38 protein-coding genes and 1 tRNA gene (1 of these 39 running past the window's edge) are annotated in these 42,496 nt (G+C 60.3%); 13 read left to right on the plus strand and 26 right to left on the minus strand.

Annotated features, from left to right (window positions below; translation table 11 throughout):
* Positions 1-565 carry the 3' portion of a hemolysin family protein gene (locus QP981_RS05150; protein ID WP_284857576.1) on the plus strand. Its footprint begins 473 nt before the window's first position, so only the last 565 of its 1,038 coding nucleotides appear in the window; its start codon lies off the left edge, out of view; the stop codon is at positions 563-565.
* A gap of 64 nt (positions 566-629) precedes the next feature.
* Here the strand turns inward: QP981_RS05150 and tpx are convergent, their stop codons facing one another.
* Positions 630-1,127, minus strand: coding sequence for a thiol peroxidase (tpx, locus tag QP981_RS05155; RefSeq protein ID WP_049193539.1), 498 nt, complete (start codon positions 1,125-1,127; stop codon positions 630-632).
* A gap of 174 nt (positions 1,128-1,301) precedes the next feature.
* Here tpx and QP981_RS05160 point away from each other — a divergent pair, with 174 nt between their 5' ends.
* Complete coding sequence (locus tag QP981_RS05160; RefSeq protein ID WP_005511316.1) at positions 1,302-1,586, plus strand: Lrp/AsnC family transcriptional regulator; 285 nt, start codon at positions 1,302-1,304, stop codon at positions 1,584-1,586.
* Positions 1,587-1,624: 38 nt separating this feature from the next.
* Here QP981_RS05160 and QP981_RS05165 read toward each other — a convergent pair whose 3' ends face one another.
* Positions 1,625-3,334, minus strand: a complete 1,710-nt coding sequence (locus tag QP981_RS05165; protein ID WP_284857577.1) for an FAD-binding dehydrogenase — start codon at positions 3,332-3,334, stop codon at positions 1,625-1,627.
* A 117-nt stretch (positions 3,335-3,451) separates the two neighbouring features.
* Positions 3,452-4,906: a class I SAM-dependent methyltransferase gene (locus tag QP981_RS05170; protein ID WP_284857578.1), complete on the minus strand. Its 1,455-nt coding sequence runs from the start codon at positions 4,904-4,906 to the stop codon at positions 3,452-3,454.
* 187 nt (positions 4,907-5,093) lie between these two features.
* Between QP981_RS05170 and QP981_RS05175 the strand changes: the two genes are divergently transcribed.
* Positions 5,094-6,515: an NAD(P)/FAD-dependent oxidoreductase gene (locus QP981_RS05175; RefSeq protein ID WP_016422826.1), complete on the plus strand. Its 1,422-nt coding sequence runs from the start codon at positions 5,094-5,096 to the stop codon at positions 6,513-6,515.
* A 92-nt stretch (positions 6,516-6,607) separates the two neighbouring features.
* Here the strand turns inward: QP981_RS05175 and QP981_RS05180 are convergent, their stop codons facing one another.
* Entirely contained in the window at positions 6,608-7,171 is a 564-nt protein-coding gene (locus QP981_RS05180; protein WP_231367197.1) for a PaaI family thioesterase, read from the minus strand.
* Between the two features lie 105 nt (positions 7,172-7,276).
* Here QP981_RS05180 and gnd point away from each other — a divergent pair, with 105 nt between their 5' ends.
* The 7 genes from gnd to QP981_RS05215 all read left to right on the plus strand — a co-directional run bounded on the left by gnd (position 7,277) and on the right by QP981_RS05215 (position 17,014).
* A complete protein-coding gene (gene gnd, locus QP981_RS05185) occupies positions 7,277-8,728 on the plus strand; it encodes an NADP-dependent phosphogluconate dehydrogenase (protein ID WP_016422828.1) in 1,452 nt (483 codons plus the stop codon).
* A gap of 47 nt (positions 8,729-8,775) precedes the next feature.
* Positions 8,776-10,389, plus strand: a complete 1,614-nt coding sequence (locus tag QP981_RS05190) for a bifunctional hydroxymethylpyrimidine kinase/phosphomethylpyrimidine kinase (RefSeq protein WP_284857579.1) — start codon at positions 8,776-8,778, stop codon at positions 10,387-10,389.
* A gap of 80 nt (positions 10,390-10,469) precedes the next feature.
* Positions 10,470-11,804 (plus strand): DEAD/DEAH box helicase, encoded by a 1,335-nt coding sequence (locus QP981_RS05195; RefSeq protein WP_222866132.1) that lies wholly within the window; start codon positions 10,470-10,472, stop codon positions 11,802-11,804.
* Between the two features lie 3 nt (positions 11,805-11,807).
* Positions 11,808-13,193, plus strand: a complete 1,386-nt coding sequence (locus QP981_RS05200; RefSeq protein WP_016422831.1) for a hemolysin family protein — start codon at positions 11,808-11,810, stop codon at positions 13,191-13,193.
* Positions 13,190-14,404: a hemolysin family protein gene (locus QP981_RS05205; protein WP_049193547.1), complete on the plus strand. Its 1,215-nt coding sequence runs from the start codon at positions 13,190-13,192 to the stop codon at positions 14,402-14,404. Before QP981_RS05200 ends, QP981_RS05205 begins: the two co-directional genes overlap by 4 nt.
* A complete protein-coding gene (locus QP981_RS05210; RefSeq protein ID WP_049193549.1) occupies positions 14,401-15,318 on the plus strand; it encodes a hypothetical protein in 918 nt (305 codons plus the stop codon). The genes QP981_RS05205 and QP981_RS05210 overlap by 4 nt, the downstream gene beginning before the upstream one ends.
* Positions 15,319-15,415: 97 nt before the next feature.
* The gene (locus QP981_RS05215; RefSeq protein ID WP_284857580.1) at positions 15,416-17,014 is read left to right on the plus strand and encodes a vWA domain-containing protein; all 1,599 of its coding nucleotides are present in this window, start codon (positions 15,416-15,418) and stop codon (positions 17,012-17,014) included.
* A 163-nt stretch (positions 17,015-17,177) separates the two neighbouring features.
* Here QP981_RS05215 and QP981_RS05220 read toward each other — a convergent pair whose 3' ends face one another.
* The 5 genes from QP981_RS05220 to secA2 all read right to left on the minus strand — a co-directional run bounded on the left by QP981_RS05220 (position 17,178) and on the right by secA2 (position 22,487).
* Complete coding sequence (locus QP981_RS05220) at positions 17,178-17,681, minus strand: MerR family transcriptional regulator (RefSeq protein WP_172620271.1); 504 nt, start codon at positions 17,679-17,681, stop codon at positions 17,178-17,180.
* Positions 17,682-18,069: 388 nt separating this feature from the next.
* Positions 18,070-18,669, minus strand: coding sequence for a bifunctional nuclease family protein (locus QP981_RS05225; protein ID WP_048734014.1), 600 nt, complete (start codon positions 18,667-18,669; stop codon positions 18,070-18,072).
* Positions 18,670-18,714: 45 nt separating this feature from the next.
* Positions 18,715-19,473, minus strand: coding sequence for a transcriptional regulator FtsR (gene ftsR, locus QP981_RS05230; RefSeq protein WP_016422836.1), 759 nt, complete (start codon positions 19,471-19,473; stop codon positions 18,715-18,717).
* Positions 19,474-19,543: 70 nt separating this feature from the next.
* Positions 19,544-19,969 (minus strand): oxoglutarate dehydrogenase inhibitor Odhl, encoded by a 426-nt coding sequence (gene odhI / locus QP981_RS05235; RefSeq protein WP_016422837.1) that lies wholly within the window; start codon positions 19,967-19,969, stop codon positions 19,544-19,546.
* A gap of 238 nt (positions 19,970-20,207) precedes the next feature.
* Positions 20,208-22,487 (minus strand): accessory Sec system translocase SecA2, encoded by a 2,280-nt coding sequence (secA2, locus tag QP981_RS05240; protein ID WP_284857581.1) that lies wholly within the window; start codon positions 22,485-22,487, stop codon positions 20,208-20,210.
* A gap of 190 nt (positions 22,488-22,677) precedes the next feature.
* Between secA2 and rraA the strand changes: the two genes are divergently transcribed.
* On the plus strand, positions 22,678-23,151 hold the full coding sequence (rraA, locus tag QP981_RS05245; protein ID WP_016422839.1) for a ribonuclease E activity regulator RraA: 474 nt from the start codon (positions 22,678-22,680) through the stop codon (positions 23,149-23,151).
* Between the two features lie 97 nt (positions 23,152-23,248).
* Here the strand turns inward: rraA and QP981_RS05250 are convergent.
* The 13 genes from QP981_RS05250 to pyrG all read right to left on the minus strand — a co-directional run bounded on the left by QP981_RS05250 (position 23,249) and on the right by pyrG (position 37,828).
* A tRNA-Pro gene (locus tag QP981_RS05250) sits at positions 23,249-23,322 on the minus strand.
* A gap of 86 nt (positions 23,323-23,408) precedes the next feature.
* On the minus strand, positions 23,409-24,407 hold the full coding sequence (locus QP981_RS05255; RefSeq protein ID WP_070595423.1) for a PASTA domain-containing protein: 999 nt from the start codon (positions 24,405-24,407) through the stop codon (positions 23,409-23,411).
* A gap of 156 nt (positions 24,408-24,563) precedes the next feature.
* Positions 24,564-26,876: a bifunctional cytidylate kinase/GTPase Der gene (gene der / locus QP981_RS05260; RefSeq protein ID WP_070549848.1), complete on the minus strand. Its 2,313-nt coding sequence runs from the start codon at positions 26,874-26,876 to the stop codon at positions 24,564-24,566.
* Positions 26,877-26,927: 51 nt separating this feature from the next.
* Complete coding sequence (locus QP981_RS05265; RefSeq protein ID WP_042389329.1) at positions 26,928-27,779, minus strand: pseudouridine synthase; 852 nt, start codon at positions 27,777-27,779, stop codon at positions 26,928-26,930.
* A gap of 341 nt (positions 27,780-28,120) precedes the next feature.
* Positions 28,121-28,810, minus strand: coding sequence for a dethiobiotin synthase (bioD, locus tag QP981_RS05270; protein WP_350309468.1), 690 nt, complete (start codon positions 28,808-28,810; stop codon positions 28,121-28,123).
* Positions 28,811-28,836: 26 nt separating this feature from the next.
* A complete protein-coding gene (locus QP981_RS05275; RefSeq protein ID WP_284857582.1) occupies positions 28,837-30,219 on the minus strand; it encodes an adenosylmethionine--8-amino-7-oxononanoate transaminase in 1,383 nt (460 codons plus the stop codon).
* Positions 30,220-30,432: 213 nt separating this feature from the next.
* Positions 30,433-31,566 (minus strand): PDDEXK family nuclease, encoded by a 1,134-nt coding sequence (locus QP981_RS05280; RefSeq protein ID WP_284857583.1) that lies wholly within the window; start codon positions 31,564-31,566, stop codon positions 30,433-30,435.
* Between the two features lie 456 nt (positions 31,567-32,022).
* Positions 32,023-32,637 (minus strand): SMC-Scp complex subunit ScpB, encoded by a 615-nt coding sequence (gene scpB / locus QP981_RS05285; protein ID WP_284857584.1) that lies wholly within the window; start codon positions 32,635-32,637, stop codon positions 32,023-32,025.
* Positions 32,638-32,773: 136 nt separating this feature from the next.
* A complete protein-coding gene (locus QP981_RS05290; protein WP_172954612.1) occupies positions 32,774-33,616 on the minus strand; it encodes a segregation and condensation protein A in 843 nt (280 codons plus the stop codon).
* 3 nt (positions 33,617-33,619) lie between these two features.
* Complete coding sequence (locus tag QP981_RS05295) at positions 33,620-34,495, minus strand: ParA family protein (protein WP_049189940.1); 876 nt, start codon at positions 34,493-34,495, stop codon at positions 33,620-33,622.
* 64 nt (positions 34,496-34,559) lie between these two features.
* Positions 34,560-35,498, minus strand: a complete 939-nt coding sequence (locus QP981_RS05300) for a site-specific tyrosine recombinase XerD (protein WP_284857585.1) — start codon at positions 35,496-35,498, stop codon at positions 34,560-34,562.
* Complete coding sequence (locus QP981_RS05305) at positions 35,495-36,148, minus strand: NUDIX domain-containing protein (RefSeq protein ID WP_284857586.1); 654 nt, start codon at positions 36,146-36,148, stop codon at positions 35,495-35,497. Before QP981_RS05305 ends, QP981_RS05300 begins: the two co-directional genes overlap by 4 nt.
* A 48-nt stretch (positions 36,149-36,196) precedes the next feature.
* Positions 36,197-37,828 (minus strand): CTP synthase, encoded by a 1,632-nt coding sequence (pyrG, locus tag QP981_RS05310; RefSeq protein WP_284857587.1) that lies wholly within the window; start codon positions 37,826-37,828, stop codon positions 36,197-36,199.
* Positions 37,829-38,094: 266 nt separating this feature from the next.
* Between pyrG and QP981_RS05315 the strand changes: the two genes are divergently transcribed.
* Both QP981_RS05315 and QP981_RS05320 read left to right on the plus strand, forming a co-directional pair.
* Positions 38,095-38,613, plus strand: a complete 519-nt coding sequence (locus QP981_RS05315) for a type 1 glutamine amidotransferase domain-containing protein (protein ID WP_187404651.1) — start codon at positions 38,095-38,097, stop codon at positions 38,611-38,613.
* Between the two features lie 40 nt (positions 38,614-38,653).
* Entirely contained in the window at positions 38,654-39,430 is a 777-nt protein-coding gene (locus QP981_RS05320; RefSeq protein WP_284857588.1) for an LURP-one-related/scramblase family protein, read from the plus strand.
* Between the two features lie 55 nt (positions 39,431-39,485).
* Here the strand turns inward: QP981_RS05320 and QP981_RS05325 are convergent, their stop codons facing one another.
* The 4 genes from QP981_RS05325 to QP981_RS05340 all read right to left on the minus strand — a co-directional run.
* A complete protein-coding gene (locus tag QP981_RS05325; RefSeq protein ID WP_284857589.1) occupies positions 39,486-40,601 on the minus strand; it encodes an esterase/lipase family protein in 1,116 nt (371 codons plus the stop codon).
* Between the two features lie 168 nt (positions 40,602-40,769).
* Complete coding sequence (locus tag QP981_RS05330) at positions 40,770-40,907, minus strand: hypothetical protein (protein ID WP_284870004.1); 138 nt, start codon at positions 40,905-40,907, stop codon at positions 40,770-40,772.
* Positions 40,908-41,425: 518 nt separating this feature from the next.
* A complete protein-coding gene (locus QP981_RS05335; protein ID WP_350309469.1) occupies positions 41,426-41,644 on the minus strand; it encodes a UTRA domain-containing protein in 219 nt (72 codons plus the stop codon).
* 20 nt (positions 41,645-41,664) lie between these two features.
* On the minus strand, positions 41,665-42,496 hold an 832-nt coding region (locus QP981_RS05340; RefSeq protein ID WP_284857590.1), incomplete at its 5' end, for a ParA family protein.

The raw sequence follows: 42,496 nt of genomic DNA on the forward strand, positions 1-42,496 counted from the left end.
CATCGTGGTTCGCAAGATTCTTCGCGCCACTCCGAAGGACGAGGTCGATTCCTCCTTCACCGCTAGTCAGGTGCAGGATTTCGTCGCCGAGTCCGGGCGTCAGGGCCTTCTCGACAATGACGAGCTCGCGCTCCTCCACAAAGCTCTCGGCTTCGAGCATCTCACCGCCGCGGATGTCACTATGCAACTCGACACCCTCGTTACCATTGGCCCCGACGCCACCGTCGCCGACATCGAAGAGCTCAGCGCACGCACGCGCTTTTCCCGCTTCCCCATCACCGATGCCGATGGCAGCTTCATCGGCTACCTTCATGTCAAGGATTTGCTCTCGCTTGACGACGGTCACCGCGACCGACCCTTCCCGCGGAATCTAATTCGCACCTTCGCAAGCGTCAGCCCGGATGCCAAGCTCCAGACGGTCATGCGGCTGATGCAGCGCGAGCAGGCTCACTTCGCCTTGGTGACGGAGGAAAACAGTACTTCGGAGAACTCTGTCAGCGGAATCGTTGCGCTGGAGGACGTACTAGAAGAGCTCGTCGGCGAAGTTCGCCAGGCAACAGCCTAGCGAGTGCGCCGACGAGCCCCGTCGATTCCAGCTGGTTACTTGCTGCTGAAAGCTTGTTAGCTAATTACTTCAGTGCAGCCAGTGCGGAGTCGTAGTCCGGCTCCGTGGTGATCTCATCGACCAGCTGGTTGTAAATGACCTTGCCCTCTTCGTCAGTGACGACTACGGCACGAGCAAGCAGGCCAGCGAGCGGGCCATCCTGCTGGACAACACCGAAGGCTTCGCCGAAGCCGTGGCGGAAGTCCGAGGCAACCTCAACGTTGTCCAGGCCTTCTGCAGCACAGAAGCGACCGAGAGCGAACGGCAGGTCACGCGAAACATTAACCACGACGGTGTTGTCCAGCCCAGCAGCGTCCTCGTTGAAGTGACGCACCGAAGCTGCACAAACACCGGTGTCTACCGACGGGAAGATGTTGTAGACGACCTTCTTACCAGCGAAGGTCTCATTGGTGACCTCGGCGAGGTCACCACCGGTGAGGGTAAACTCCGGAGCCTTGTTGCCCACCTGGGGCAGGTCTCCGGAAAGCTGGACTGGGTTGGACTGAAATGCGGTTTGTGTCATAGCGCCCTTTTTACCGCCTTTCGTCCGGATCCTCCAGGCTGTTTCCTGGAAATCAGTAGAATCGTGACAGAAATGAAATTCCGGGCCGCAGTATCTTGAGCAATCTTGCGTACCTTGCGGTCCGGGCCACGCTATTCAGCGGGCCCCACGTTTAAACTCCGAGGAAAGGCAGCCATGAGTTTGATTACCGCAATTGTGTCCATCGATGTCGAAGCTGACAAGATTCCGGAGGCCGCCGAGACCATCGTCGAGATCGACGGCGTGACTGAGGTCTACTCCGTTACTGGTGACTGGGACTTGGTCGTCGTGGTGCGCGCAACTAATCACGATGATCTGGCGGAAATTATTCCAAACCTCATCAGCAAGGTCGACGGTGTCATTCGCACTCAGACTCAGCTGGCTTTCCGCACCTACTCTCAGCACGACCTGGAAAGTGCATTCTCCATCGGGCTGGAGTAGGCGCGGTTTCTTCCACCGAGCCGTGCGGTATGCGGTAGCTACTTAACCACTTCCGCCATCGCGCGGCCTGCCTGGCGGCCACTGAAAATACAGCCGCCCAGGAACGTACCTTCCAGCGCGTTGTTGCCGTGGACGCCACCGCCACCGAAGCCAGATGCCTCACCTGCAGCGTAGAGCCCTTCAAAGGGAGTTCCGTCCGGATGCAGGCACTGGCCGTCGAGGGTCGTCTCAATGCCGCCAAGCGTCTTGCGGGTCAGCATGCGCAGACGAATAGCAATCAGCGGGCCATTCTTCGGATCCAAAATCGGTGATGGCGGCACGGAGCGGATGATCTTGTCCCCGAGGAAGTTCCGGGCCACGTTGACGTAATTGACCTGGTAGTCCTTAGAGAAGGGATTACCGGTCTGCATGTCGCGCTGACGAATCTGCTCCTCGAGCTTCTCCAGGTCAATCTTCAGCGCTGCGGCTCCGGACTCCCCGCCCGAGCTCGCCTCCACAATCTCGTTCATCCCCTCGACCAGCTTTGGCAGGTCGTCGGCAACCACCCAGTCTTCGCCGTTATCCATGAATGCCTGAATCGGTGCGGCAACACCAGAGGTCACCTTGCCAATCAGCTTCTTGATCTCCTTGTCGGTCAGATCCGGATTCTGTTCTGAGCCAGAGAAAATGAACTCCTTGGCCACGATGTTCTTATTCAGCACAAACCAGGAGTAAGAGTGTCCGGTAGCCAGAATGTGCTTCATCGTGCCGACAGTATCTGCACCCGGAATATATGGCGCAGGCAGGCGATTTCCTTCTGCGTCAAACCACATGGCCGACGGCCCCGGGATGATACGGATACCGTGATTCGGCCACACGGGATTCCAGTTCTTCATGCCCTCGGTGTAATGCCACATGCGGTCACGGTTGACGAGGTTTGCGCCGGCCTGCTCTGCAATCTCGATACCACGGCCGTCAACATGCTCTGGCACACCGCAGACCATGTCCTTCGGCATCTCGCCCAGGCGCTCGGTCGGCCAGCACTTACGCACGGCTTCCAGGTTGCCGCCAACACCGCCCGTCGCAATGCACACGGCCGACCCGAGGATCTCAAAGTCCTCCCCTGTTTCCTCACGTGACGACGCCACTCCTCGCTCTAAAGATTCACAGGGAACCAGAATCTTGCCACGCACGCCGACGGCGCGGCCATCTTCGACAATCACCTCGTCAACGCGGTGGCGATGGCAGTATTCCACCAGCCCCTTCTTCGCAGCTTCAGCGACCGGCTCTGCGAATACGCGGACGATTTCGGGGCCTGTGCCCCAGGTGAGGTGGAATCGGGGTACCGAGTTACCGTGACCGTCGGCACGCCCTTCACCGCGCTCAGCCCACCCGACGACAGGCAGGAACTTCACGCCGAGATTGCGGAGGTAGTCACGCTTCTCCCCTGCCGCGAAGTTCAGATAGGCCTTGGCCCACTTGCGTCCCCAGTTGTCTTCCTCGCGGTCGAACTGCGCGGAGTTGAACCAGTCAGCTTCAGCGAGCTCGCGGTTGTCCTTGACTCCCAGGCGGCGCTGCTCTGGCGAGTCGACGAGAAAGATTCCTCCCAGCGACCAGAAAGCCTGTCCGCCGAGGTTGTTGGCATTCTCCTGGTCGACAAGGATGACCTTCTTGCCGGCCTGCGTGGCCTCATACGTCGCGACCAATCCGGCAAGTCCGGCGCCGACGACAACAATGTCTGCAGTACGTGTGGTGCTCTGTGCGTTCATAGTTTCGTTTTTAGACCCTAAACATCGCCTTTGAGGTGGTTTTGCCTAAAAACGTGATTTATTTTTACAGGCTTTATTTATCTGGCGAATTTCCAACGCGCCCGGAGCTGCCCACTGCTAGTGAGGCCTGCGTGGCGCATGCACGAGCTCGACCTGTACGAGCGTGACTTTCTCTGCGCGCACGAGCGCTTCAAACAGCGACAGATAGTAATTCCACATCCTCCGGAACACTCTGTCGTAGCCGATACCAGCGGCTTCGCGCGCATGCGCCGCAAAGAAATCTCGCTGGAGCTGCAAGGTCGTCGCGAAGTGCGCCGGAATGTACTCTTCCGCCGCGATGCGCAGGCCGGTTTCCCGGTCCACCATCTTGCGCAGCTCTTCTACAGTGAAAAGCTGCAGCTGCGGCCACACGTAAGCGCGTACGAGGTCCAAGCTGCGCTCGGCGAGCGCATCGAATTTGTCCGTCGCTACCACCATTTGGACGACGATGGTGCCGCGGTCGACAAGCAGACGCTCGGCGCTCTTCAGCCAGCGCAGCGCACCTGCACGACCGAAGGTCTCCAGACGCCCGACGTTGATAACCGCCTCGAAGTCGGACTCGAATTCGCGTGGCGACGGAATGTTGCGATCCATCTGGATCACATCGACCACGCCGCGCAATCCGGCTTTTTCCACCCGTTCCAGCACCGTTTCGGTGTGGTCATCAGAGACGGTAATAACCTCCGCGCCCGCTCCCCTTTCTGCAGCCCGAAGGGCAATTTCTCCGCCTGCCGACGGCCATTCGGCGACACGGTCTCCGGCCCGGACTCGAGCAAGATCGAGGATGTGCTCAATATTGCGCACCTGGGCATGCAGAAAATCGGCACGCGCGACGGATTTCGGGGCATCGACATAAGTCACGTCAACTGACCAGTGCGAGGGAACCCCACCCTTGCCAGCACCACGGGCATAGTTTTGAATCTGTTCCCGCGACGAGGTTCGCACTCCGGAGGCGAACAGGCCGGAACCGCCCATCAGCAATTCGCCGGAATAGAGCTCCAGCAATGAGGTCGGCAACTCTCCCGCCATATCTGGCCCATCGAGACGCGGACGTGAACGCGCGACTTTCATCAGACCACGTGCCAGCGGCCCCAACGAAGCAATATCAAGCTCGGCGCTGAGCAGTCGGCTGAGAAGCTCTGGCAAATCATCACTGGACCATTCGCCCGCGAGATAGGCCTCCCCCAATCCGAGCCATTCTGAATCAGCTAGTCGAGAATAGAAAACAGGATCAATGACGCTGAAAATGACTGGACGAAACGATTCAGAACTAGTGGGAGATTCACTGCCGCCGCTAGAGCTGGCACCACCGACTCCGTCGATAGCCAAATCGGCGTCACCCGTCGACCGAGTAATGAAGGACTCTCCGACAAACTCACCGGATTCGACCAGTTCAATGCCGTTGTCCTGGCAGAGCCGCTCAAAAGAGCGTTCCATCATTTCGGCACGTTTCGCTAGGAAACGCCCCTCTGGAATACGCGCAACCCGAGGCCATCGCTCTGCGTCAATTGCCTGCCGGCTTGCCGAATTCACCCTGCCCGAACCTCCTAACAATCGCGCCGCATAAAGGTACGAATAACGAACTGAGTTTGCTCTCGAAGCCTACCGCGCAGGGACCCAGAATAGGCGGTGGCGCACCGAGAGGATTACTATTGTGGCTTGCCGGCTAAAAGCCGAATCTAAAACTTCGAGAACTTTAAAGTCTGTGAGGAGAAAATACATGACCGAGACTCCGTACCGCCCGCACTCCGGACGCCCGCACGTGGTCGTCATCGGTTCGGGTTTCGGTGGCTTGTTCGCGGCGAAGAAGTTGCAGGGCGCCGAGGTCGACGTCACTCTCATCGACCGCACTAACCACCACCTGTTCCAGCCACTGCTCTACCAGGTAGCAACGGGCATCCTGTCCTCGGGCGAAATCGCTCCGTCCACTCGTACGATCTTCGACGGAGTTCAGAACGTTCGTGTTGTCAAGGGCGATGTCACCGACATCGACGTCGAAAAGCAGGTTGTGACTTCGGAACTGGGTCACCAGACTTCCAAGTGGGAATACGACCACCTCCTGGTTGCCGCTGGCGCTGGCCAGTCCTACTTCGGCAATGATCACTTTGCCGAGTTTGCTCCGGGCATGAAGAACATCGACGACGCACTCGAAATCCGTGCCCGCATCATCGGCGCGTTTGAGCGCGCCGAGCTGACCAACGATCCGGCTGAGCGCGAGCGCCTGCTGACCTTCGTTGTTGTCGGCGCTGGTCCGACCGGTGTTGAGCTTGCTGGCCAGCTGGCCGAGCTGGCTAACCGCACCCTCGCATCGTCCTACCGCAGCTACAACCCGCACGCTGCACGCGTCGTCCTGCTCGACGGCGCACCGCAGGTTCTGCCGCCGTTTGGCAAGCGTCTGGGCCGCAAGGCTCAGAAGTCCCTGGAGAAGATGGGCGTCATCGTCAAGCTGGGCGCGATGGTGACTGACGTCAATGAAGAGGGAGTCACCTACAAGAACATGAAGGATGGAACCGAGGAGTTCATCCCGTCGTTCTGCAAGATTTGGTCCGCCGGCGTGTCCGCTTCCCCGCTGGGCAAGATGATTGCCGAGCAGACTGGCGCCGAGACCGACCGCGCTGGCCGTGTCGTTGTCAACGAGGACATGACAGCTGGTGACTACAAGAACGTCTACGTCGTGGGCGACATGTCCAACCGCGAGAACCTGCCGGGTGTTGCTCAGGTTGCTATTCAGGGTGGCGAGTACGTCGCCGCCAACATTGCAGCTGAGGCCGACGGCCGCGATGTCGCTGAGCGTCAGCCGTTCGAGTACTTCGATAAGGGCTCCATGGCAACCGTCTCCCGCTTCTCCGCAGTGGTGAAGATGGGCAAGGTTGAGGTCACCGGCTTCATCGGCTGGATTCTGTGGCTGGCCGTCCACCTGATGTTCCTGGTGGGCTTCCGCAACCGCCTCGTCTCCTGCGTCAGCTGGGGCCTGAACGTCCTGGACCGCAACCGTTGGCAGATGGTTTCCACCCGCCAGCAGATGTACGCACGCAACGCCATCGACCGCCTGGCCGAGTTCAACAAGGACAAGGCTGAGCAGGATCTGCCGCTGGAGGTTCGCGACACTCGCCGCGAGCACCGCGCAAAAAGGAACAAGTAGTTAACTTGCAGGTGGCCAGATTAGAAAACAGCTAATCACGACAAGCCACCTGCGAGCTTCCTACCAGGCCCGTTACCACCTATAACGATTTGCTACAGCGGCTTGTCGAGTACCGCAATTCGTAGGTTGGTGCGGGCCAGCAGTTTTTCATCTGCCTTGCGGGTGTGCTCAATACGCCACAGTTGCATGGTGCGCCCCAGGTACTCTGGCTCCGCCGTGGTAACGATTACCTCGCCAGCTCGGGCGGAGCGGTAAAAATCGGTGTTGTTGTTCACACCGACGACCGGCTTCTTCGCACCGCAGGCAACGAAACCAGCAATAGAGCCAGCAGTCTCACCTAGCGAGCAATAAACACCGCCATTGGCTAGGCCCCACGGTTGCAGGTGGTCGGGCCCGACCTCGAGCTCCATCTGAATTCGCTCCGGCCCGACATGGACAAACTTCGTGCCCAGCAAGGTATCTAGACCGCCGATTCCGTTATCGCCCAAGGTGCTGTTAAAAACAGCCAGCTCCTCATCGCTCAGCGCTTCCTGGCTCGCCTTCGTCGCCAGTGTCATATAATCGCGCAGCGCCTTCCTCTTCGCCTGCTCGGCGGAAGAAGCTGCAGAGTTCGAGTCCTGTGAACTGCCATTATTCGCAATAGTCTCGTCAGTCATGCCAAACATTGTGCCAGCGCACGCCATCACTCGTGGCAGTTTCAACGTTAAAAGCAGTAACAATTTCTGAGTCCCAGATACAACGAACCCCGGCCAGGCTTTAAGATGGTGGGCATGACCGATAACAATGAACTCGCACAAATTGGTGTCGTCGGGCTCGCCGTCATGGGCTCGAATATCGCACGCAACTTCGCCCACAAGGGACACACCGTTGCCGTGTACAACCGCAGTCCGGAGAAAACTCGCACCCTCATCGCTGAACACGGTGATGAAGGCTCATTCATCCCGTCCGAGACCATTGAAGAGTTCGTCGCTTCGCTGGAGCGCCCGCGTCGCGCTCTGATCATGGTTCAGGCAGGTGCCGCTACTGATGCGGTCATCGATCAGCTTGCCGACGTGATGGAGCCCGGCGACATCATCATTGATGGCGGTAACTCTCTTTACACGGACACCATCCGTCGCGAGAAGGCTATTCGCGCCCGTGGCCTGCACTACGTTGGCACTGGTATTTCCGGTGGTGAAGAAGGTGCTCTGACTGGCCCATCCATTATGCCGGGTGGAACGAAGGAGTCCTACGAGTCCCTCGGCCCGCTGCTGGAGTCCATCTCCGCTCACGTTGATGGCGTTCCGTGCTGTACTCACATTTCTTCCGATGGCGCTGGCCACTTTGTAAAGATGGTCCACAACGGCATCGAGTACGCGGATATGCAGGTAATTGGCGAGGCCTACCACCTGCTGCGCGAAGCTGCTGGCCTCACCCCTGCCGAGATTGCAGATATCTTCCGCGAGTGGAATAAGGGCGACCTGGACTCCTACCTGGTCGAGATTACCGCTGAGGTTCTCTCTCAGGTCGATGAGAAGACAGGCAAGCCGCTGGTGGATGTCATCGTTGATGCTGCTGGCCAGAAGGGCACCGGCCGTTGGACGGTCAAGGCCGCTTTGGACTTGGGCATTCCAGTAACTGGTATTGGCGAGGCCGTGTTCGCTCGCGCCCTGTCGTCTTCCCTTGCTCAGCGTGAGGCTGCCCGCAACCTGCCGTCGGGAAGCCTGGCTAAGGCTCCGGAAGATCGCGATGCTTTTGTGGAGCGCGTCCGTAAGGCGCTCTACGCTTCCAAGATCATTGCCTACTCGCAGGGCTTTGATGAGATTAACGCTGGCGCCAAGGAGTACGGCTGGGAAATCGACCGCGGTGCGCTGGCGACCATCTGGCGTGGTGGCTGCATCATCCGCGCACAGTTCCTGAACCGCATCAAGGAAGCGTACGACCGCAATCCGGAGCTGCCGGCGCTGGTACTCGACGAGTACTTCCGTGACCAGGTCACCGAGTGCCTCGACGCGTGGCGCGACGTTGTCGTCACTGCAGCACAGATGGGTATCCCGGCTCCGGTGTTCTCCTCCTCGCTGGCGTACTACGACGGCCTGCGTGCGGAGCGTCTGCCGGCAGCACTGGTTCAGGGGCAGCGTGACTACTTCGGTGCGCACACGTACCAGCGTGTTGACCGCGAGGGTGCTTTCCACACCCTCTGGTCTGGCGACCGCTCCGAGGTTGAAGCGTAGTCTTGAAGTCTGTCGCTTCACACTCTTGAAGTTAAAAGGGGTCTGAGATGCCATTTCCCAAGAAGGCAAAGCCTGATTTTGTGCCACGAGTTCTTTCCATCGCCGGCACAGACCCAACAGGTGGCGCTGGGCTCCATGCCGATTTGAAATCAATCGCCGCCGCCGGTGGTTATGGCATGGGCGTGGTCACCGCTTTGGTATCTCAGAACTCCGTGGGCGTTCGTGCCGTCCACACCCCACCTGTTGACTTCCTCGTCGAGCAGCTGGCTGCTGTAACTGAGGATGTCACCATCGACGCGGTGAAGATTGGCATGTTGGGTTCACGCGAACTCACGCAGGCCGTCACCAACTGGGTTCGGGAGACCAAGCCAGCCGTGGTTGTTCTCGATCCGGTTATGGTCGCGACCTCTGGCGACCGTCTGCTTGACGAAGATGCCATGGACGCAATGCGTGACTTGGTCGCGGAAGCCACCGTCATCACGCCGAATGTTCCCGAACTGGCATTGCTTGCCGACGCCCCGGAGGCCAGCGACTTCACTGAGCTGATTGAGCAGGCGCTGGAGTTCGCGAGCAAGAACGATGTCATCGTGATTGCAAAGACTGGTCACTTAAGTGATGAGGAAGCCGGCAACGCCGTGGCCTTCCCCGATGGCCAGGTTTTCTTCAGCTCTTCTCCCCGCATTCACACTGAGAACACCCATGGCACGGGTTGTTCGCTGTCCGCAGCTCTAGCCACACGGATTGGTGGGGGCTCTGCGATCAATGATGCCCTGCGCTGGACTACGCGCTGGCTCAGCGAGTCCATTCGTTTCGCGGATAACCTCAACGTCGGCCAGGGGCACGGCCCCATTGACCACGGCCACAGGGCTCGTCGCCTGGAAAAGGTCGCGCTTCGCCGAATGCAACCAGTGCATCTGAACTCCAGTTTTTACCCGGAGGCCATCGAAGGCACTGACACTGAGCAGCCGCCGAAGGAGCTGGAATCTTTCTTCGGCCACTCACTCCAGATTGCTCCGGCGGGCCCCTTTACTTCCCAGCTGTGGCGGGACATCGAGGACATCGTTGCCGAGATTGGCGGAATGTTCAGCGTCCCCACGATGCTCCGCGGCGACCTTTCCTCGGACGAAACCAACTTCTTCGTAGCGCAAGAGGCCTGGTACTTGCACCAAGTTTTCCCAGTCCTGTCGCATCTGGCAACCAAAGCACCCTGCGCTAAGGAACAGGTTCTGTGGTCGTCACTCGCACAGGAAGCCCTGGTGCGTGCGTTGGAATTGAGCAATAACGCGCTGGAAGAGACTTCTTCGGCGCTCGAGGACATCGAGCCGACAACCATCACGCAGCTTTTGCTGGACGTGCATTCTTCCTGTAGCGCTTTCAACCCATATCGGGTCGCCGTAACCAGTATCGTCGCCGAAATGTGGATTGCAACCGAGCTGACTCTGCAAGGAAAATCGCTGGTTGATGAGGATTCCGCGATCGCGAACTGGGTGGAGGTGTATTCCGACCCCGAGTATGTTGACAGTGTTCAGCAGGCTCTCGAGGTCCTTGAAAAGAATATGTCCACGGCCAGCGATGCGGAGCTCAAATCCATCCGCAACATCTTCCGTCGAGCCGCCATTCTTGAGCGCGAGGCCTATGCGCAACCGGGTCGCGGTTGGTAAATGTCATGGGACGGTAGTTTTCAAGCTCACCGGACGTGCCTATTGCATGGCTGTCCGGGGATAGCGGTATTCTAACAAGCATGCCCCCTCCTGCTGAGTCCAGTGATTTCAGACAGTTGGGCACGCCGGAAGCGATTGTGAGTATTCTGCGTGCCCAGCACATAACTTCGCCTACCGCCGTGCAGGTGGCGACTTTGCCAGATGCTTTCGCTGGCAAGGACGTTCTCGCACAGGCCCCCACAGGCTCGGGCAAAACGCTCGCATTCGGCATTCCGCTGGTCGCGTTACTCAATAACGCCTCTCCAGCGCTTCCCGGTTACCCGCGCGCGCTAATTATTTCGCCAACGCGCGAACTCGCAGATCAGATTGCTGATGTCCTCGCTGACATCGGTGCCGCTGCAGGTCTGCGTGTCTTGAGCTTGGTCGGCGGTGACTCCGTGGCCAAGCAGCAGACTCTGCTCGCGGCACCAGTCGATATCGCTGTGGTCACACCGGGTCGCGCACACGATTTGCGCCGCCGCGGTCTCCTCAGCCTTGAGCAGGTTCATGCCGTAGTCGTAGACGAAGCGGACATGCTCGCTGACATGGGCTTTCTGCCCGATGTTCTGGGCCTGGTCCGTGCGTGCCCGAAGTCGGCACAGCGCATGGTCTTTTCCGCCACGATTAACGACGACGCCGCGGGGCTTATCCGCGATCGTCGCGCAAGTAGCACTGAAGTTGCGAAGCACAAGGTCACTGCCTCCCGGTTGACCATGCGCAATATGCGGCATCTGTTACTTCGGGTGGAGGACAACGCTGAGGCAGACGAAGTGGTCGCCTGGATTGCCTCCCGCAAGGATCAGTGCGTCATTTTCGCCAACTCTAAGGCGCGTGTCGTGCAGCTGGCTAAGTTTCTACAGTTCTACGACATCAAGTTAGGTTTCCTCCACGGCGATCGCGGCCAGGCAACTCGTCGCGCAGTCCTCAAGGCCTTTGCCGACGGTGAAATCAATGTCCTCGTCACCACGGATGTGGCCGCTCGTGGCATTGATATCGATGCTCTTGACTTGGTTGTGCACGCGGATCCGCCAAGGGATTCCGCGACGTATATTCACCGCTCGGGTCGCACGGCTCGTGCAGGTGCTTCCGGCACGGTAGCGATGATTGTGCGTGACCGCCAGGTTGATCAGGCCCGCGAACTGCTGGCAGGGGCCGGCGTTGAAGCCGAAGAGCTGCGCGCCGCTCCGGGACTGCCTCGATTTGTCAAGGAACTGGGCGCACGACGTCCGCGCCGGGCTCGTCAAGATCAGAGCCAATCGACAGGCGGTGCTAGTGGTGCCGGTTACCGCGGGCGCGGCGGTCCGTCGGCAAGCGGAAAGAATCGTGCTGGCGGTCGCGTACACCGCCCCAAGCGAGGGAAAAAGAAGAAGAGATAATCAGTGGATATTGTTCTCAATATTGTCGCGGTTGTCGGATTTATCGCGCTAACCGCTGGCACCGGTCTCTTTGTGGCGTTTGAATTCGCGCTGACGGGACTGGAGCGGTCTACGATTGACGCCGACCGCGCCCGTTCAGCGGATGCGCCTGCTGAGGCCGTTCACAAGGCACATAATCGACTGTCCTTCCACCTCTCCGGTGCACAGCTGGGCATTACGTTGACCACGCTGGCAACTGGTTTCCTCGCGGAACCGGTGCTGGCGCAGTACTTCACGCCGATGTTGCATTGGATGGGGCTCAGCGAGTCTGCAGCGGGACCGACCGCACTGATTCTTGCGCTCATTGTGGCCACGATGTTGTCGATGGTCTACGGCGAATTGGTGCCAAAGAATGTCGCGATTACAGAGCCGTTGGCAGTAGCGCGAGTTACGGCTCGTCCGGTGATGGCGTTTAACTGGGTGTTCCACTACTTCATCCATTCGCTGAATGCCACGGCGAACTGGCTGGTGCGCAAGCTCGGTATTGAACCGGCGGATGAGTTGGCTTCGGCGCGTTCCCCGCAGGAGCTGGAAGCACTGGTGCGCAATTCTGCGGAGCAGGGGGCATTGGATGAGTCGAAGGCCGCTGTACTCGAGTCGTCGTTACGCTTTGGCGAAACGACGGCGGAGGACCTAATGACGCCGCGGTCGACGATTACCTCCCTCGATGTCGATGACACGGCGCTGGATCTGCTGGCTGTCGCTATCGAATCGGGGCATTCCCGCTTCCCCATTACTGACGGGGACCTCGATGCCACTGTCGGTGTTGTCCACGTCAAGGACGCATTTGCGGTGCCTGCGGCGAAGCGCTCAACCACCACCATGCGGGAGATTGCACGGCCTGTGCCGACGCTGCCGCAGTCGCTGGACGGCGATGCCGTGCTGGAGGCCGTGCGTTCGGCCGGTTCGCAGATTGCGCTGGTCGCGGACGAGTACGGCGGTATCGCTGGCATTGTCACCATCGAGGATGTCGTCGAGGAAATTCTTGGCGAGGTCTGGGATGAGTACGACGACAAGGAGTCCGAGCAGGAAGTCAAACGCGCGATCGAAGGCTGGAACTGCTCTGGCCTTGTACGTACCGACGAGCTGCCGACCAAGGTCGGATACTTCGCCCCAGAAGGTAGCTTCGAAACGCTCGGTGGCTTGATTATGTTTGCGCTCGGTCGCATCCCGGAGGTCGGTGACGTCGTCCTGCTGCCAGAGACCGAACGCGATTTCATGGACGAGTTCGAATCGGGTATCGCCGGACGCTGGTACGCCCGCATTCTAGCGATGGATGACCGCCGCGTGGACCGTGCCATTTTGATCCCTGTTACCAACGAGCGCGCTAAGGAGATGTTCAACCTATGAGTGACTGGTTTGGAATCCTCCTGACTTTCTTCTTGCTGTTGGTCAACGCGTTTTTCGTGGGCGCGGAGTTCTCACTTATTGCTGCTCGCCGTGACCGTTTGGAAGCGCTGCTGGCTCAGGGAAAGAAGCGCGCACGCACAGTTATCAATGCTTCTGAGCACCTGTCGATGATGCTCGCCGCCGCACAGCTGGGCATCACCATTGCCTCGCTACTGCTGGGTAAGGTCTCTGAGCCGGCGCTGGCACATCTGCTGGAAGCTCCCTTCCAGGCGATGGGTATTCCGGAGTCGCTGCTGCACCCGCTGAGCTTTGCCATCGCATTGATGCTGGTGTCAGTGCTGCACATCATGCTCGGTGAGATGGTGCCGAAGAATATCGCGCTGGCAGGACCGGAAACGATGGCCATGCTGCTTATTCCGGTTCATATGGTCTTCTACCGTCTGACCAAGCCGCTGTTGCTGCTGTTTAACTGGATGGCTCGCCATACGCTTAAGCTGTTCGGCATTGAGCAGCGCGATGAGCTCGACACCACTGTCGATTCCACTGAGTTGGCATCGATGATTGCGGAGTCTCGTCAAGAGGGGCTCCTTGACAGCGAGGAGCACGTCCGCCTTCGTCGCACACTGGCTTCGGCCACGCGCACCATTGAGGAGGTACTGATTCCGCACGAGCAGATTCGGCGCCTCCCCACCGCACCGACTGTGGGCGATCTAGAGACGGCGGTCACCGAAACTGGTTTCTCCCGGTTCCCCGTCGCTGCGGCCAACAATGAGCCCAACGAGTACCGCGGCTATGTTCACGTGAAAGATGTCCTCGACCGCGTCATGGATCCTGCCTCCGGCCCAGAGACAGCCATCCCCGATGACGAGATTCGCCCGATGATCGAGATTCCGATCGATGCCACGCTGGATGAGGGATTGCGCATCATGCGCCGCTACAGCGCCCACATGGCAGTGGCTGTACGCGCTCGCATGCCAAAGCCGCACCTGCGCGCAAACGCCCCGGCAAGCATCGCTCCGAAGACCGGTGCTTTCTCCGGCGCGGAGCAGATCGGCATCGTGGCTCTGGAGGACCTCATCGAGGAGCAGGTCGGTGTCGTGCGCGACTGGACCCACGAGGTCTCCCCGCGTCGCAGCGGTGCGCCAAAGCAGCACTCGACCGTGAACCAGCCCCGGACCCGACCGGGCAGCACGCAGGGACGCCAGCAGTGACGCCTACGCCCGATTCGTCTTTCGATTGGCGTGAAGCCAAAGCAAGGCATATCGCCCGCGTCGATGTCCTGACCCGCGACCACCTGTCCCGTCGCAGTCGCGGCCAGCGCCACCCGGTCTGGGACTTCATCTTCGAGTACTACCCCGTTAAACCCGGCCAACTCCGCCGCTGGTCACCGGGCATCGGCGTAGATCTTCCCGGTGCGACGGCCAAGGACATCAGTCACCTGAAGTTCTTTACCCTCGACACGGACGACACTACCGATAGCCCTGCCTGCAAGGAGCCCACCGATACCGCCTCGGGGACGGCGCGTATGGATGTTTCGGCGTACGTCGATAAGCGAGGTAAGACGGTGGCGTACATCGGCCATCTGTTGCGTTCGACGCGCGCGAATCCGGCGCACTTTGACTGCTTTGGCCTGCATGAATGGGCGATGGTGTATCGCCAGCCGGAGCATCGTCATCCGGAGCCACTGCGGCTGGGTCAGGCAGGCACGGACGAGGTCGTCGAGGCCCACACGGTTCGATGTACGCACTTCGACGCCTTCCGTTTCTTCACGCCCGACGCCGTGCCGCTCAACGAGTTTGCCCCGACGCGCGAGACACAGCCGCACTGTGAGCAGATGGGGTGTCTGCACGCCAACATGGACTTGTATAAATGGGCGACCAAGCTCGGCGAGGCGGTCCCCGGCGACCTGTGGCTGGATACTTTCGAGCTCGCGTGCAGTGCCCGTGAGTTGGATATGCGCGCCGCTCCCTACGATCTGCGGGATTGGGGTTTTGCGCCCATTCGCATCGAAACGCCCGAAGGCAAGGCCGAGTACGTCCGCCGCCAGCGTGAGCTCAGTGCGCGTGCCGATGTTCTGCGCGGCCGTCTTCTCGAAGTGGTAGATGTCGCATTGTCCACGCAGTAAAGTTGGCAGGAGTTACGTGCGCGTTTGTGCTTTACGACGAGGTCTGCTGCGAGTCGGCAGTGCCGAGCACACTCAGCATAGAAAGGGCTAGAACGACATGGGACGACACGCCTCGGGTGAGAACAACTATCGAGTGGCTAAGGGGCCTTTTATTGCCGTCTTGGTCGTCATTGTTCTGGTCGCTGCGGTTTTTGCCTGGGTTAATTTGCGCAAGATCAACGATTCGTCGATTGATGCTGACCGTGCACGGTGCACGAAGGGTGACCTGACGCTGGTGGTGACCGCTGATCCTGCTGCGGTGGGCTCGGCACAGAAACTCGTGCAGGACTATGGCGAGTCAAATCCCGTGGTGAGGGACTTCTGTGTGCGGCCACAGATTACGGTGGCGGGCTCGCAGGAGGTTGTGAACGCCCTGACTGAGGCTGGCGGTGCTGAAGCTGGTGAGGGAGCTCCGGAGGACCCCGCTGCGGATGAAGCTGGTACCGGAATTATGACTCCGGGCGTCTGGATTCCCGCCGATATCTCTTTCGTGGACCAGGCGAAGAACTCGGACAAGGTCAAGGTCAACAACCCCAAGACGTGGTTGCCGCCGATTGCCAGCGGCGTGGCCTTCACAACCAATCGTGCTGACCAGCTGAACAATGCCACCTGGGAAGAGCTTGCGGGATTGCGCGTAGCCGCCCCCGGTGGCTCCGATGCGGCACTGTCCGCCGTGATTAGTGCTCGACTTGGCGGTGGCCCGGATGTCGCTCGCGAACGCGCGGGCTTGGGTGAGGTCTACACCTCCAATACCCTGCTGACCATGCTCAGCCAGAACGTCGCTGATTTCGACGGCGTGGCCGCGACCCAGCCCATGCTGCAGATGGCCGGCGAAGGGCTGAAGCTGGTCTCCCCTGCGGATGCACCCCAGTTGCACGCGCCAGTTGTCACCTTTGGCTCCGGCGGCAAGATCGACGAGAACACGGCTCGCGCAGCCGAGGACTTCCGGAACTTCGCAGCAGATCATGGCGCCGACGGCGAAGCTGCTGAGAGCACTTTCAGCCCTGAAATAGCGGAGAACTTTGGGGTGCTCTCGCAGATTCAGACGGATTCTTTTGCGCTGCCGCCAGCACTGGAGCAGCCGGACGCGCAACAGCCCGCAACTGCGGTGGGTTCGGCGCTCCTGCTCGCTGACACCTCCGAGGGCGTCGATGTTGGGGCGCTGTCTGCGGCACTTTCCGGCGCTATCGATGCGGCACCTGGTGGCCGCTACGGCCTGTGGACATTCGCACCTGAGGTGAACCGCCTCGCGGAACTTCCCGCGCCCGATGACGAGGCCAACAACGGCGCGGACGCCGTAAAGGGGTCGCTGGCCGAACTTCCGGCCGGTGGTGAGGCACAGTTCTGGCCAGCGCTTATCGATGCCTACCAGGCCGCCCGCGACACCTACTCCCCTGACAAGCCGAACCGTCTCGTCGTGCTCACCTCTGGTCGCGATGCCTCGGGCGCCGATGCCGCCGAGTCTGTCGAGAGGATTAAGGAACTCATTAGCCCGGACCGCCCGGTAACGATTGAGGTCATCGTGCTTCCCGACGGCGACAGCTCCAGCCCCGAGCTGCAGGAAGTGGCAAATATGACCACTGGCTCTCTGCGCATTGCGGCTGACTACGGCGATGGCCTGGCCTCTCAGTTGGCTGCGGCTATCGGTACGGAGTAAGTAGAAAAAACCGCCTCCATCTGGTCCAACCTCGGGAGAGGTAAGACGGAACCAGTTGTGGAAGGCGGTTTTCGTTTAGTTTGTTTCGGCTATTTGAACGGAGGCCATAGCAGCGACGCCGCTGTCCAGCCGTATCGTTGGCGGTTACCGTATCTGTTGGCGGTTAGGAGATGCGGCGGCGACGACGCTCAGCCAGCTCGTCGATGCCAGTACCTGGGTTCTCCTGAGTACCGTCAATACGCTCGGACGGGAAGGAGGCGATGGTGCCAGTCAGTTCCTTCATAATGCCCGGGACAGCAATGCCGAACACTCCCTGGCCACCGTTGAGCAGGTCGATGACCTCTTCATTGGAGCGACACTGGTAGACGGTGCGACCGTCGGAAACCAGCGTGATGGTAGCCAGGTCATCGACTCCGAGATCGCGCAGGCGGTCGACAGCCAGACGGATGTTCTGCAGGGAAATACCGGTGTCCAGCAGACCGCGAACAATCTTCAAAACGAGGATGTCGCGGAAGGAGTACAGACGCTGGGTACCCGAGCCCTTGGCGGTACGGATAGAAGGCTCCACCAGCTTAGTGCGTGCCCAGTAGTCCAGCTGGCGGTAAGAAATGCCCGCTACCTGACACGCGATGGGAACGCGGTAGCCAACCTGCTCGTCCGGCCCCATGTCGAACAGGGATTCCTGGACCGCGCGCGGCTCTTGCGAGTCCGACGCACGGAGCTCATTGTCGCCAAAGAGCGAACCACTGTTGTCGTCGACCATATAAATTCTCCCGAGGTAGTTTCACTGCCGTTATTTATCTTTCGCCAAGGTTAATCGGCTGTCAATACATCACAGGACGACACGCCGAATCTCTAAACCTAAAGTTAAGGTTTAGAGTTTGGAGCCGCAGTTTCCCCAGCTCAAGCACAACCCGGGAGCAAAACCGCAGGACGGGATGAAACTATAACTTCCGAAAAGTTACCCCTTTTATGGGGTCATTCAGCGACACGCCGGAGGAAATAAGCGTCACAACTACCCCAAAAGTAGCCAGTTATTCACTCCAGTCACACGTTTAACGGTCGCCATCGGAAGCTGAATCGGCGCCACCGTCGGCTTCACCATCAGACTTCTTGTCCTCCGCATCACCATGCGGCTCGGCGAAGTAGTCAGCATCAATGCTGTCGAGGAATTCCGCAAACTCCGACACCGATGCCTCGACGGAGTCGGTCTCCGACTCGTCGGCAAGCGAACCGCCATTGGTTGCGACGAGACGCGCCGCTACCGACGTGGCGTCGAGCACATCACGCGCGACATACAGCGGAACCTCAAGCTCGCTAGCGATAAGGATGAGGTCGGAGGGCCGCATATCAATCTCTGCGCCACCTTCGAGCACCAGGCTGGCGATGAAAACGCCCTCATGCACGCCCGTAATCTGGCCGCGCAGGGCGCTCTGCCCCACCATGTCCAGCGTATCGACGAAGACCTCATGCATGCCCGGGCGACGCTGCGTAGCGCCGGTCTCACGGGCGGAGTACTCCGTCGCCGTCGCCAAATCAATCCAAATCGGGATAATCCGATTGGTCTCTTCGGCATGCAGGAGCAGCACTGGATCGTCCTCAGGAGGATGCGCCATCCAGTCTAGAAACTTGACTTCTACGAGTTTTTCGTCCATAACAGCGATAATTGTAGCGAGCCGCTATTTACGCGGGACTACCGACTACTTCCCCAGGTCCTTGTTGACCTGGCGCTTGACCAAAGTGCCGTGCAGCGTGACCATCAGCGCAGTCATCTCACGGCCCATCTCCACAGCCTTCTGCTTGCCGCTAGCCGCACGCGACTTACTCAGCGGACTAGCAGCGAGCGACACCAAATCTGCCTCACGGGCCGCAGCGGTACGCACAGTTTTGAGGTGGCGGGCATCCAGGCCAAACTCAGCCAGCTTGACCGCCGTCTCAGTGATGAGCAGGTCATCGCCATCGAACATGTTCAGCGTGTCCGGAGTAATCAGACCGACTCGAACCAGTTCAGTGATGAACTTCTCGCTAGCGCCAGTGCGCTCTGCCAGCTCCGCCTGCGTCAGCGAGACCACTGCGGCTTCGCGGAACTGATCCGCCGTCACCAGTGGAGTGACCGATGCCAGCCCGTCGCCGCCAGCGTTGCCCGCATCAATTTCGTCGAGCTGCTCTTTAATAACCTTCAGCGGCAAGTAGTTATCGCGCTGAACGGTGAGAATGTAGCGCAGGCGGTCAATGTCCGCCTGGCTGTAGCGACGATATCCCGAGGAGCTACGCGACGGGCACAGCAGCCCCTCCGACTCGAGAAAACGAATTTTGGACAGCGTTACATCAGGGAACTCAACCTTGACTTCCTTCAGCACAGCACCGATGGTCTTCTTCTTGCCCACCGAGCGTGCTTGCTTCGCAGTGCTTTCCGACGAAGTCGGCTGCGAAACTGCTGATTTGCGTACTGCTGCCACTGGTCTTTTCCGAGCCTTTACAAAAATAAGGGGTTAATGCCGACAGGCGTCGACATTAACCGATGTCGAATTAGTTACCGATCAGGAAGACGAGGCGGAACTTACCGACCTGAACCTCGTCACCATTAGCCAGAACCGCGGAGTTCTTCGGCTCGCGGTTAACGTAGGTACCGTTCAGCGATCCCACGTCGACGACCTCGTAGGAGTCACCGTTCTTGCGGAACTCTGCGTGACGACGGGAAACAGTCACATCATCGAGGAAGATGTCGCTGTCCGGGTGACGACCAGCGGTGGTGACTGCCTGATCGAGCAGGAAACGCGAACCCGCATTTGGCCCCCGCTTGACAACCAAGAGTGCCGAGCCCGCCGGAAGTCCTTCAACACCGGAGACCGTGGAGTCCGTGTTAGAGCCGGACTCCATTTCCTTCAGCAAATCTGCACGGAAGACCGAGGTGGTCTCGACCGATGCCTCTGGCTGGCCGCTATTGCTAGTCATATCTTTCCCTCCGGGATAACCTTGGGCGATTTACTCGTTACTTTTTAGATAATAGCGCCCCAACCGCTTTCGTGTTGTTATCTAATCCCAACCATGTTGTGACGCAGCTCACCAGCAGGGTATGTACAACATGATTGATATGCGTAAATACCGACATCTGAGAGCTTTCTCTGTGGGTGTACCTAGGCCGGTCACCTGAGAAATATTTTCAAATTGTTACCAAACTTGTGGTTACGGCTTACCTAAACATCGCGGCAATCGAGCCGACGACCGAGCCACCACCATTGCTCAATGGGTTGTCGTTGACCATGTACGTCCACGTCGAGCTCGGGCGAGCAAGACCCGTGTCCTCCAGATGTGCGCCTTCGCCGTCGATTTCGACCTCCTGGAAGGTCTGCACCGACTCGGTAACGGCATTGTTCACCAGGTTCTTAAAGGCGCCGATGGCGGCGCGGTGGAACTCATCAATGGGGCTTTCCTTAGCCAGCGCGCGCAGATGAATCGACTCCCGCAGGTCATCCAGATCTGCCAGGTGGTCCGACCATCCGCGATCCAGGTGGCTCAGCATAATTTCCCGGGCAGCGTCCTCGGCGACATCATGCCCGACTGCGGCTTCGACTTCCTTCGCCCGCGCCGATGCCAACTTGGACAGTTCTTCCCAGGCAGCATTAGTAGTCAGCAGTTTCTCCCTGCGCTCATCCAGAATCTCGCGCTGGTCACCGATGAGCTTGTTGTACTTCCACGTCGTCGCATGAATCGACAGCATGGTCGCCTCTGTCACTCGCTGTGCGCGGTCAATGAACTGGTAGGCCCTCTTATCGCGAACGCGGCCATCGTCCTCGGGCAGCGCGCTCAGCGTCTCGCCAGCAGCGCCTTCGGAAATTACCGGATCATCCAGGGAGACAAAGAACACCGACGAGCCCGGATCGCCCTGGCGCCCGGCGCGGCCACGCAGCTGATTGTCCAGTCGGTCAGTGCGGTGCTTGCCCAGACCAATGACGCATAGTCCACCGCGCTCAACGACGGCATCGCGGTTGGATTCGTCTGCCCCGCCGAGGCGAATATCGGTTCCTCGTCCGGCCATCTGGGTGGACACCGTCACGCGGCCAGTATCGCCAGCATTGGCGATGACTTGGGCCTCCAGCTCGTCATTTTTCGCGTTCAGCACCGAGGATTCGATGCCGCGCAAGACCAGCGCATCGGCTAGTCGTTCCGATTCCGCCACGTCACGGGTGCCTACGAGTATTGGTCGACCAGTGCCGTTGAGTTCCACGACCTCGTCGACAAGCGCGGCGAACGCGTCGTCGGTGGTGGCGTAGATGCGGTCGGGCTCGTCGTCACGAATGCATGGGACGTTGGGTTCGATGACGGAGACGTGGAGTCCGTAAAACTCGCGGAACTGGTCTCCTGCGGAGGTGGCGGTGCCGGTCATGCCGCAGGTGATGTCGTAGCGGCCGACGAGTTGCTGGATGGTCATGGAGTCGAGGATGCGGCCGCCCTCAGAGACTTGCAGGCCCTCCTTGGCCTCTACCGCTGCTTGCAGACCGTCCGGCCAGCGCTGCAGTTCCGCCACGCGTCCCTTCGAGGCGTCGATGAGCTGTACCTTGCCATCGCGCACGATGTAGTCGACATCGCGCTGCAGCAACTCGTGGGCGTGCAGTGCAACGTTGACCTGAACCAGGGTGGTGCCGACATGTTCGGCGTCGTACAGCGAGCCGATGCCAAGCAGGCGTTCGACGCGTGCGGCGCCGGTGTCGGTGAGGAAGACGTTGCGACGACCTTCGTCGACGGTGTAGTCGTCGCCGAGCTGCAGGCGGCGCACCACGTCGGTGATCTGTCCGGTCGGTGCTGTGCCCGGCTCATTGCCGGCAAGCACGAGCGGGACCAGCGCTTCATCGACCAACACGGAGTCGGCTTCGTCGATGATCACGACATCAGCGGGCGACTGCACGCGGTCTTCGATGGCCGGCGCGCAGCGGTCGCGCAGAACGTCGAAGCCGAGTTCGTTGACGGCGGCGTAGACGATGTCTGCCGCATATGCTTTACGACGCTCCCCCGGTCCCTCCTGCGGCGAAATAGCCGCCACCGAGAGCCCTAGGAACCCGAACAGCGGTTGCATCCACTGCGCGTCGCGGCCTGCGAGGTAGTCGTTGACGGTCACGGAATGCACGCGGTGGCCGCGCAGCGCGAAACCGGCTGCAGCCAAGGCGCCGGAGAGAGTCTTACCCTCACCGGTGGCCATCTGGATTACGTCTCCCTCCATGAGCGCCAGTGCGCCTTGCAGCTGCACATCGAAGGGACGCATGGACAGGGTGCGCTGGGAGACTTCGCGGAGCGCGGCTAAAAGCTCCGGTGCGTCGGTGGCGTGTTGGCGGGTGAAGTCGGCGAGGTCGGCGTCGGAAAGCGCCTGTACCTGTGGCTCGAGCTCAGCGGCGCGTGCCACGAGCCCTACGCTGCGTTTTTGGTTGCGCCCTTGCTTGCCGCTAAGAGCCTTCCAAAACCAATTAAACCCAGCCATCTTCTACCCTTCCTGCGCGCGTGTGGTTGTCGGCGCGTTCTGACTCACCAGAGTAATCAATCTGGGCCGGCCTTCGGAGTGTCAATCGCTGCCAGCGAATTTGCACCATATGTCTTTAGTCACATCTTGAGTTTGAAACAATGGGTTTAACACTTGATGCGAGCAATTTTCGGAAGGACTTGAATCCCCTATGGCAATCGAATTCATCCCCACCGCTGACCTGGTTGACGAGATCGGCCCGGACGTGCGTTCCTGCGATACTCAGATGCGTAACCTCGGCGGTCGCGTGGAGTTCTGCGGCAAGATCTCCACGGTCAAGTGCTTCCAGGACAACGCGCTGCTGAAGAAGGTCCTCTCCGAGCCGTCTGAGGGCGGCGTGCTTGTCATCGACGGTGACGCTTCTGTGCACACGGCGCTGGTCGGTGACGTTATTGCGGGGCTCGGCAAAGACAATGGCTGGGCTGGTGTGGTCGTCAACGGCGCGATCCGTGACTCCAAGCTGATTGGCGAGATGGACTTCGGCTGCAAGGCGCTTGGCACCAACCCGCGCAAGTCCACCAAAACCGGCGAGGGCGAGCGCGACGTCGTTGTCTCCTTCGGCGGCATCGACTTCGTTCCGGGCGAGACGCTCTACGCTGACTCCGACGGTATTGTCGTGCGCTAGTGCGCTTGTGAGCTGTGGGCAAACAAAAGCCTTAAGCAATAGCCGTAAACAAAGCCGCCGCCTCCCGGAATCTTCCAGAAGACGGCGGCTATTTTTGTCGGGCTGACCGGATTTGAACCGACGACCCCCTCACCCCCAGTGAGGTGCGCTACCAAACTGCGCTACAGCCCGCGTGCACGAAAGTGCAACGAGCTATAGGTTACATCATTGGTGTTTGCTGGCGGAAATCGCCCCAGACCCCTGCCTTTCCTGCGGCATTACTGCAGGTAGATGGTCACAGGCGTGGATGTCTCCGCCATCTGTCCCTCCGGCGGATCAATCGAGGCAACCTTACCCATGATCGCGGCCACAGAGTTGGTCGGATTGCCCTCGGCGTCGACGACAGTCACATTCTGGTAGCCGTTGGTACGCAATTCCACCTCGACCGATGCCGGGCTCTTGCCCACCACGCCCTGCGGGATGGTGCCCCAACCGCTGCTGCGCTCACCGGGGCCGGGGATAGCTGGCGGCGACTCGCGAAGTTGGTCGAGCTCCTGCTCGAGGCGCTCACGGGTGTCGTTAATCGTGCCCGACGGGTCCAAGCGATCGGTTGGGCTTGTCGTGGTTTCTTCCGGCGAGGTTGTCGTCGGCGTCGGGCTTGACGACGTCTCCTGCGTCGGCTCCGCCGTATTGTCGTTTTTGTCCTCGGTTCCGGAAGTAAAGGACAAAACCAGGGCTACCAGCGCGACTACGGCCACCATGGCGGCGATGGCCACGATGGCGACAGGCTTGCCCCAGCCCTTCTTGGAGTCATCATTGCCACTGTTGCCACGGTTATTACCGCGGTTGTTGCCGTTGTTCATGTCACCGTAACCGCCTGCACCACCTGCGGCGTACTGCTGGGTTGCGCCTGCCTGCTGGCCCGCCTGACCATAGCCGCGTTCTTCTTCAGAAAGCGGGGCCCAGTACTGGTCGCTACCCTGTGCGCCTGAGCCTGCGCCACCGCCTTGCGCTCCGGCACCGGTACCTCGCGAGTTCTCAAAACGTGTTTCATCGCCACGCTGCAGGAATTGTGTCTCAGAGGAGTCGCCGCCGAAGTATTCGGTCGGCTGCTCGCCCGCGAAGTCGGCATCCGGGTTGTATCCGCGGTATCCCTCGTCCCGCGGAATGTAGCGAGTCGCGGAGTCATCGCCGTATGAGCTTGAGGAATCGCGTCCGTAGCTGTTGTCTCGGCCATCGTGCTGAGAGCCGTCACGGTTATTGCCGCGCCTGACCATTGTCAGTTCTCCTTATCGCTAATTTCCTAAAACTCCAAAATGCCAACGAAAAGCCCAAAATGCAATTGCCTAAATCACATTTTGGGCTTTTCTCCGCTCAATTCGAGCGACTAGCAGTCCTGAACGGAACTACCTGACGGCGCTTAACTGCAGGTCCTAGCGGCGCTTCTTCTTCTCGCGGACACGCACCGCGATGCGCACCGGCGAGCCCTCAAAACCGAATTCTTCACGCAGCTTGCGCTCCAGGAAGCGACGGTAGCCGTGTTCCAGGAAGCCGGTGGTGAACAGCACAATCACCGGCGGGCGCGAGGATGCCTGGGTGGCAAACAGCACGCGCGGCTGGCGGCCACCACGCAGCGGTGGCGGGTTCTGCTGCATAATCGCACGCAACCAAGTGTTCAGGCGACCAGTGGAGATGCGCTTATCCCACGACTCCACGGCCTCCAGCATGGCCGGCTCCAGCTTCTGCACAGCGCGACCAGTCTTGGCGGAGATGTTCACCCGACGAGCCCACGGCACGTGTGCGAGCTGCTCTTCAATTTCGCGCTCGAGCAGGTCGCGGCGGTCCTCATCCATGAGGTCCCACTTGTTGTAGGCGACCACAAGTGCCCGACCGGAGTCGAGGATCATCCGCAGCACGCGCTGATCCTGTTCGGTAATCTGCTCGGAGGCATCGACCAGAAAGATCACGACCTCGGCGTTGTCAATCGTCGAACGAGTACGCAGCGAGGCGTAGAACTCGTGGCCCTTGGCGGTCTTGGTCTTCTTGCGGATACCAGCGGTATCCACGAAACGCCAGAGCGCCTCGTCCATCTGCACCAGGGAGTCCACCGGGTCAACCGTGGTACCGGCCACGTCGCTGACCACTGCGCGATCTTCACCGGAGAGCTTGTTCAGCAGCGAAGACTTGCCCACATTCGGCTTACCCACCAGCGCCACGCGGCGCGGCCCGGTCGGCAGCGACTTCGCACGCGGCACCTCCGGGAAGGAGGACACCACTTCGTCCATCACGTCGGCATTGCCACGACCGTGAAGGGCCGAGGTTGGGTGCGGCTCGCCGAGCCCGAGGGCCCAGAACTCCGCGACGTCGCCAAGCTGCGAATCCGACTCAAACTTGTTGGCGGCGAGAATAACTGGCTGCTCCGCGCGCTGCAGGCGGCGGGCCATGACCTCTTCCGTGGCGGTGATGCCGACGGTGGTGTCGACGACCATGACAATCACATCGGCGGTCTCCATGGCGGTCTCCGCCTGACGAGCAATCGCCGCATGCATACCCTTGGCATCCGGATCCCAGCCGCCGGTGTCCTGCACCCAGAAACGACGACCGCCCCATTCACCCAGGTAGGAGATGCGGTCACGGGTCACGCCCGGGAAGTCTTCGACAACTGCTTCACGACGGCCAATGAACCTGTTAACCATGGTGGACTTACCAACATTCGGTCGTCCCACAATGGCCACGGTCGGAAGAGCTTCTTCCTCCTCGTCGCTCACGCCAAGCGCTGCGAAGGCGTTTTCCAGTTCTTCCCAGTCGGCATCGTCGTCGATCTGGCCGGTTTCGGCGCGCTCGATGGCTTCGGAGATGATTGTCTCGTGGTCAGCGATCGTGCGGTCGATGAACTCGTCTGCGCTGGTGTGGCTGCCTGCGGTGCCCGGCGCGTTTTCGCTCTCCACGTTTGCGACCAGGTGTCCGGCGGTGTCGTCCTCGGAGTCGTCGTAAGAGCCCTCGTAAGATTCCTCGAACTCCTCGTTGTCGACATCGTCCCAGTCCATGGTGGACCCCGGGTAGCCGGCCTCAACGACATCGAGGACGTTTTCCACGACCTCTTCAATGTCCATCTCAGAGGTGTCCAGAATGAATGCGTCCTCGGCTGGCTTCAGCGGAGAGGTCGCACGGTTGCTGTCGAGTTCGTCGCGGCGGATGACGTCGGCAAGCACGGTGTCGAAGTCAGCCTCACGACCAGCAGCGATGTCCTGGTCGTAGCGGCGGCGAGCGCGGACCTCGGCGGAGGCGGTCATGAAAATCTTCGCCGGAACGTCCGGGAGCACCACCGTGCCGATGTCGCGGCCTTCCACCACACAGCGCACAGCCGATGCGGCCAGCGAACGCTGGAGTGCGACCAGGTTGGTGCGCACGGCCGGAATCGCGGAGACCGCCGACACGTTGCGGGTGACCTCCGGGCCGCGAATCTCGCCGGAGACATCCTCGCCGTCGAGGAGGACGGCGGTGGAGTTCGGGTCATCGGAGACTTCCAGTGGCAGGGCGGCCGTCGCCTTGGCCACGGCTTCCTCATCAGTCGGGTCGATACCCTGGCGCAGCACCCACAGGGTGGCAACGCGGTACATAGCGCCGGTGTCCAGGTACTTTGCACCCAGCTCGGTTGCGACCATCCGAGAGACAGTCGACTTGCCAGTGCCGGAAGGGCCATCAATGGCAACCAACAGCATGTCGTCAGTGTTCTGCTCGCTCATGTGGGCTCCTTCAGCTCCTTGGTTCTCTTCGTTCTTTTTCACTAGTGCCATTTACAGCCCCACCGCGTTGTAGAGGGAGGTCAGCTCAGCGCGGTTGAGTGCGCGGAGAGCGCCCGGGGTCTGCTCGCCCAGCTGGACAGTGTGAATCTTAGTGCGCACCAGGCGCTCGACCGGGAAGCCCGCAGTCTTGAGCATCCGGCGGACGATGTGCTTGCGCCCCTCGTGCAGCTCGATGCGGACGATAGAGCGGCCCTGCCAGACGTCGATGATCTGCGCCATGTCCGCCTTAGCGATGCCGTCATCGAGCTCAATGCCCTTTTCCAGCTCACGCATGACCTTGGCATCGACCTCGCCGACAACGGTGGCCATGTAGGTCTTGGTGACCTCGTAGCTCGGGTGCATCAGACGGTTGGCCAGCTCACCATCGTTGGTGAGCAGCAGCAGACCCTCGGTGGGCGCATCCAGGCGACCCACGTGGAAGAGTCGCTGACCAGCGCTGATCTTCTCACCGATGATGTCGCCCACGCACGGGCGGCCCATGTCATCGTGCATGGTGGACTGCACGCCACGCGGCTTGTTCAGGACGAAGTACTGCATGTCCTCATTGACGATGACGCGGGAACCATCAACGCGGATCACAGACGTGTTCGGGTCCACCCGCACGCCCTGCCGCGTCACAATCTTGCCATCGACCTCGACGCGGCCTTCGTCGATAAGCTTTTCCGCCATACGACGCGACGCCACGCCTGCCTGTGCAAGCACCTTCTGCAGACGTACGCCTTCACCTGCTTCGCTGTGCACGCGCTTGCCCGAGCCGCGGCGGTCGGAGTCCACGTGCTGGTGGCGAGCCGGGCGGGCGTTGGATACGTAGATGTCCTTCGCGTGGACGTTGGAGGTCTCCACCTTCGCGCCGCTGTCGCGACGGCTGCGATTGCGCTGGGCGTTAGTGGAGCCGCGGTTGGATTGATTCTTACGGTTCTTGTGTGCCGGTGTGCCTTCTCGGCGAGCGGGTTTAGCCACTTGACCTACATCCTTTTCAAGCGTTGGAGAATGTTCTGTTTGTTAGAACGTCAGCGCCAGGCGACGCTGTTCTCTCCCCCGTGGGCCCAAAATGGCTGGTGGAAGCAGGTTAATAAAGAGAATTACAGAGAAAGCCTCGCGCCTTGTCGTGTAGCCACCTTAGCACGTTTTTCGCAAAACGCCAGCTTAACGACGTCCCGCGCGGCCTCCACCTACAACGTCTTTTACAGCGCTGCGGCCCACTCTCGCACGCCCGGCAGCCACTGCGTAGCTTTCGCCACAAACTCCTGCCGGTCCAGCGCGCCCGCTCCCGCCTGCACCGACCCCAGCAGCGGCACCCCGGTGATGCGCGGCAGTTCCTCCAGGTTCGTCTCAATGATCGGGTCGACCTCCGCCGGCAACGAACCGCCCACCAGCGCCGTGACATTGACTCCACGGCCCCGCGCCACCTCGACGGTGAGCTCCGCCTCGTTCAGGCAACCCAGGTCCAACCGCGTCACGACCACCATCTGACTACCCGGCAACAACCCCGCCAGCTCCGGCAGCGCCCAGTCCTCGCCGAGTCGCACCAGCAAGCCGCCCGCGCCCTCCACGAGGACAACGCGGTTCGGCCCGTCGATAAGCTTGATCTTCTCCGCGATCTCCGTGGCCTCCGGCAGGCGCATGCCCGCGCGCTGAGCCGCCGCCACCGGCGCCATCGGCTCGGGGTAACGCTCGAAGCCATGCAGGTTGTCGATCCCCGTCAGCTCCGCGACAGTGTCCAAATCACCGCCATTTGGGCCCGGAAAACCGGTCTGAATTGGCTTGACGACGTGCACCTCCTTACCCTCCTCGCGAAGTGCCGCCGCCAGGGCTGCCGTGCCGATGGTCTTTCCAATATCGGTACCGGTGCCTGTGACAAGGACGATGCTCATGGTGGTTGATGCTCCTTTTGGTTGCGCTACTTGCGTTCTTCCTCGGCGGCGACGATGGCGGCGATGGCCTCGCAGATACGGTCGATTTCGTCATTGGTGCTGATGTACGGCGGCATGGTGTACACCAATTTGCCGAATGGCCGCAGCCACACCCCGGCATCGACAGCCGCTGCAGTGGCCAGGCCCATGTCCACGGGGCGCTGCATCTCCACGACCCCGATTGCGCCGAGGGCACGCACGTCGGCCACGGCATCGCTGTTGGCTAGGGGCTGGAGCTGTTCGCGGAGCCGGGACTCGATGCGCGGGACATCCTCACGCCACTGCCCTTCTGCAATCAGGTCGAGCTGCGCACACGCCACCGCACAGGCCAACGGGTTGCCCATGAAGGTCGGGCCGTGCATGATGCCTCCACCTGCACCTCCGGAAATGGTACGAGCCACATCGGCGGTGGCGAGGGTGGCTGCGAAGCTCATAAAGCCGCCGGTCAGCGCCTTGCCGACACACATAATATCCGGCACAATCCCGGCCGCCTGCGTCGTGAACAGGTCGCCAGCACGACCGAAGCCGGTGGCAATCTCATCCGCGATGAGCAGGATCCCGTGCTTGTCACACAGCTTCCGGAGCCCCACAAGCAGCTCGTGGTCATGAAACCGCATGCCACCAGCGCCTTGGACCACCGGTTCAATAATGATGCCGGCGACGGAGTCGTCGATAAGCGAATCGAAGTGCGCGAGATAGCGTGCGCGTTCCTCCTCGGTTGCGCCGCGGGCGGGCGGTTTGTCGGCGAAGACCTGAGGAGTCCACTGCCCCGTCCACAGCGAATGCATGCCGCCCTCGGGGTCGCAGACGGTCATGGGCGCGCGAGTGTCGCCGTGATAGCCGCCGCGCCAAGTGGCCAGGCGGGTGCGCTCGGGATGGCCTTTGGCCTGCTGGTACTGCAGCGCCATTTTGATTGCCACCTCGACGGAGACCGAACCCGAGTCCGAGTAAAAAATGGCATCGAAGCCGGGGCCTGCGAGCTTTAGGAGCTTCTCCGCCAGTTCGATGGCCGGACGGTGCGTGAGTCCGCCGAACATGACATGCGACATCGTGGTGACCTGCTTCTTCGCGGCTGCGACCAGCTTCGGGTGCGAGTGGCCGTGACAGGCGGCCCACCAGCTGCTCATGCCATCGATGAGGGTGCGGCCGTCGGCGAGGTGGAGGTTCACGCCCTCGGCGGACTCGACCAGCTTGGGCGCAACCGGCGACGGGATGGGGCCGTATGGGTGCCAGATGTGGTCGGCGTCGAATTGGGCGAGGTCGGCGATGGCTGGCCGGGTGTGTGGTTGGGCGGGTGGTTGGGCGGGCGGCGGGGTGTGCGGCTGGGAGTGCTGCGGGGTGTGCGGCTGGGCGGTTTCCGAGGCTGTCATGATACTCAAGCATAATACCTGTACAGCGCCAGACTTGAACGCCGTTCGGGGTTGGTGGTGGAGCTTCTCGCAAGGATTACAGACAGTCTCAGCGACTTTACGACACCCATGTCACCTCGTGGCAGCTGTGGAGGTGGCATGAGGTGACACCTGTGTCGTGAAGTGGAGTTTTGGGGTGGAGTTTGGGCAAGGCAGCGATAGCGAAAGCGCCGCCTAGTACAGCCGCCCCGCTTGGCTCCACACCTGTCGGCGACGCATGGCCAACTCGGCCGCCTTACCTGTGATTGTGATGGGCTGCCGCGCGAAGGCGTAGTTTCCGCGATAGCAACTGCCACCATTTGCCAGGTGACGTCGGATTTCTGCGGCCGCTTGCCGCAAGGTGGCTACGGCGGTGCCGTCGAAAAGCTGTGACCAGACGATTCGGATGACATTCAGTCCGAGGTTCTTCAGACGCTTTTCGCGCTCCAGCTCCTTTGCGATTGCCACCTGCGTGTCCGCGACTCCACCGTCGGTGTATTTCATACGGCCGTCGAACTCGACGACCAGCCCAAGTTCGGGCAGATAGAAGTCCACGCGTGCGATGAAGCCACGATCATCCCGAAAGGAAACCTGCTGAAGCAACGGAGCCCGAGAGTCATCGACAGAAGCTAGCCCCGCCTGGACGATTGCTTCTTTAGTGAGCGATTCCCCAATGCTTTCCGACGACGCTGTCGCTTGCCGCAACAACCTCCTGGCCTGTGCATTTCCCGGAGCACGCGGATATGCAGCCAACGTGGCCAACAGCTCCTCGGTGTCGGTGTGGTGCTGGAGGGCGGCGTCGGCAAGCACTAGTGCATTGTGCGGGGTGCGAGAACGGCAGACATCGATGACGGACTTTGGGACATCGGTGACGAGGCGGCCATCGACTTCTACGACGTCCTCGGGGTGAATCCGGCCGGAAACGCGGATGAGGCGTTTGTGCGGATGGTACGGGCCATTCGGTGTGCTTCGCGATTGCCCGCGCCTGCGGCCGGAGTTGGCTATCGCGATGGGAGTGTTGTGTGTGAGCAGAGGTAAACCGTGGAGAGCAGCGGCGGCATCGCGGGTGACTACGGTGGCGGTGTCGCGATGGACAAGCGCTTTGATTTCCAGGACGTAGCGTTCGGTGCTGTTTAGGGTGAGCCACCTGTCGACAGGCACGTACGCGCCGTGTGCGAGCCACAGGAGGCTGCCGCTTTTGGCCCGCCGGAGGAGATCTCGGTCGGAGTGCTGGCCGATTCGGGAAATTGCGAATGTGCTGGGGCGGGCACATTCGCGCTGCTGGCCGGTACGGATGATGTCGTCGGCGTCGTAGATCCACTGCGGCATCGGATTGCGCTCCTGAGGTCCAGGCAACTGCTGGCTGGTGGGTGGTGATGTGAGTGTTTGCGAGTGTTTGCGAGTGTTTGCGAGTGCTTGCGAGTGCTACGTTCTCATTTTTGGGCTCACTCGGAGACTCAGGAGGCATCGATTTGGCGTCGACTGTGGATAGTTTGCAGTTTTCGGGAGTTATCCACAGTGTGTGTGGTGGGTGTGGTGTGCGGTGTCGGTGCGGTGGGTGTGGTGTGTGCGGAGGGGATGCAAAGGCTCGCGGTGAGCTGAGGCGAGCAGCAAACCCAGCCCCAAAATGCGACTTCACGACACCCATGTCACCTCGTGGCAGCTGTGGAGGTGGCATGAGGTGACACCCGTGTCGTGAAGTGGATCTATGACCGAGGAGCGAATCAATAGCCGTCAGGCGAATCGATAACCGTGAAGTGGGTCGTTCAATAGAGTGAACCCCACCTAGTCCAACGGCTCGTCGATCAAGTCGACTTCAGGCAGCAGCGGAGCCAAATCAGGCAGCTGGTCCAGCGAATCAATCCCCAAAAGCTCCAGGAACAGCGTCGTCGTAACGTACAAATGCGCACCGGTTGCCGGGTCCTCTCCGGACTCCGCAATCAGACCGCGCGCGACCAGCGTGCGCATCACACCATCAACATTGACACCACGCACACCGGAGACCTGCGCACGCGTGGCCGGCTGTCGGTAAGCCACCACTGCCAGCGTCTCCATAGCTGCACGTGAGAGCTTCGACTGCGAGCCATCCAGCAAGAATCGCTCGACCGCGCTGGCGTGCGCGTGAGCTGTGTAAAACCGCCAGCCCTCATCCGCCTCACGCAGCTCAATGCCGCTGCGGCGAGCACGGTATTCGTACTCAATCTCGCGAAGTACGTCACGGACATCACTTGCGGAAACATCCAGCGCCCGCGCCATATCCTCCGCCACCACCGGCGTATCGACTACCAGCAGAATCGACTCAACGCCTGCTCGCAACGGGTCAATGGGCGGCAACTGCGCCGAAGAAGCAGACGCGGGCTCCACGGCCTGCTCGGATGGTGCGGAACTGGTTTCGCTCATGCGCGTCAGATTACGCAACCTCCCGCGCCGGGCGCTAATTGGCCGGGCGCTAATCAGCTGTTAGCGCCAGCCCAACCAAGCCCACGCCCGACGCCGACCAGCCTAAAGCCCACGCCCAACAGCCAGCCCCAGCCACCTACTCCCAGTTCGCCGCCGCCACGACGGCCGGGTCCACGTCCAGCCCGGTCCAGGCCACGTGGATTTCCTCCAGCGCCTCCTCCTGCTCCACACCGATCGCCTTGGCTCGGTAGAGCTCCAGCAGCGCCAGGAACCGCCCGACAACCTCCATGGACACGCGGCATTCGCTGGTCAGCTGCGTAAACGTCAACCAGGTCCCCTCGCCGGCCAGCCGCAGCGAGTCCAGAATTTTGCCCGCCTGCTCCGGTACGGACACGGGCACACCGTGGATGTGCCCGACGCCGACTTCCTCCGGCGGCTTCGGCCGCATCACGACGGCCGCAAACTCGGCGAACTCCCCAAGCGTCATGCCCAGGCGCACGGGCGGCAGCAGCTCCTCGAACTGCTTGTCCGGCCCCACAGCTCGCGGATAGCGCCGCGGCGCGGTCTTCTGCCACTCCTCGAATTGGTCGGCTACCTTGCCATACGCCTGGTATTGCAGCAGTCGGGCGAACAGCAGGTCGCGCGCTTCTAGCAGTTCGAGGTCTTCTTCGCTGTCGACGTCGCCACGCGGCAGGAGCCGTGCGGTCTTGAGGTCGAGCAGCGTCGCTGCCACGACGAGGAATTCGGTGATTTCGTCGAGGTCGCTGACTGCGTCGAGGCTGCGCGTGTACGAGATGAACTCGTCCGTCACGGCCGCCAGCGCGACTTCGGTGACGTCCATCTTTTTGCTGCTGATGAGCTGCAGCAGCAGGTCGAAAGGCCCGTTGAAGTTCGCGAGCGCGACGCGGAAGCCGGTGATCTCTTCCTGCACGCCCTCGCTTGACGACGGTTCGGGAGTGTAACTATCCGGGGAAGTCACCTATTATTTGCGGCCTTTACGCTCGATGACCTCGCGGGCCAGGTTGCGGTACTGTGCCGCAGCTGGGGTGTTCGGTGCCCAGGTGGTGATGGGCTCGCCTGCGACGGAGGTTTCCGGGAAGCGGACGGTACGGGTGATGACCGTGTCGAAGACCTTGTCACCGAAGACCTCGATGAGGCGTTCCATGACTTCCTTGGCGTGGCGCGTGCGGCGGTCGAACATAGTGACCAGGATGCCGGAGACTTCCAGGTTGAAGTTCAGGCGGTCGCGGACCTTGGCCACCGTGTCGGTGAGCAGTGCCAGACCGCGCAGGGAGAAGTACTCTGCCACCATTGGGATGATGACGCCCTCGGAGATAGTCAGCGCATTGACAGTCAACAGGCCCAGCGACGGCTGGCAGTCAATGATGATGAAGTCGTAGTCATTCATCACTGGGCGCAGCGCGCGTCCGAGGGCCTGCTCGCGGCCGACTTCGTTGACAAGCTGAATCTCCGCAGCCGACAGGTCGATGTTGGCCGGAACGAGGTCCAGGCCGGAGACCTTGGTGTGGTGGATGGCATCGCGGACATCGGTGGTGTCGTCGACGATGAGGTTGTAGACCGTCAGGTCGAGTTCCTCATGGGGAACGCCGAGACCGGCAGATAGTGCGCCTTGTGGGTCCAAGTCAACGAGCAAGACTTTACGGCCAAACTCCGCCAGCGCCGCCCCCAAGTTAATGGTCGAGGTGGTTTTACCCACGCCGCCCTTCTGGTTACACATTGCCAGGATGACTGCGGGGCCGTGACTGTTCAGGGGTGCGGGTTCCGGCAGTTCACGCGCCGGACGACCGGTGAGACCGAGTTCAACTCGATCGGCCTCAAACAACCCTTCTTCAGCCACAGTCAATCCCTCTTCCTTGAAGATTTCTCATCAATTCTACTGCGCGATATATTACCGCCACATATTACCGCGAGTATTCAGCCCGTGGGTGAGCCCCCGCCCAGACTCGTCGCATATTCTCCGCGGTAATCATGGTGTAAATCTGAGTCGTCGTCACCGAGGCGTGCCCCAGCAGCTCTTGGACAACGCGCACATCGGCTCCGCCCTCAATCAGGTGTGTGCCGAAACTATGCCGCAGGGTGTGCGGGGAAATTTTCACCTTCAGCCCGGCGCGCTCACCCAGTTCTGCCAGCGTATTTCCCGCCGACTGCCGAGACAGCCTGCGTCCCAGCGAGTTAATAAACAGCGCCGGCCCGGAGTTCGCCCGCCCCCAGCTTGGCCGCCCGCGTGTCAGCCACGCATCCAGTGCCGCCATGGCCGGGGACCCCACGGGCACGATGCGCTCCTTGCCGCCTTTGCCGCGCAGCAGCACGAGGTTGGTTTCGCGGTCCACGTCATCGATATCCAGGCCGGTGACCTCGGAAACGCGCGCTCCTGTCGAGTACAGAAACTCCACCAGTGCACGGTTGCGCAAATCCGTCACGTCGGCGGTCTCATCGTCGGGGATGGACTCGATAAGCCGGGTGACCTCATCAATGCTGAGTGCCTTCGGATACCGTGAGGGCTGCTTCGGCGGCGACACCCGCTTGGCGACATCCACATCCAACGCGCCCTCACCCACCGCGAACTTGTGGAAGCTCCGCACGGCCGACAGCGACCGCGTCACCGAGGTCGGGGCCAGCGCTGGCCTGCCCGCCGACTTGTCTCCCCGCGCGAGATACGCCAGGAACTCTGACACATCCTGCTCGGTGACCTGTGCCAATTCCGTACGCCCAATCTCCCGCAGGTAGGTGCGGTACTTCTCCAAGTCGCGCTTATAACTGGCGAGCGTATTCGCCGACAGGCCTTTTTCCACCGCGAGGTAGGTGACGAAGGCGTCGACAAGCGGATCGATCGAACTCATCGGATACGTTTCAGGTCCGCGCCGGCGCCGAGCTGCTCTGTTCGACGCTTCGCCAGAGTCGTCGGTCGAATATCGAACGGCTCCGCGACCGAGCGCGGCGTCGCACCCCGCAGCAGCACCTCCGCCGCCAGCAGAATGCCGGACAGCGCGATGCCGTTGAGGATCTCTCCGCGCAGCGCCATCGCCACCGCATCCTCGGCCGGAATCCACGACGCAGTCATGTCCGCTTCCTCATCGTGGGCTTCCGGCTTATCGACGGCCCGGAGCCCCCTGGCCAGATAGATCCGGACCGCTTCCTCTGCGAAGCCGGGCGAGCTGAACATATCTGTAAGCAGAGACCAGGACTCGGCCTCCAGTCCGGCTTCCTCGACCAGCTCGCGTTTGGCGGCCTCCAGCGGGTCCTCGTCCGCGACATCGAGAAGCCCGGCCGGCAACTCCACCAAGCGCTGCCCCGCCGCCTGCCGCCACTGATTCAGCAGGTAAAGGCGGTTATCCTCATCTGCGGCAACGATAGCGACAGCACCGAAATGCTCCACGATTTCGCGGGCGGACACATTCCCGCCTGGCATTCGCACCTGGTCGCGGCGAACCGCGATGATAGGTGCCTCGAGAACAATCTCGGAATCAACAACGTCAAATTGGTGCGCCATGAGATTCACTCTAATAGGTAGGCCGGATTCGACCTCGCGGAGCCGAAGCTAGTTGCGCTTGAGGGCGGCGGCGATGAGGCCGTCGAAAAGCGGATGGGCGTGGGTGGGGCGTGACTTCAGCTCCGGGTGCGCCTGCGTGGCCACGAGGTATGGGTGCACGTCCGTGGGGTACTCGACGAATTCGACAAGCTTGCCGTCCGGCGACGTGCCCGAGATGACCAGGCCGGCTTCTGACAACTGGTCGCGGTAGGCGTTGTTGACCTCGTAGCGGTGGCGGTGTCGCTCAGTGACCTCGGTAGTGCCGTAGAGACCGGCGACGACGGAGCCTTCGGCAAGCTTCGCCGGGTAGGAACCCAAGCGCATGGATCCGCCCAGGTCAGCCTCGCCGGAGACCGCCTGGAGCTGTTCCTCCATCGTGGCGATGACCGGCTCGGCCGCGTTCTCATCGAACTCGGTCGAAGACGCACCTTCGACGCCTGCGGTACGCGCCGCCTCGATGACAACACACTGCATGCCCAGGCAGATTCCCAAAAGTGGCGTACCGGTTTCCTTGGCGTAGCGGATGGTCGCGATCTTGCCTTCGATGCCGCGCCCGCCGAAGCCGCCAGGGATGACAATCGCGTCAACGCCGGCCATATTTTTCTTCAGTCCCTCGGGGGTTTCGCAGTCATCGGAGGCAACCCAGCGGATGTTCGCCTTCACGCGGTGGGCGAAACCGGCGGCCCGCACAGCTTCCGCGACGGACAGGTAGGCGTCCGGCAGGTCGATGTACTTGCCGACGAGCGCCACCGTGACCTCGCCCTTCGGATTGTGGACCCGCTCGAGGAGGTCTCCCCACACGGCCCAATCCATGTCGCGGAACGGCAGGTTGAGGCGGCGGATAATGAAAGTGTCCAGGTGCTCGTCGTAGAGGACCTTCGGGATGTCGTAGATGCTCGGAGCATCCGGGCAGGACACCACGCCCTCGCGGTCGATGTCGCACATCAGCGCAATCTTGTTTTTGAGGGAGTCGGGGACGTCGCGGTCGCATCGCAAAACGACGGCATCGGGAACCAGGCCAATCGAGCGAAGTTCGGCCACCGAGTGCTGGGTAGGCTTGGTCTTCAGTTCCTTGGAGGGGCCGAGGTACGGAACCAGTGACACGTGTAGGTAGAAGACGTTTTCGCGGCCGACGTCGTGACGCACTTGGCGTGCGGCTTCCAGGAAGGGCTGCGATTCAATGTCGCCAACGGTGCCGCCAATTTCGGTGATGACCACGTCGGGCTTTTCGCCGTTCGCGTCGGTATTGCCCATAGCGACAATGCGGGATTTGATTTCATCGGTGATGTGCGGGATGACCTGGACTGTCTGTCCAAGGAATTCGCCGCGACGCTCCTTGGCGATGACCGAGGAATAGACCTTGCCAGTGGTGACGTTGCCGCCGGCGGAGAGATTGCGGTCGAGGAAGCGCTCGTAGTGACCGAGGTCAAGGTCGGTTTCTGCACCGTCTTCGGTGACGAAGACCTCGCCGTGCTGGAAGGGGTTCATGGTGCCCGGATCCACGTTGAGGTAGGGATCGAGCTTCTGCATAGTCACTTTCAGACCACGCGAGGTGAGCAGGCGGCCGAGCGAAGCCGCAGTTAAGCCTTTGCCGAGGGAGGAGGCTACGCCTCCCGTAACGATGATGTATTTCGTAACCACGGGACTTCAGAATATCGCTTGCGCGGGTGCGAGCGCAAGCGACTTTTCATAATGGCGGATGTTTGTTTCATATTTGGGTAACTTTCTCGGGTTTTCCACAAGGCTTGACGACGGCCTTAGATGCAGCCACGGTTGCAGTGCGTGAAGCCAATCAAGACTTCGGCTGCGATTGCGGTGCGTTGCCGGAATCGGGGCTACACCCCGGCCCGAACCATGCCTGCGGTGCATCAATGCAGAAACGCGACGATGCCGTTACCCTCGGGGCCATGACTGATTTAGCGAATAAGACCATTGCAGTTTTGGCCACTGACGGATTCGAGGACTCCGAGCTGACTAGCCCGGCTGAGGCCGTAAAGGATGCTGGTGCGACCGTGCACGTTATCTCTACCGAAGATGGCTCCATTGAGGGCAAGAATGGCACGAAGGTGGACGTCGATAAGCTCACCAGCAGCGTTTCCGCTGATGATTACGATGCTCTGATTCTGCCGGGCGGCACCGTTAATGCTGACCAGATTCGTATCGATAAGGATGCCGTGGCCCTGGTGAAGGGATTCGCCGCAGCCAATAAGCCGATTGGCGTGATTTGCCACGGCGGTTGGATTCTCACCGACGCGGAGGCACTGAAGGGCCGCACGATTACCTCCTACATCAGCGTCAAGACCGATCTGGTGAACGCTGGCGCCAACTGGGTCGATGAGGAAGTTGTGGTTGATGGCAATCTGATTTCCTCCCGTACCCCGGCTGACCTTGAGGCTTTCAACAAGGCACTCGTAGAGAACTTCTAAGCCACTCGGCTTTTAGCATCACCAAAGGACGGCTGTTGCCATGAGTTCATATTGGGATAACCCAAAGTCGCTGTGGGATCAGATTCCACAGCACAATGAGGAAGATGCTTCCGAGCAGCAGCCTTCCACGCCGGAGCAGTCTCCCGCGCCTGAGCAACCTTCCGCGCCGGAGCAGCCCTCCGCGCCGGAGCAGCTTCCGCCGCAGCAAGGGCGTTACCAGGGATTGCTCTCGCACAACAGCATTGTTATCCAGCAGATTCGAAACTTCATGGCGGATGATTTCGACATCCTGGATACCGAGGGCCACTGCATCGGAAAGATCGAAACTACGGGCAGCACGCTGAGCCGAATGTTTATGGGCTCTCGTCGCCTGACAGTGTCCGAACCGGACGGCACTCCGGTATTCGTTATCACCGACCCGACCGATTTCACCCTTGATCGTTACGAGGTCTACTACCCCGACCCGCATGCGACTGATGCCGAAGGCAAACAGCAGGGCGGAGCGGGAGCACCGCGCCTTTTGGCCACTATTCAGCAGAAGTTTGCGTTCTTTAAGCGGCGGCTGGAGATTTCCATCCCCGGTTTTGCCAATTGCGAGGTCGACGGCGACGTCTGGCATTACGACGCCACTTTTATGATCAACGACGTCAGAGTCGCACAGATGTCACGCAAGTGGTCGGGGTTTGCGAATCTCCTATCCGGCAATGAACGCTATGTGCTGCAGCTCAAGGATGATTTGCCACCACAATTGCGCGCGGCGATCATTGGTGCCGCCATTGCCCTGGATTTGATGGCGAAAAAGGCGCAATCCGACTAGCTATTATCGCTGTCGACTCGCGCCTTTTATCAAGAGCTACTGCTCGCGACTATCGCTACCGCGATTCCGCAGCCTCAGCGATGCGTCCATCGATTTGCGTGATGCCATCAGAAACTGCATTGACATGTTCTGGGCGAACATTGGCATTGTCATTGATGCCGCCTTCCACAAAGCCAGTTACCGGCACACACGGAACTTCTATGTTGCGCCCCAGCGCGTTAGCTACCAGCGCAATTGCCCGTGGCGAGAAAGTCAGTCCGATGTGGCCCGACAGGTCCGCAGAGCACCCATCCTGCAGCAGAATATTGTTGGACGTTGGCGCCTGCCACTGGCTTGCAGCCATTGGAGTGACGGCTTCATCAACCTGGGTAGAGATTGCAACATAGTTGACGCCCGGCTGCTCCAAGCCGCCCTCATTCATCTTGGCCATGAACTCGCTATGCTGCAGCAGATCCACCAGGCTCGGGCTGACAATGTACCCCGCAGCCTTATTGCCAGCATTGTCGAACTGGTCGAGCTGCTCCAAACCATAGGAGATACCGAGCAGCGATGTGCCGTGCAGGACGCCCGCCAGGGACACTACCGTGCCTATACCCCGGCCCTGCTCCTGCTTGGCGTAAGCGGCAGCCAAGGTGCCACCAGCAGAGTGCCCAACAATATCGACGGCGGTAGCACCAGTTTCAGCCTTGAGAGTGTCAATCTTTGCAGTCAGCTCAGCCAAAGCGGTGTCCAGCGGGGTCATGTTGCGCATGGTTGGAATAGAGCCAAGCACCGAAAACTCGTCAGGGCCCAGCTTGCCGACGTTAAATGCGTACAGGCACTTCCCCATTGCCTTTAGCTCTGGTGCCATGCGGGCATAGGTCTGGTACGCGTTCGAGTTCATTCCATGAATCATGACCACCGGATTCTCACCGGGAGCAGGAACACACTGCACATTTGTGCCCTCTGGACTGATGTTTTCCGTCATCCCCTGGTTGACCATAACAGTGGGGAAATCATTTGCCTTTGGGCCCCACTCGCCCATTTCGGTCCAGGACAGAACCTGATTATTACCAGTTGCCGAAGCCGGTGTGGCAGCCGCGATAGGAGCCGCTGCCATAGCGACACCAGCTGCAGCTACCAGTGCCGTAGCTGACCGTGCCAGCTTCGAAAATGCTCGATGAGTGCCCATGCTTACTCCTTGCGTAGAGTAGTGAATAGTAAAACGCTTCCAATAAGAACTACGGCATGGGCAAGAGCCAAAAATTACAGGCTATGAATCGCTATCGTACGCTGATAGGCGACCAACCAAAGCCCCTAAATGGGGTTAATAAAATGTGAACTAAATATAACTATAATACTATCCACCTCCAGCTCTGCAGGCTTTTAAAGTGATATCGCTCATAGGCCAAAACAGGCCGCACTTTCGTTGCAATGCCACAGGATTGCTGCCGATGCCCAAATCGCCGGTGAGATTAAACACCTGTTCCACAATCATGTCGGCCCATCATCGATGCGGGGTCCTACACCTCCAGCCCAGAAAGCAGCACAGAATCGACGACACAATCCACTACCAAGACCCCTAACCCGTCAACACCCCCGACCCGGACAACGGAAAGCCCCGGATCCACTGGCTACACCGGCGCCCCCACTGGTGAGCCGACAGCTATAAACAAAACAATTTCGCATTGCGCGAAATCCTCTCAGGGCCTCTACGAACAAGACACCACCTGGTTTACCGACGGTACCTCCGGTTGGACGCAGTATTGCGCCAACAATTTCTACGACGATCCTTCCACGAACACCGCCCCGAAGCCTCAGAACAACGAGCCATCCCCGTGGGTTCAAGGCCAAATCGACTGGGCTGATTGCCTGAACTCTGGCCATTCCGAGGAAGAGTGCCGCGCGATGTTGAATTAAGAAGCCGCTGCCGCCTTCGCCGAAAAGCACTCGCAGCGGCAGCTACGCCAATTCAATTCAAAGCCACCACCGCCCTCCAAAAATCCCCATAGTCCCCTACCGCACGCCCTCCCCAGCCTGCATCGAGATCGGTGACGCATTGCCCCGCGCCGTCGTCACCGAGAAATTCGCCTTACTTGCCAGGTAGCGGTCATCAGAGGCCTCAATCGGCACCCCATCCAGCGTGAATGCACGGCGTCGCACACGCAGCAAAGGCGCGCCGACCTGGACCTTCAGCAGTACAGCTTCCTCTTCATTGGCCTGAACCGCGTCGATCGTGCGCGTCGCAACAGCGCCTAGCTCTCCAACCGCTCCAGGACCAGCGCAGCAACTTCATCAATCTTCTCGGCATAGCCAGTACGCTGGTTCAGCTGAGTTCCCCGCACGCCATCGGTTGCTTGCAGGTCTGCAATTGGTGAATGACTGTCCTGAGCGGTCGCCGGCATTGAGTACATGTGCGGCACATGCCCAATCAGATACTGGTCACACGAATGCCCGAGGCTATCGCCAATTCGTTTTGCTTCATCGCCGAACTTGCCACGGAATCTTTCAAACGCTCCCACAAGCTGCTCTTTACCGTTCGAGCGCCTCTTCACGTATTCCAGCGTTGTGTAGCCAAGGTACTGAAGCCCACGTCCGTCATGTCCGAGCAGCCGAAGCTTACGAGTTTTCTTCGAAATATCTGGCGAGTAGTTCCTCCACTGGGCAAGGTTTCCCTCAGAAATTTCGCTGTATTCAGTGACCCAGTCGTTGAACCACTTGGCGAGGTTTCCAAAGGCGTGGAAGCTGAACAGGTCGGTTGACGTAGGAGTGACGAAGGCGTCGCAGCCCAGAAGTACTGTGCGATTGAAAGGGCCTAACGACGGTCCCACGTCGTAGAAGATGTAGTCGTATCGATCTTCATCCTCCATCGCCACTGCCAACTGCCCGGCCCAGTGGATTCGACGAAAGTCACCGGTCTTCTTGGCTAGCGATGACTGCCATGCGTCACTCATGACATCTTCGATGTTGGAAAGTGCCGGGTGCCCTGGCAGGACATCGACGCCAAACCGGCTCTTCCGGTTTCGGAGTGCGTAGCGGGGTGAAGAAGACCACGGTGGGTTCAGCGGGTCACCACAACATATAGGG

Source organism: Corynebacterium sp. MSK047, assembly GCF_030232285.1.
In the GTDB taxonomy this organism is placed as follows: Bacteria; Actinomycetota; Actinomycetes; order Mycobacteriales; family Mycobacteriaceae; genus Corynebacterium; species Corynebacterium jeikeium_D.

Excerpts from the sequence above, each read along its gene's own strand:
- tpx (WP_049193539.1), bottom strand. The coding sequence starts at position 1,127 with ATGACACAAACCGCATTTCAGTCCAACCCAGTCCAGCTTTCCGGAGAC.
- QP981_RS05160 (WP_005511316.1), top strand. The coding sequence starts at position 1,302 with ATGAGTTTGATTACCGCAATTGTGTCCATCGATGTCGAAGCTGACAAG.
- QP981_RS05165 (WP_284857577.1), bottom strand. The coding sequence starts at position 3,334 with ATGAACGCACAGAGCACCACACGTACTGCAGACATTGTTGTCGTCGGC.
- QP981_RS05175 (WP_016422826.1), top strand. The coding sequence starts at position 5,094 with ATGACCGAGACTCCGTACCGCCCGCACTCCGGACGCCCGCACGTGGTC.
- QP981_RS05180 (WP_231367197.1), bottom strand. The coding sequence starts at position 7,171 with ATGACTGACGAGACTATTGCGAATAATGGCAGTTCACAGGACTCGAAC.
- gnd (WP_016422828.1), top strand. The coding sequence starts at position 7,277 with ATGGTGGGCATGACCGATAACAATGAACTCGCACAAATTGGTGTCGTC.
- QP981_RS05190 (WP_284857579.1), top strand. The coding sequence starts at position 8,776 with ATGCCATTTCCCAAGAAGGCAAAGCCTGATTTTGTGCCACGAGTTCTT.
- QP981_RS05195 (WP_222866132.1), top strand. The coding sequence starts at position 10,470 with ATGCCCCCTCCTGCTGAGTCCAGTGATTTCAGACAGTTGGGCACGCCG.
- QP981_RS05205 (WP_049193547.1), top strand. The coding sequence starts at position 13,190 with ATGAGTGACTGGTTTGGAATCCTCCTGACTTTCTTCTTGCTGTTGGTC.
- QP981_RS05215 (WP_284857580.1), top strand. The coding sequence starts at position 15,416 with ATGGGACGACACGCCTCGGGTGAGAACAACTATCGAGTGGCTAAGGGG.
- QP981_RS05220 (WP_172620271.1), bottom strand. The coding sequence starts at position 17,681 with ATGGGGCCGGACGAGCAGGTTGGCTACCGCGTTCCCATCGCGTGTCAG.
- QP981_RS05225 (WP_048734014.1), bottom strand. The coding sequence starts at position 18,669 with ATGGACGAAAAACTCGTAGAAGTCAAGTTTCTAGACTGGATGGCGCAT.
- odhI (WP_016422837.1), bottom strand. The coding sequence starts at position 19,969 with ATGACTAGCAATAGCGGCCAGCCAGAGGCATCGGTCGAGACCACCTCG.
- secA2 (WP_284857581.1), bottom strand. The coding sequence starts at position 22,487 with ATGGCTGGGTTTAATTGGTTTTGGAAGGCTCTTAGCGGCAAGCAAGGG.
- rraA (WP_016422839.1), top strand. The coding sequence starts at position 22,678 with ATGGCAATCGAATTCATCCCCACCGCTGACCTGGTTGACGAGATCGGC.
- QP981_RS05255 (WP_070595423.1), bottom strand. The coding sequence starts at position 24,407 with ATGGTCAGGCGCGGCAATAACCGTGACGGCTCTCAGCACGATGGCCGA.
- der (WP_070549848.1), bottom strand. The coding sequence starts at position 26,876 with ATGAGCGAGCAGAACACTGACGACATGCTGTTGGTTGCCATTGATGGC.
- bioD (WP_350309468.1), bottom strand. The coding sequence starts at position 28,810 with ATGAGCATCGTCCTTGTCACAGGCACCGGTACCGATATTGGAAAGACC.
- QP981_RS05275 (WP_284857582.1), bottom strand. The coding sequence starts at position 30,219 with ATGACAGCCTCGGAAACCGCCCAGCCGCACACCCCGCAGCACTCCCAG.
- QP981_RS05280 (WP_284857583.1), bottom strand. The coding sequence starts at position 31,566 with ATGCCGCAGTGGATCTACGACGCCGACGACATCATCCGTACCGGCCAG.
- scpB (WP_284857584.1), bottom strand. The coding sequence starts at position 32,637 with ATGAGCGAAACCAGTTCCGCACCATCCGAGCAGGCCGTGGAGCCCGCG.
- QP981_RS05300 (WP_284857585.1), bottom strand. The coding sequence starts at position 35,498 with ATGAGTTCGATCGATCCGCTTGTCGACGCCTTCGTCACCTACCTCGCG.
- QP981_RS05305 (WP_284857586.1), bottom strand. The coding sequence starts at position 36,148 with ATGGCGCACCAATTTGACGTTGTTGATTCCGAGATTGTTCTCGAGGCA.
- QP981_RS05315 (WP_187404651.1), top strand. The coding sequence starts at position 38,095 with ATGACTGATTTAGCGAATAAGACCATTGCAGTTTTGGCCACTGACGGA.
- QP981_RS05320 (WP_284857588.1), top strand. The coding sequence starts at position 38,654 with ATGAGTTCATATTGGGATAACCCAAAGTCGCTGTGGGATCAGATTCCA.
- QP981_RS05325 (WP_284857589.1), bottom strand. The coding sequence starts at position 40,601 with ATGGGCACTCATCGAGCATTTTCGAAGCTGGCACGGTCAGCTACGGCA.
- QP981_RS05330 (WP_284870004.1), bottom strand. The coding sequence starts at position 40,907 with ATGATTGTGGAACAGGTGTTTAATCTCACCGGCGATTTGGGCATCGGC.